This is a genomic window from Pedobacter antarcticus, from assembly GCF_900103515.1.
Taxonomy (GTDB): domain Bacteria; phylum Bacteroidota; class Bacteroidia; order Sphingobacteriales; family Sphingobacteriaceae; genus Pedobacter; species Pedobacter antarcticus.
Genome location: NZ_FNGZ01000011.1, coordinates 56660 through 110261, shown reverse-complemented (window position 1 = coordinate 110261; position 53602 = coordinate 56660). Strand labels below are relative to the sequence as shown.

Annotated in this window: 45 protein-coding genes and 2 rRNA genes (1 of these 47 only partly in view); 29 read left to right on the top strand and 18 right to left on the bottom strand. The window is 40.7% G+C overall.

The window, feature by feature from the left end:
• Window positions 1-136: 136 nt before the first annotated feature.
• Window positions 137-248 (top strand): 5S ribosomal RNA (gene rrf, locus BLR53_RS17305).
• An 84-nt stretch (window positions 249-332) separates the two neighbouring features.
• On the opposite strand, the gene BLR53_RS17300 is transcribed toward rrf (BLR53_RS17305), so the two are convergent.
• Window positions 333-1565 carry an aspartyl protease family protein gene (locus tag BLR53_RS17300; RefSeq protein ID WP_176763557.1) on the bottom strand — a complete coding sequence of 411 codons (1233 nt, stop codon included), beginning with the start codon at window positions 1563-1565 and terminating at the stop codon, window positions 333-335.
• A 206-nt stretch (window positions 1566-1771) separates the two neighbouring features.
• On the opposite strand from BLR53_RS17300, the gene rrf (BLR53_RS17295) reads away from it, so the two are divergent.
• From rrf (BLR53_RS17295) to BLR53_RS17210, 18 genes are all read left to right on the top strand, one after another.
• A 5S ribosomal RNA gene (rrf, locus tag BLR53_RS17295) occupies window positions 1772-1883 on the top strand.
• Between the two features lie 167 nt (window positions 1884-2050).
• Window positions 2051-3052, top strand: a complete 1002-nt coding sequence (gene gap, locus BLR53_RS17290) for a type I glyceraldehyde-3-phosphate dehydrogenase (RefSeq protein ID WP_037440603.1) — start codon at window positions 2051-2053, stop codon at window positions 3050-3052.
• A 209-nt stretch (window positions 3053-3261) separates the two neighbouring features.
• Entirely contained in the window at window positions 3262-4455 is a 1194-nt protein-coding gene (locus BLR53_RS17285; protein ID WP_037440601.1) for a phosphoglycerate kinase, read from the top strand.
• A gap of 180 nt (window positions 4456-4635) precedes the next feature.
• Window positions 4636-5103: a division/cell wall cluster transcriptional repressor MraZ gene (gene mraZ, locus BLR53_RS17280; protein WP_037440598.1), complete on the top strand. Its 468-nt coding sequence runs from the start codon at window positions 4636-4638 to the stop codon at window positions 5101-5103.
• Window positions 5093-5998 (top strand): 16S rRNA (cytosine(1402)-N(4))-methyltransferase RsmH, encoded by a 906-nt coding sequence (gene rsmH, locus BLR53_RS17275; RefSeq protein WP_037440596.1) that lies wholly within the window; start codon window positions 5093-5095, stop codon window positions 5996-5998. Before mraZ ends, rsmH begins: the two co-directional genes overlap by 11 nt.
• Window positions 5995-6417 carry an FtsL-like putative cell division protein gene (locus tag BLR53_RS17270; protein WP_037440594.1) on the top strand — a complete coding sequence of 141 codons (423 nt, stop codon included), beginning with the start codon at window positions 5995-5997 and terminating at the stop codon, window positions 6415-6417. Before rsmH ends, BLR53_RS17270 begins: the two co-directional genes overlap by 4 nt.
• Entirely contained in the window at window positions 6407-8506 is a 2100-nt protein-coding gene (locus BLR53_RS17265) for a penicillin-binding protein (RefSeq protein WP_074591470.1), read from the top strand. Before BLR53_RS17270 ends, BLR53_RS17265 begins: the two co-directional genes overlap by 11 nt.
• The gene (locus BLR53_RS17260; RefSeq protein WP_037440590.1) at window positions 8507-9964 is read left to right on the top strand and encodes a UDP-N-acetylmuramoyl-L-alanyl-D-glutamate--2,6-diaminopimelate ligase; all 1458 of its coding nucleotides are present in this window, start codon (window positions 8507-8509) and stop codon (window positions 9962-9964) included.
• Entirely contained in the window at window positions 9964-11211 is a 1248-nt protein-coding gene (gene mraY / locus BLR53_RS17255) for a phospho-N-acetylmuramoyl-pentapeptide-transferase (protein ID WP_037440588.1), read from the top strand. Before BLR53_RS17260 ends, mraY begins: the two co-directional genes overlap by 1 nt.
• A complete protein-coding gene (gene murD, locus BLR53_RS17250) occupies window positions 11211-12554 on the top strand; it encodes a UDP-N-acetylmuramoyl-L-alanine--D-glutamate ligase (RefSeq protein ID WP_074591468.1) in 1344 nt (447 codons plus the stop codon). The genes mraY and murD overlap by 1 nt, the downstream gene beginning before the upstream one ends.
• A 3-nt stretch (window positions 12555-12557) precedes the next feature.
• A complete protein-coding gene (locus BLR53_RS17245) occupies window positions 12558-13766 on the top strand; it encodes an FtsW/RodA/SpoVE family cell cycle protein (protein WP_037440584.1) in 1209 nt (402 codons plus the stop codon).
• Between the two features lie 9 nt (window positions 13767-13775).
• Window positions 13776-14882 (top strand): undecaprenyldiphospho-muramoylpentapeptide beta-N-acetylglucosaminyltransferase, encoded by a 1107-nt coding sequence (gene murG, locus BLR53_RS17240; RefSeq protein WP_037440582.1) that lies wholly within the window; start codon window positions 13776-13778, stop codon window positions 14880-14882.
• Between the two features lie 5 nt (window positions 14883-14887).
• Window positions 14888-16243, top strand: coding sequence for a UDP-N-acetylmuramate--L-alanine ligase (gene murC / locus BLR53_RS17235; protein ID WP_074591465.1), 1356 nt, complete (start codon window positions 14888-14890; stop codon window positions 16241-16243).
• Window positions 16236-17327: a cell division protein FtsQ/DivIB gene (locus BLR53_RS17230; RefSeq protein ID WP_074591463.1), complete on the top strand. Its 1092-nt coding sequence runs from the start codon at window positions 16236-16238 to the stop codon at window positions 17325-17327. The genes murC and BLR53_RS17230 overlap by 8 nt, the downstream gene beginning before the upstream one ends.
• 51 nt (window positions 17328-17378) lie before the next feature.
• On the top strand, window positions 17379-18740 hold the full coding sequence (ftsA, locus tag BLR53_RS17225; RefSeq protein ID WP_037440577.1) for a cell division protein FtsA: 1362 nt from the start codon (window positions 17379-17381) through the stop codon (window positions 18738-18740).
• 128 nt (window positions 18741-18868) lie between these two features.
• Window positions 18869-20506, top strand: coding sequence for a cell division protein FtsZ (ftsZ, locus tag BLR53_RS17220; protein WP_074591461.1), 1638 nt, complete (start codon window positions 18869-18871; stop codon window positions 20504-20506).
• 159 nt (window positions 20507-20665) lie between these two features.
• Window positions 20666-21910 (top strand): aminotransferase class I/II-fold pyridoxal phosphate-dependent enzyme, encoded by a 1245-nt coding sequence (locus BLR53_RS17215; RefSeq protein WP_037440573.1) that lies wholly within the window; start codon window positions 20666-20668, stop codon window positions 21908-21910.
• A gap of 328 nt (window positions 21911-22238) precedes the next feature.
• Entirely contained in the window at window positions 22239-22415 is a 177-nt protein-coding gene (locus tag BLR53_RS17210; protein ID WP_037440571.1) for a hypothetical protein, read from the top strand.
• Between the two features lie 67 nt (window positions 22416-22482).
• Here BLR53_RS17210 and dapA read toward each other — a convergent pair whose 3' ends face one another.
• Genes dapA through BLR53_RS17195 form a run of 3 tightly spaced genes read right to left on the bottom strand, consistent with a single transcriptional unit; the run spans window position 22483 to window position 26111 of the window.
• A complete protein-coding gene (gene dapA, locus BLR53_RS17205) occupies window positions 22483-23361 on the bottom strand; it encodes a 4-hydroxy-tetrahydrodipicolinate synthase (protein ID WP_074591458.1) in 879 nt (292 codons plus the stop codon).
• 10 nt (window positions 23362-23371) lie between these two features.
• Window positions 23372-25384 (bottom strand): NAD-dependent DNA ligase LigA, encoded by a 2013-nt coding sequence (gene ligA, locus BLR53_RS17200; protein WP_074591456.1) that lies wholly within the window; start codon window positions 25382-25384, stop codon window positions 23372-23374.
• A gap of 19 nt (window positions 25385-25403) precedes the next feature.
• The gene (locus BLR53_RS17195; protein WP_143007900.1) at window positions 25404-26111 is read right to left on the bottom strand and encodes a hypothetical protein; all 708 of its coding nucleotides are present in this window, start codon (window positions 26109-26111) and stop codon (window positions 25404-25406) included.
• A gap of 58 nt (window positions 26112-26169) precedes the next feature.
• Between BLR53_RS17195 and tyrS the strand changes: the two genes are divergently transcribed.
• Complete coding sequence (gene tyrS, locus BLR53_RS17190; protein WP_074591451.1) at window positions 26170-27456, top strand: tyrosine--tRNA ligase; 1287 nt, start codon at window positions 26170-26172, stop codon at window positions 27454-27456.
• Between the two features lie 71 nt (window positions 27457-27527).
• Here the strand turns inward: tyrS and BLR53_RS17185 are convergent, their stop codons facing one another.
• The 3 genes from BLR53_RS17185 to BLR53_RS17175 all read right to left on the bottom strand — a co-directional run bounded on the left by BLR53_RS17185 (window position 27528) and on the right by BLR53_RS17175 (window position 31395).
• The gene (locus BLR53_RS17185; RefSeq protein WP_074591449.1) at window positions 27528-28505 is read right to left on the bottom strand and encodes a LuxE/PaaK family acyltransferase; all 978 of its coding nucleotides are present in this window, start codon (window positions 28503-28505) and stop codon (window positions 27528-27530) included.
• 78 nt (window positions 28506-28583) lie between these two features.
• Entirely contained in the window at window positions 28584-28952 is a 369-nt protein-coding gene (locus BLR53_RS17180; RefSeq protein WP_074591447.1) for a hypothetical protein, read from the bottom strand.
• A 1-nt stretch (window position 28953) separates the two neighbouring features.
• Window positions 28954-31395 (bottom strand): penicillin acylase family protein, encoded by a 2442-nt coding sequence (locus BLR53_RS17175; RefSeq protein WP_074591445.1) that lies wholly within the window; start codon window positions 31393-31395, stop codon window positions 28954-28956.
• Window positions 31396-31632: 237 nt separating this feature from the next.
• Here BLR53_RS17175 and BLR53_RS17170 point away from each other — a divergent pair, with 237 nt between their 5' ends.
• Together BLR53_RS17170 and glgB are read left to right on the top strand one after the other, a co-directional pair.
• The gene (locus BLR53_RS17170; protein ID WP_074591443.1) at window positions 31633-34089 is read left to right on the top strand and encodes a glycoside hydrolase family 31 protein; all 2457 of its coding nucleotides are present in this window, start codon (window positions 31633-31635) and stop codon (window positions 34087-34089) included.
• Window positions 34090-34136: 47 nt separating this feature from the next.
• Entirely contained in the window at window positions 34137-36128 is a 1992-nt protein-coding gene (gene glgB, locus BLR53_RS17165; protein ID WP_074591441.1) for a 1,4-alpha-glucan branching protein GlgB, read from the top strand.
• Window positions 36129-36160: 32 nt separating this feature from the next.
• On the opposite strand, the gene gap (BLR53_RS17160) is transcribed toward glgB, so the two are convergent.
• The 3 genes from gap (BLR53_RS17160) to pfkA are packed head-to-tail and all read right to left on the bottom strand — an operon-like array spanning window position 36161 to window position 38998.
• Window positions 36161-37162, bottom strand: coding sequence for a type I glyceraldehyde-3-phosphate dehydrogenase (gene gap / locus BLR53_RS17160; protein WP_037440556.1), 1002 nt, complete (start codon window positions 37160-37162; stop codon window positions 36161-36163).
• Between the two features lie 5 nt (window positions 37163-37167).
• Window positions 37168-38010 (bottom strand): hypothetical protein, encoded by an 843-nt coding sequence (locus tag BLR53_RS17155; protein WP_074591438.1) that lies wholly within the window; start codon window positions 38008-38010, stop codon window positions 37168-37170.
• A 1-nt stretch (window position 38011) separates the two neighbouring features.
• Entirely contained in the window at window positions 38012-38998 is a 987-nt protein-coding gene (gene pfkA, locus BLR53_RS17150; protein ID WP_037440552.1) for a 6-phosphofructokinase, read from the bottom strand.
• A 433-nt stretch (window positions 38999-39431) separates the two neighbouring features.
• On the opposite strand from pfkA, the gene BLR53_RS17145 reads away from it, so the two are divergent.
• Entirely contained in the window at window positions 39432-40121 is a 690-nt protein-coding gene (locus tag BLR53_RS17145; protein ID WP_037440550.1) for an NUDIX hydrolase, read from the top strand.
• Window positions 40122-40224: 103 nt separating this feature from the next.
• Here BLR53_RS17145 and BLR53_RS17140 read toward each other — a convergent pair whose 3' ends face one another.
• Complete coding sequence (locus tag BLR53_RS17140; protein WP_037440548.1) at window positions 40225-41091, bottom strand: N-acetylglucosamine kinase; 867 nt, start codon at window positions 41089-41091, stop codon at window positions 40225-40227.
• 533 nt (window positions 41092-41624) lie between these two features.
• Between BLR53_RS17140 and BLR53_RS17135 the strand changes: the two genes are divergently transcribed.
• Window positions 41625-42218, top strand: coding sequence for a riboflavin synthase (locus tag BLR53_RS17135; protein WP_074591436.1), 594 nt, complete (start codon window positions 41625-41627; stop codon window positions 42216-42218).
• A gap of 126 nt (window positions 42219-42344) precedes the next feature.
• Entirely contained in the window at window positions 42345-42641 is a 297-nt protein-coding gene (locus BLR53_RS17130) for a hypothetical protein (protein WP_037440614.1), read from the top strand.
• A 94-nt stretch (window positions 42642-42735) separates the two neighbouring features.
• Here the strand turns inward: BLR53_RS17130 and BLR53_RS17125 are convergent, their stop codons facing one another.
• Window positions 42736-44493 (bottom strand): sensor histidine kinase, encoded by a 1758-nt coding sequence (locus tag BLR53_RS17125; RefSeq protein WP_074591434.1) that lies wholly within the window; start codon window positions 44491-44493, stop codon window positions 42736-42738.
• A 158-nt stretch (window positions 44494-44651) separates the two neighbouring features.
• On the opposite strand from BLR53_RS17125, the gene BLR53_RS17120 reads away from it, so the two are divergent.
• Window positions 44652-45248, top strand: a complete 597-nt coding sequence (locus tag BLR53_RS17120) for a porin family protein (RefSeq protein WP_037440542.1) — start codon at window positions 44652-44654, stop codon at window positions 45246-45248.
• 211 nt (window positions 45249-45459) lie between these two features.
• Window positions 45460-45741: a hypothetical protein gene (locus tag BLR53_RS17115; RefSeq protein ID WP_244889563.1), complete on the top strand. Its 282-nt coding sequence runs from the start codon at window positions 45460-45462 to the stop codon at window positions 45739-45741.
• Here BLR53_RS17115 and BLR53_RS17110 read toward each other — a convergent pair.
• The 3 genes from BLR53_RS17110 to BLR53_RS17100 all read right to left on the bottom strand — a co-directional run bounded on the left by BLR53_RS17110 (window position 45738) and on the right by BLR53_RS17100 (window position 49178).
• On the bottom strand, window positions 45738-46661 hold the full coding sequence (locus BLR53_RS17110; RefSeq protein ID WP_037440612.1) for a YihY/virulence factor BrkB family protein: 924 nt from the start codon (window positions 46659-46661) through the stop codon (window positions 45738-45740). The two genes, BLR53_RS17115 and BLR53_RS17110, sit on opposite strands and share 4 nt — an antisense overlap.
• 189 nt (window positions 46662-46850) lie before the next feature.
• Window positions 46851-47978, bottom strand: a complete 1128-nt coding sequence (hppD, locus tag BLR53_RS17105; protein WP_037440536.1) for a 4-hydroxyphenylpyruvate dioxygenase — start codon at window positions 47976-47978, stop codon at window positions 46851-46853.
• 33 nt (window positions 47979-48011) lie between these two features.
• The gene (locus BLR53_RS17100; protein ID WP_037440535.1) at window positions 48012-49178 is read right to left on the bottom strand and encodes a homogentisate 1,2-dioxygenase; all 1167 of its coding nucleotides are present in this window, start codon (window positions 49176-49178) and stop codon (window positions 48012-48014) included.
• Window positions 49179-49566: 388 nt separating this feature from the next.
• Here BLR53_RS17100 and BLR53_RS17095 point away from each other — a divergent pair, with 388 nt between their 5' ends.
• Window positions 49567-50562 carry a fumarylacetoacetate hydrolase family protein gene (locus tag BLR53_RS17095; protein WP_074591432.1) on the top strand — a complete coding sequence of 332 codons (996 nt, stop codon included), beginning with the start codon at window positions 49567-49569 and terminating at the stop codon, window positions 50560-50562.
• Entirely contained in the window at window positions 50562-51458 is an 897-nt protein-coding gene (locus BLR53_RS17090) for a flavin reductase family protein (RefSeq protein ID WP_074591430.1), read from the top strand. The genes BLR53_RS17095 and BLR53_RS17090 overlap by 1 nt, the downstream gene beginning before the upstream one ends.
• A gap of 4 nt (window positions 51459-51462) precedes the next feature.
• Here BLR53_RS17090 and BLR53_RS17085 read toward each other — a convergent pair whose 3' ends face one another.
• The 3 genes from BLR53_RS17085 to BLR53_RS17075 all read right to left on the bottom strand — a co-directional run.
• Window positions 51463-51975, bottom strand: coding sequence for a C40 family peptidase (locus tag BLR53_RS17085; RefSeq protein ID WP_037440529.1), 513 nt, complete (start codon window positions 51973-51975; stop codon window positions 51463-51465).
• 90 nt (window positions 51976-52065) lie between these two features.
• Window positions 52066-52767 carry an SDR family oxidoreductase gene (locus BLR53_RS17080; protein ID WP_037440527.1) on the bottom strand — a complete coding sequence of 234 codons (702 nt, stop codon included), beginning with the start codon at window positions 52765-52767 and terminating at the stop codon, window positions 52066-52068.
• A gap of 6 nt (window positions 52768-52773) precedes the next feature.
• Window positions 52774-53602 carry the end of an aromatic amino acid hydroxylase gene (locus BLR53_RS17075; protein ID WP_074591479.1) on the bottom strand. The gene runs 956 nt beyond the window's last position, so only the last 829 of its 1785 coding nucleotides appear in the window; the start codon falls outside the window, past its right edge; its stop codon occupies window positions 52774-52776.

The following is a 53602-nucleotide window of genomic DNA, read 5'->3' as shown; positions in this document are numbered from 1 at the left end:
AGTAATACTAATCATCCGAAGCTTTCAAAAGTAGAATACTGTTGTTTGTTCTTCATACTAACTTCTTTCAATAATATGTCATTGTTTATGCAGCGAATTAATCTATGATTGTTAGCTGTACTAACATTAAAAACATTTAGGTGCCTATATCGGTGGTGTCCACCTCTTCCCATTCCGAACAGAGAAGTTAAGCCCACCAGAGCCGATGGTACTGCGGTAACACGTGGGAGAGTAGGTCGGTGCCAAATCTTAAAGAAAGCCTGTAGTGAAAACTACAGGCTTTTCTTGTTTATCAGGTTTTTTCTGCTGAAGCATATTCATACTACAGTTCTTCAGATGCGTCGTTTTAGTCTTATCAAAAAGATTAGCCTCTGTTTATTTCTGTCAATTTCAATGAGCACCTGTTTCCCGTCAGACGATTTCAATAGCTCCGCAAGATCACTTAATGTATAAGCATTTACTGACTTCAGGTCTACGCTCAATAACTGATCGTTGGTTTGTATGCCAGCAATATCTGCAGGTGATCCTGGTTCTATCCTTCCAACGTAAAAGACTGTATTCACATCTGACACTGTGTAAATCTCAATGCCGGACATATCATGGTCGAATTTTGTGTTCAGCCTTTCACTGGGTTTCAGGTATATCTTATTATTGGTATAATCAAAGGTCACCAGATAATGCCTGAGGATTTCTGCACCTAAGGTACCATTTCTGTCAATCCCCTCCATTTCAGTTCTTTTTGGATTAAATTCTGGAAAACCCGTTAGGACATCTTTGAAATTATCGTTACCAATTCGTAGTGAATTTATTCTGCCCATAACCCCGTTAATAACCCCATTAATTCCAACACCCAAATTTGCTGGTATATGTTTGTCAGGAAGCGGGAAAATTCCTTTATGCAATGACTCCAGCAGAAGTGGATGACTTGAGCCATTGTCTACGAGAAGTCTTACAGAATCTGTTTCATTTTCGCCCGTTTGAACAGTGGCTAATATATAAGGCTTAGCTTTAACAATTCGCATAGGATATGGTCTCCCTTTATACTTGAACTTCGAACCTGGTGTATAAAAAGTTAGTCTGTTACTTTTATAGTTTATTCTAACTACAAAGCTATTGAAGAAGTAGTAGCCAAGAACCCCGTGTATTTTAAGTCCCAGGTAACCGGAGAGGTCGAAAAGGTCGTCTTTGAATATTGCGGTAGGGATAGCGGAAATTGTCGCTTTGCCTACTTTTGCAGTGATATTTCTCGTCATATATGCAGAGATACCTTCCCCGATTCCATAGCCTTGTATTTGTACAGGTTTGTGTTGGCTGACATCTACGTATTTAAGTAATGCGGTGTCAGTAATAATCATTTGCCCGACTCCGGTGTCGAGTAGGAAATTATAGGGGCCCTGCCCGTTAATGATTACGGGAATGACCACCAGATTTTTGACCTGTTTAAAACTAATGGTCTGATGGGTTGTGTTGCCCTCAAAAGTAAATACCTGTGCGGCAGATAATCTGGGATTAGCCAGTATCAGATACACGGAAGCGATGATAATATGATATAGTCTAATTCTCATGAATTCTATCATCATTATTGCGGCCGTTTTAGCCCCCGTTTAAATAATATGGTGTTTATATTGGTGTATTAATATACGTAATTATTAGGTTATCAACTGCTTAACAATTATATATTATTCCGACTCGTAAACACGTAATTTTTCGTATGTTTGTACCATCCAATAGAGACAATTTAACAGCCGCTTAATTAGCTGTTTCAAAATATTCAGGTGTCTATATCGGCGGTGTCCACCTCTTCCCATTCCGAACAGAGAAGTTAAGCCCGCCAGAGCTGATGGTACTGCGGTAACACGTGGGAGAGTAAGTCGATGCCAGATCTTAAATGAAAGCCCGTACAAATTGTATGGGCTTTCTTTATTTTAGCCTTTTTGGAAATCTAATCGCCTGGCATTCAGTTTCTATTTCATTCGACTTTAGAATCAGTATAATATGACCTTTATAACACAAGATTATAATTAGTTTTGTGGCACAAGACAAAATTAGAATGATTTTAGCAATTAATGGATTTGGCAGGATCGGTCGTACATTTCTACGTGCCGCACTGGAAAAAAACATCAATATAGTGGCTGTTAATGATCTTACAGATCCTGCCACACTCGCTCATTTATTTAAATATGATACAGTGCACCGCGGATTTAAAGGAACCGTGGAACATACAAGTGATGCCTTGATTATAAATGGAAAGAAAATCCAGGTATTCAGGGAAACTGATCCTTTGAATTTGCCCTGGGCAGAATTAGGTATTGACCTTGTAATAGAATGCACGGGTAAATTTACCTCGCGCGTAACCGCAGGTAAACACCTGGAAGCGGGTGCAGGGCAGGTCTTAATTTCTGCGCCTGCCGATAAGGACATACCTATGTATGTAATGGGTGTAAATGATAAAGATATTGATCTCACTGCACCTTTGATATCCAACGCCTCCTGCACGACTAATAATGTTGCCCCTATGGTGCGTATTCTCGATGATAACTGGGGTATACTCGATGGGTATATTACCACTATACATTCGATGACGGGTGACCAGAGTTTACATGATGCTCCGCATAAAGATCTGCGTCGCGCAAGGGCGGCATCAGCTTCAATTATTCCCACGACTACTGGCGCCGCAAAAGCAATTACGAGTATCTTTCCGCATTTGGAAGGGAAACTTGGCGGGGCGGGAATCAGAGTGCCTGTTTTGAATGGATCTTTGACTGATTTTACATGCATCTTAAAGAGACCTGCGACAATTGAAGAAATCAACGCAGCATTTCGTCATGCATCCAATGAAAGCATGAAAGATATATTAGAGTATACAGAAGACCCTATCGTCTCTGTTGATATATTAGATAATCCGCATTCTTGTATATTCGATGCGCAGTTAACATCAATAGTCGGAGATCTTGTTAAAGTTGTTGGTTGGTATGACAATGAATCGGGCTATAGTGCCAGGTTAGCTGATCTGGTACTTAAAATCCAAAACTTAAAGGATAAAGAGGTTTAAGTGTCGGAATTGCCGGGTGACAGTAACTACGGACAACTTATAAATTTTGCATTAGATGAACTAAAATATTCAAGAGCTGCTTATATTTGGTGTAGTACCTGAACGAAGCAAGTGGTTTTCAGCGCAAGCTGTTCCACAATAATATGTATTTGCTGTTCTGATAGCGTCTGCTATTGGGCTACCTTAACCATAAATAAAAATTAATACGAATGAGAACAATTGACCAATGCGATTTTAAAGATAAAAAAGCGCTAATCCGCGTGGATTTTAATGTGCCTTTGGATAAAGACTTTAATATTACGGACGACAAACGTATGCGAGCAGCATTACCAACGATCACTAAAATTTTAAACGACGGTGGTGCGGTAATATTAATGTCTCACCTAGGACGCCCTAAAGGCGGGCCGGAGAATAAATATTCATTGAAACACATCTTAGGTGATTTATCTAGAATGCTGGATCTGGAAGTGAAATTTTCAGCTGATTGTATTGGTGATGACGCGGTTAAACAAGCAAAGAATTTAGAGCCGGGACAAGTTTTGTTATTGGAGAATCTGCGTTTTTACCCTGAAGAAGAAAAAGGTGACCGTGCCTTTGCTGAGAAGCTGGCCCGGTTAGGTGATGTATATGTGAATGATGCTTTTGGGACTGCACACCGTGCGCATGCCTCTACATCAATTATTGCAGAGTTTTTCCCTCAGGAAAAATACTTCGGATACCTGATGGCTGAAGAACTAACGAATGCTGAAAAGATTAACCACCATGCGGAGCGTCCATTTACCGCTATTATGGGAGGAGCAAAAGTATCTGACAAGATCCTCTTAATTGAAAGTCTCCTTGATAAAGTAGATAATCTGATTATCGGAGGTGGTATGGCTTATACCTTCTCTAAAGCTCAGGGCGGTGAAATCGGCACTTCATTATTGGAAGCAGATCGTATGGAACTTTGTCTTGAATTATTAGAAAAAGCAAAGGCAAAAGGCGTTAACCTTGTTTTACCAGTTGATACAGTTGTTGCCGACCGTTTTGCTAATGATGCAGATAAAAAAGCCGTTCAGGCAGGAAATATTCCGGCTGACTGGATGGGATTGGATATTGGTCCTGAAACCGCAGAATTATTTGCTGGTATTATTAAAGGGTCTAAAACTTTACTTTGGAACGGACCTATGGGTGTTTTCGAAATGGAGAACTTCGAAATAGGTACGCGTGCTGTAGCTGAGGCAGTTGTAACTGCTACTAAGGAAAATGGTGCATTTTCTCTGATCGGTGGCGGAGATTCTGCTGCTGCCATTGCAAAATTTAATATGGAAGATGAAGTGAGCTATGTTTCTACCGGTGGTGGTGCGTTGCTGGAATATATGGAAGGCAAGGAACTCCCAGGAGTTAAAGCGATTAATAACTAAAAATAATTCTTCATTTTGGGAGATTCTCCCACCTTAAAGCCGCTTGTTTAAGCGGCTTTTTGCGTCTCAAAAGGCTTAAAACACAGCTTCTTCGATGTTGAAAACTTTTTTGTGGTAGATTGTGGTAAAAAGTGGTATAAGTGTCTATTTTTACACTACATAAAAAGTGCAGATATCAGAATGGTTCAGCTACTAGGAGAATTTGATTGTAAACTAGATGCAAAAGGACGGCTTATGGTCCCTTCAAATCTGAAAAAGCAATTGCCAAACGTTGAGCAAGAGGGACTTGTAGTGAACAGAGGTTTTGAGAAACATTTGGTCATTTACCCTAAAAAAGTCTGGGAAGGAATCGTTGAAGAGTTAAGTAAGTTGAATCAATATGAGAAAAAGAATCGTGAATTTGTCCGGTTTTTTACTCGCGGTGCAACTGAATTGACACTGGATGCGTCCGGGAGAGTTAATCTTCCTAAATCTTTGATGGAATTTGCTGGTATTGAATCTGAAGTAGTTCTGGCCTGTCAGTTTGATAAAATTGAGTTATGGTCTAAAGATGCTTACGATAATCTGCTTGATTATGAGCCGGAAGATTTTGCTAATCTGGCGGAAGAAGTGATGGGTAATAAAAATAGGGGGGAAGATGGAAAATAATTATCATGTACCGGTTCTTTTACAGGAATGTATAGACGGTTTGAATATCAAACCTGATGGCGTATATGTAGATGTTACTTTTGGCGGTGGGGGACATTCCCGGGAAATTCTAAGTAAGCTTGGTAAAGATGGTGTCTTAATTGCATTTGATCAGGATCCTGATGCTCAGCGTAATAAAATTGATGATCCGAGGTTTCTATTCGTTGATCAGAATTTTGCATTTCTAAAAAATAACCTTCGTTTATTGGGGTATCGTCAAGTTGATGGAATTCTCGCCGATCTGGGTGTTTCTTCTCATCAGTTCAATGAGCCGGAGAGAGGCTTCTCTACGCGTTTTGAATCGACACTTGATATGCGGATGGATAAGCAGCGCAAACTGACAGCAGCAGATGTTCTGAATACTTACGCGGAAGATCAGCTGCATAAAATTTTCGGTATTTACGGAGAGGTGAAAAATGCTAAATCACTAGCCAGGGCAGTTGTGACTTTCCGTGCCGGCCAGCCGCTATTAACCCTTGCTGATTTTAAAACAGCAGCGGCAGCGCATATCCCAAAAGGAAAAGAAAATAAATATATGGCTCAGGTATTTCAAGCACTCAGAATAGAGGTGAATGCAGAAATAGAGGTCCTTGAGAATTTTTTAGCGCAGAGTGCTGAGGTATTGAAGACAGGAGGGCGATTAGTCGTTATGTCTTATCATAGTCTGGAAGACCGGCCTGTGAAAAATTATATTAATAAAGGAAAGTTCAGAGGTGAAGCAGATAAGGATTTCTTTGGAAACGAAGAGAAACCTTTTAAAGCAATTACCCGTAAAGCCGTTATAGCTGAAGGGGAGGAGCTGATTAGAAACAGCCGTTCCAGAAGTGCCAAATTAAGAATTGGAGAGAAATTATGAGCAACCAGTTCCGGGAAGACTTAGAAGAAGAAGATGACGAGTTACAGGAGCCTGTAATCCGGATCAAAAAACCTAAAAAGGAGAAGGAACCGGAAGCAGCAGGAATTTTCTTTAAAAAGCTTTTTCTGGATGGCGTGGTAACTAAAGAGTCGGCTACTGCTTTACTTCCGTTCTTGATTTTTTTATCGTTGCTGACTATGCTATATATCGCAAACAGTCATATGGCAGTTAAGAATATCAGGGACATTGATAAGTTAAACAAAGAGGTTAAAGAGCTAAGTTGGGAATATAAGTCGCTTAAAGCAGATCTTATGTTCAAAAGCAAACTTACAGAAGTAGCAAAAAAAGTTGATACACTTGGAATAAAGGAGTTAGTTGAACCTCCTAAAAAAATTATTATCAGTAGTAATGAACATTAGAGCTAATATATTATTACGTGTTTATCTGGCCTTCGGAATGATTGTACTGCTTGCCGTGGCGGTATTAGTCAGATTAGGCGATGTACAATTTGTAGAGGGGAATAAATGGCGTGCCATGGCCGATAGCCTCTCTACAAAGTATATCAATGTAGAGGCTGCGCGTGGAAATATTTACTCTAATGACGGGAGTTTGCTGGCAACCTCAGTTCCGGAGTATGAGCTTCGGATGGATTTGTACGCTGGTGGGATTGTAGAAAACAAAGTGTTCTATAGTAAAGTAGATAGTCTGGCAATGAAGTTGTCAGAATTCTTTGGCGATAAAACAGCGAAAGAGTATTCAAGGCAGCTCCGGACTGCGCGCGCAGATAGTGCAAGGTACATGCTGCTGAAACGTAAGATAAATTATCAGGACCTGAAAATGATCAGGTCTTTCCCATTATATAATATTGGGAAATACAGCGGTGGCTTAATCGCTATTCAGCAGAACAAAAGAATTTTGCCATTTAAATCTTTGGCGGCAAGGACTATTGGTTATAAAAATGTTAACGTAGACAACGGTGTTGGTCTTGAAGGTGCGTATGGCTCCTATATTAACGGAGAAAGCGGTAAGCGGTTGGTACAAAGAATTGCAGGAGGGGTTTGGATGCCTGTAAATGACGAGGCTGAAATCGCACCAAAAGAGGGTGCTGATATTATATCTACAATTGATATTAATATGCAGGATCTGGCGCAAAGTGCATTGGAAAAACAACTTATCGCAAGTAACGCTGATCATGGTACTGTGATTTTGATGGAAGTTCAGACCGGAGAAGTAAGAGCGGTTGCAAATTATACAAGGGAGAGTGAAGGGGTTTACAAGGAAAAGTTCAATTACGCTATTGGCGGCAGCCAGGATCCGGGATCTACTTTCAAACTCGCATCTTATATGGCATTGCTTGAAGATAATAAGGTCGATACAAATTCAATGGTGGAAACTGGAAACGGGGAATACAAAGTTTTCAGACATACCATCAGGGATTCGCATGGTGGGATAGGAACGGTAACCGTGAAAAAAGCATTTGAGCAATCGGCAAATACAGCTATTGCAAAATTGGTTTACACAAATTATAAAGATAACCCAAGGCAGTTTACAGACCATTTGTATAAAATTCATATGAATGAGCGTCTTGGTCTGCAGATTCCAGGTGAAACTAAACCGGTAATTAAAAATCCGTCGTTTAAATCCTGGAGCGGACTTTCTTTAGCCCAAATGGCTTATGGTTACGAAATGCAGATTACCCCACTCCAGATTCTTGCATTTTATAATGCTATAGCTAATGATGGGAAATATATCGCGCCGATCTTTGTGAAAGAGATCAGAAGACTCGGTAATCCGATTGAACAGTTCCATGCCAGGGTAATCAGTGAACAGGTTGCTTCACCCAAGACGGTTAAAAAATTACAGGAGATGCTGGAGTCGGTAGTTACGCAAGGAACAGGAAGGTTAATGGGATCTCCTTTCTACCGTGTCGCTGGTAAGACAGGAACTGCGCAAGTCGCGGATGGTAATAAAGGTTATAAAGCTAAACGAAGTTATCAGGCATCGTTCTGCGGTTATTTTCCGGCAGACAAACCGAAATATGCGATTATGGTGTCTATCAATGGTCCTAAAAATGGGTATTATGGTGCCACTGTCGCCGGTCCGGTTTTCAAAGAAATCGCAGATCGTATTTATGCAAGTGATATACAGATGTATAATAATGTAACAGACCGTCTTGTAGGGAATACAAAAAGTCCTGAAGCTAAGGCAGGACAAAGTAAGGCAGTGAAAAACGTATATAATGCGTTAGGTATAAAAACATTATATGCTGCAAAGTCAGCTTACTTTAATACAGTGGACACCAGTAATGGCATTGTTTACGAAGAATATAGTTCGGTTAAAGGGATGATGCCAAACGTTAAGGGTATGGGTTTAAAAGATGCCTTATACCTGTTGGGTAATGCCGGATTAAAAACACAGGTAAAGGGAAGTGGTAAGGTTTATAGTCAGTCAATTCCTTCCGGAATGAAAATCGGTAATGGATTGATGGTACAATTAGAATTGAAATAGATGCATTTGCAGGATATATTATATGGCGTTAGTATTCAGAACCTCGCAGGTAATACCGGCAGGGAAGTTTCTGCGCTGAATTTTGACTCCAGAAAAGTTGGGAAAGGTGATATCTTTTTCGCTGTTTCCGGTACACATACTGATGGTCATCTTTATATTGACCAGGTTTTAGCCGCAGGGGCAGCAGTAATCGTCTGCGAAAGAATGCCTGCTGATTTACAGCAGGAAGTTACTTACATACAAGTTGAAAGCACTGCTGAGGCTTTAGGCCAAATGGCTGCTAATTATTATGGGAATCCATCGTCCGCGTTAAAATTAGTCGGAATAACCGGCACAAATGGTAAAACGACGATTGCGACGATATTATTTAACCTGTTTCAGGCATTGGGCTACCACACTGGACTGATTTCTACGGTGCAGAATCAGATAGATGAACAGATTATTCCGTCGACACATACAACTCCAGATCCATTGGTGTTGAACGAGTTACTACGTAAGATGGTTGACGCTGGCTGCAGTTACTGCTTTATGGAGGTCAGTTCGCATGCTGTTGTGCAGCATAGAATAGCCGGACTGGAATTTAAAGGTGGTGTGTTTTCAAATATTACACATGATCATTTAGATTTCCACCACACATTCGATAATTATATCAAGGCAAAAAAAGCATTTTTTGATATGCTTCCTAAAAATGCCTTTGCATTAACCAATGCCGACGATAAAAACGGGCACGTTATGCTGCAAAATACAAAGGCGCAAAAGAAAACCTATGCTTTAAAACAAATAGCAGATTTTCATGCGCGAATTGTGGAGAATAGATTTAGTGGGCTCCATCTGGAAGTTGACCTCACAGATGTGTTTTTTAAACTGGTCGGTTCCTTTAATGCTTACAATTTATTGGCAGTATACGGAACGGCTTTACTACTTGGGCAGGACAAACTCGAAGTGCTCACACTTCTAAGTAATCTGAATGGTGCAGAAGGCCGTTTCGAAGATGTACCTAATCAGGCACATATTACAGGTATTGTAGATTATGCACATACGCCCGATGCTGTTCAGAATGTATTAACGACTATCCATGACATCCGCAAAGGGAATGAACAGGTTATCACTGTAATTGGATGTGGCGGAGATCGTGACAAAGGTAAAAGACCTGTTATGGCTCAGGTGGCCTGTGACTGGAGTGATAAAGTCATTCTCACATCGGACAACCCCAGAACAGAGGATCCCCTCGCGATTTTAAAAGATATGGAGGCTGGCGTATCTCCTTCCAATCTGCGTAAAACATTAATTATAGCAGATAGAAGAGAAGCTATCAAGACCGCCTGCCACCTTGCCAACCCTGGAGATATTATTCTTATCGCAGGAAAAGGGCATGAGAAATATCAGGAAGTTAATGGTGTAAAACATCATTTTGATGATAAAGAAGTATTAAGGGAACAATTAAATCTGATAGGCTAATGTTGTATCACCTGTTTGAATATTTAAGTGCACATTACGAATTTCCCGGACTGAGGTTATTCCAGTATATCACGTTCAGAACTTCCCTGGCTATCATCATCTCTTTGATTATTACTACAGTATATGGCAGGAGAATTATTAATTATCTGCATAAAAAGCAAGTAGGAGAAACTGTAAGAAATTTGGGCCTGGAAGGACAAATGCAAAAGCAAGGTACGCCAACAATGGGGGGTATTATGATCTTACTGGGAATTCTGATCCCTACCTTATTGCTGGCTAATCTTACAAATGTTTATGTATTACTCATGATCGTCACTACGGTATGGATGGGAGCTGTTGGGTTCGTTGATGATTATATTAAAGTATTTAAGAAAAATAAGGAAGGACTGGCCGGAAGGTTTAAAATCGTAGGGCAGGTTGGTTTAGCGCTGATTATCGGTTGGACAATGTACTTTAACCCGAATATTGTTGTAAGACAGACTGTTGATGAGTCAGGTGCGACAAAGAATGCAACGCCTATGGTATTGCGTCAGAAGGGAGAGAAGTTTTATTATACACAGGATGTGAAGTCAACTATCACCAATATTCCTTTTTATAAGAATAATGAATTTGATTATGCTAAGGTGCTCAAGTTTATCGGGCCAGGTTACGAAAAGTATGCTGTCTTTATTTTTATACTTTTTGTGGTTTTTATTGTTACCGCAGTTTCTAATGGGGCTAATATAACGGACGGAATAGATGGACTTGCAACCGGTACCTCTGCTATTATCGGAATAACACTTGGATTGCTGGCGTATGTATCAGGTAATACGGTGATCGCCGATTACCTCAATATTATTTATATCCCCAATTCCGGGGAGCTGATGATTTTTGCGGGTGCTTTTGTTGGTGCCTGTGTTGGTTTCCTTTGGTACAATTCTTACCCTGCCCAGGTCTTTATGGGAGATACCGGAAGTCTTGCTATTGGCGGTATCATCGCCGCGCTAGCGATTATGATCAGAAAGGAACTATTGATTCCTATTCTGTGCGGTGTTTTCGTAATTGAGCTGATGTCGGTAATGATTCAGGTTTCTTATTTTAAGTATACAAAGAAACGCTTTGGCGAGGGGAGAAGAGTTTTTCTGATGTCACCGCTGCATCACCATTATCAAAAGAAAGGATATCATGAGGCGAAGATTGTAACCCGGTTCTGGATTATCAGTATTCTGCTGGCTATTATTACTATTATCACTTTAAAACTACGCTAATGGAAAAGAAAAGAATTGTGATTCTTGGAGCGGGAGAAAGTGGTGTAGGTGCAGCAATGCTCGCTCAGAAAGAAGGTTTTGATGTCTTTGTATCTGATTTTGGTACTATTGCGGGTCAATATAAACAACACCTTGAAGATCTGGGTATTCGATATGAAGAGGCTGGCCATACGGATGGGTTAATTCTGAATGCTGACGAAGTTATCAAAAGCCCCGGTATTCCTGAAAAAGCACCGGTTGTACAGGCTCTGCGTGAAATTGGTATCCCTATAATCTCAGAGATTGAATTTGCGAGCCGTTATACTTCGGCTAAAACGATCTGTATTACTGGTTCTAATGGTAAGACTACTACAACTTCACTAGTATACCATATTCTAAAGAATGCAGGTATTAACGTCGGGCTGGCAGGCAATATTGGTTTTAGCTTCGCTGCGCAGGTGGCAACCGGTAATTTTGATTGGTTTGTTCTGGAGATATCAAGTTTTATGCTTGATGATATGTATGATTTTAGGGCTGATATCGCAGTTTTGCTAAATATCACACCTGATCATCTGGATAGGTATGACTATAAATTGGCCAATTATGCGGCATCTAAAATGAAAATTACTAATAATCAGAGTAGCGTTGATTATTTTATATACTGTGACGATGACGAAGAGACACTGAAAGCAATGCAGCTAACAGCTATCAAAGCCATCAAATGTCCTTTTTCTATCCAGCATGAAGTAGAAAACGGGGCTTATCTGGAGGGCAGCCAGATCGTATTCAATCTTCAATCTAAAGACCCACTTACTATGTCAATTTCAGAGTTAGCCCTACAGGGAAAACACAATATCTATAACAGTATGGCTTCGGGTATCGTAGCTAACGTTCTGGAGATCCGTAACGATATGATCCGGGAAAGTATGGGGGATATGAAGAACATTGAGCATAGGCTTGAGCATGTAGCCAGGATATCCGGGGTGGATTATATCAATGACTCAAAGGCAACTAACGTGAATTCTACCTGGTACGCACTAGAGAGTGTAAATACAGATGTGATCCTGATTATGGGTGGCGTGGATAAAGGTAATGATTATAATATGCTGAAAGATCTGGTTAAACAGAAGGTAAGAGCGATCGTCTGCCTGGGTAAAAACAATAAAAGAATTCATGAAGCTTTTGAGGACGATGTAGAAATTATAGTAAATACACACTCTGCATATGAAGCAGTTCAGGTAGCTTATCACCTGGCGAAAAAGGGAAATACCGTGTTGCTTTCTCCTGCTTGCGCCAGCTTTGATTTATTCCAAAATTATGAGGATCGGGGCAACCAATTTAAGGTTGCTGTAAAAGAATTATAGATAATGGGTACAGTACAGGTATTATTAGAAAAAACCAAAGGTGACCGCTGGATATGGTTAATTATTATCCTGCTTTCATTGATTTCTATTCTTGCCGTTTATAGCGCTACAGGCACTTTAGCTTATAAACAGGGTAAGGCAGTGGAGAAGCTCCTGCTGACGAAGCATTTAATTTTCGTTGTCATGGGGATAGGGATGATCTATGTATCACATTTACTGGACTATAAATATTATGCAGGGATCTCTAAGATTTTGATGATCATTACGATTCCTTTGCTCTTCTATACACTGGTTTTTGGAACCAACCTGAATGATGCGTCACGGTGGGTGAAGATACCAATTATTGGATTGACTTTTCAGACGTCCGATTTAGCGAAATTGGCGTTAATTACCTTTTTAGCCCGGATGCTCACTAGAAAGCAAGAGAATATAAAAGATGTTAAAACTTCTTTTATTCCAATTATGGGATCAGTTTGTATCGTATTCGTATTAATTGCATTGGCGAATTTGTCTACAGCGTTAATGTTGTTTGGTGTAAGTATTCTGCTTCTGATCATCGGAAGGATTAGTATTAAACAAATTTTGATTGTTTGTGCAGGCGGATTTTTTTTACTGTTGATTGTCGTGTTGCTGGGACCTAGGAGGGAAACGTATAAATCGCGGATTGATTCTTATCTGCATCCTGAATCACAGCACTCTGATAAGACTTATCAGGCAGATCAGGCAAAAATTGCATTGGCTTCAGGTGGTTTCTTTGGTAAGGGGCCGGGAAATAGTACGCAACGGAATTTTCTGCCGCATCCTTATTCCGATTTTATCTTCGCCATTATTGTTGAGGAATATGGTGCATTTGGAGCACTGATTATCATAGTTCTGTATCTGGTGCTATTATATCGATGTGTCCGAATTGTGACGCAGAGCCCCAAGGCGTTTGGGGCATTGCTTGCTGCTGGATTGAGTTTCAGCCTGACGATACAAGCTTTTGCGAACATGGCCGTTGCCGTGGGACTGGGGCCAGTTACAGGTGTACCGCTTCCTCTGGTAAGTATGGGAGGTACATCAATGATTTTTACCAGTATAGCCTTCGGTATTATTCTAAGTGTGAGCCGTGATGTAGAAGAGAATGGGAAAAAACTACCAAATGATCCTACCGAGAGTAGTGCTCAGAAAAGTAACAAAGTAATTGTTGGTGAAATACCAGCAATGATATAAATAGAAAAAATGAGACCAACAAGAATAATCATATCGGGTGGTGGAACAGGCGGACATATTTTTCCGGCTATTTCTATTGCTAATGCGTTGAGACGTATGGAGCCAGGGTGTGAAATCTTGTTTGTCGGCGCTGAAGGCCGTATGGAAATGGAAAAAGTTCCAGCAGCCGGTTATGAAATAGTCGGGCTAAATATTAGCGGAATTCAGCGTGGCTCACTCCTGAAAAACCTGGGGCTGCCAATGAAACTTGCGGGCAGTCTTGTTAAGGCAGCTCAGGTGATTAGTAGCTTTCGTCCCGATGTCGTTGTTGGGGTGGGTGGATACGCTTCCGGTCCGTTGCTTATGGCTGCTTCCTGGAAGAATGTACCTTACCTGATTCAGGAGCAGAACTCCTACGCAGGTGTAACGAATAAGTGGCTAGGGAAAAATGCAGCTAAAATTTGTGTTGCTTTTGATGATATGGCCTCATTTTTTCCAGCTGAAAAGCTCTTAAAGACAGGCAACCCTGTTCGCAAAGAGGTTGTTGATATTTATAATAAACGGTTTCATGGCGCAGAGTTACTAAAGCTAGACCCACTTAAGAAAACAGTCCTGGTTACAGGTGGAAGCCTCGGTGCCGGAACATTGAATAAAAGTATCGAAAAGCATATACAGGAATTTATTAAACAGGATGTGCAGCTGATCTGGCAGACAGGTAAATATTATTATCAGGGTATTATGGAAAGACTGGGACAAGCTTTTCACCCTAACATTAGGATAATGGAATTTCTAAATCAGATGGATCTTGCCTATGCAGCTGCTGATGTAATTATTTCAAGAGCAGGTGCAGGTACCATAGCAGAATTATGCCTCATTAAAAAGCCTGTAATTTTAGTGCCTTCGCCGAATGTGGCTGAAGATCATCAGACTAAAAATGCATTGGCATTGGTTACTAAAAACGCTGCTTTAATGATAGCAGATCGTTCTGCTGAGGATACGCTGGTGCAATCGGCGCTTGAGTTATTAAACAATGAGGCTCGTTGCGAAGAGCTCTCGGAAAATATTGGTAAGATGGCTTTACGGGAATCAGACGATCTGATTGCGTATGAAGTCATGAAACTTGCAGCTAAAAGTTAATTGATATGGAACTGGATTTGATTAAGCGTGTGTATTTTATGGGAGCCGGTGGTATCGGAATGAGCGCAATTGCACGCTATTTCAAGAACCGCGGGTGTACAGTGTATGGGTATGATAAAACGCGTACCACACTGACTATTGCGCTTGAGAATGAAGGAATCCTATTGAATTATAACGATGATTTGTCGACGCTTCCCGAAGGCATGGAAGAGCCTGCTGAAGATCTACTGGTCGTTTATACACCAGCTATACCTAAGACATCCGTGTTATTGAATTTTTTCAAAGATCGTGGGTTTGACTTGCAAAAACGCTCACAGGTTCTTGGACTAATCAGTAAAGGACAATTCTGTATTGCAGTTGCTGGAACGCATGGCAAAACTACAACCTCCTCCGTGATTGCACATATCTTAACTGATAGTGGGTTTGGCTGTACGGCATTTCTTGGCGGTATAGCGACGAATTATCAAACTAATTTTCTTCTTGGAGATAATCATGTAGTTGTCATCGAGGCAGATGAATATGATCGATCTTTCCTGACTCTTCATCCGGATATTGCGGTAATCACATCAATGGATGCAGATCATTTGGATATTTATGGTGATGCTGCACAGTTACATGAATCTTTTTACCTGTTTGCAGGACAGTTAAAAGAGAAAGGTCAGCTCTATTACAGGGAAGGATTGCCTTTAAGTAGCGGAGAAACTTACGCCGCTAGTGAAACCGCTGATATCTGTGCTAAAAATATTCATGTTCAGAACGGTCGTTTTGTTTTTGATTATCAGCAGGGAGATTTTAAGATTGAACGGATTGAAATCCAACTTCCCGGACGGCATAATGTTGAAAATATTACTGCTTCTATCGCAGTTGCATTAAAACTGGGAATAAGCGCCGAGTTAATTAAACATGCGTTGGGCAATTTTAAGGGGGTTAAACGCAGATTTGAAACTATAGTCCGAACCGACTCACACGTGTATATAGACGATTACGCGCATCACCCCGAGGAGTTAAGGGCATGTTTTCATGCGGTGAGGGAATTATATCCGGGACAGAAGCTTACGGTTATTTTTCAGCCGCATTTATTTACCCGGACCAGGGACTTTGCAGCCGGATTTGCAGAAGTTTTAAGTTCAGTTGATGAATTGCTATTACTGGATATCTATCCGGCTCGTGAGTTGCCGCTGGAAGGGATTAATTCTGCATATTTATTAGCTAAAATAACGCTTGAAAATAGTGCTGTATATACCATGGAGGAAGTGCTAAATTATGTGGAGAATGAAAAACCAGGACTTCTGCTTACTGTTGGAGCCGGTAATATAGATACGTTGATACAACCACTTAAAAAAATAATGGAAAATGCTTAAACAGATAAAATGGAGGTTGGTGTTCAAATGTTTTGCCTGGGTAATTACCCTTGGTGGAATTGCTGCGCTGATGAGTTTTGTCTCAGTTAAGAAGCAGTCTGTTAAATGTACCAATATCAAAATTCTGATCCCTGGTGCGGACAATTTTATCGAGCGTGAAGAGATTGACGCAATTTTAAAGCAGAATGAAGGACAGTTAATCGGAAGGCATCTCACCAGTATCAATTTGCATGCTATAGAAGAAAAAATTAAGGCCAATCCCTATATCGCATTGTCTACTGTTTACGCCGATATGGATGGTGTCATTCATATTGAAATTAACCAGCGTCAACCACTTTTAAGAATTATTAATATGACTGGGCAAGACTTCTATATTGATAAATATGGATTGAAAATGCCTGTGTCTTCGAACTTTACGGCAAATGTCCTTGTGGCAAATGGCCGTATCATGGAGCACTTTACTGGTAAGGTTGATACACTGATCACAAAGATGGCTTCGGATTTGTATAAAACGGCACTGTTTTTGAAAAAAGACAGTTTATGGGACTCACAAATTGAACAGATTTTTGTTAATGATAAAGACGATATTGAATTCATTCCCAGGGTCGGTAACCAGCGGATCATATTGGGTAATGCAGATTCCTTGGAAACTAAAATGAGTAATCTGCTTACATTCTATAAAAAGGCGATGCCTAAAGTAGGCTGGGACACCTATAAAACAATTAATATTAAGTACACCAATCAGATTGTTTGTGAGAAAAACAACCTTGATTCTGTATCTTCCAGATTGTCGGGGGCAAATGTGCCAAGGCCAACACCGCTGACTGTCAGAAAGGTTATGGATTCTATTGTCAAAGCTGAAATCGCAGCTGAACTCAGAAATAACCCTGAATTTAAACCGGCTCCGGCTAAACCTCCCGCAGAGGTAAAACCTAAGACTGAAGTCAAAGTTGTAAAAAAGCCTGCAGCTAAGCCGGAAAAGGCTCCGGCAGCAGCAAAACCTAAGGCTGAGGTCAAAGTTGTAAAAAAGCCTGTAGCTAAGCCGGAAAAAGCTCCACAGGCAAAGAAAACAGATAAGAAGTAAAACAGATACCTGGAAAACAAATAGTATATAATTCGACAAATTAATATAGTTATGGGCAAAGAAAAATCTACCGCTCAATCCCCGATAGTAGTGGGGTTGGATATTGGTACCACAAAAATCTGTGTGATAGTTGGTCGCAGAACACAGCATGGTAAAATAGAAGTTCTGGGCATTGGTAAAGCTGAATCCGCTGGTGTCACCCGTGGTGTGGTTTCCAATATTCAGAAAACAGTTCAGGGAATCTCACAGGCCGTAGAACTGGCCAGCGGACAGTCCAACGTTGAAGTGCGTGTGGTGAACGTTGGCATAGCCGGGCAGCATATCAAAAGTTTGCAGCATCGTGGTATTCTGACAAGAAGAGAACTGAATAATGAAATCAGTAAAAAAGATCTGGATAAGTTAATTGATGATATGTTCAAACTGGTTATGCCCCCGGGAGAAGAAATTATTCATGTACTGCCCCAGGAATTTACTGTAGATAATGAACCAGGAGTCAAAGATCCGATTGGTATGGCAGGCGTACGTCTGGAAGCGAATTTCCATATCATCTCAGGTCAGGTTACTGCGGTTAAAAATATTATGCGTTGCGTGACCAATGCAGGGCTGCAAACTCAGGAGTTGATACTTGAGCCGCTCGCTTCGTCAGAATCTGTTCTGAGTGAAGAGGAGAAAGAAGCAGGTATCGCCTTAGTGGATATTGGAGGTGGTACCACTGATATCGCTATATTCCACGAGGGAATTATCCGTCATACTGCAGTGATCCCTTTTGGTGGTAACAGTGTGACTGAAGATATTCGTGAAGGATGTTCTGTAATGCGAAATCAGGCAGAATTGTTGAAGACCCGATTTGGTTCTGCCCTTGCTGAAGAAAACAAGGAAAATGAGATAATCTGTGTTCCTGGTCTGCGTGGCCGTGAACCGAAAGAGATTTCAGTTAAAAATTTAGCTTATGTGATCCAGGCCCGTATGGAAGAAATCATTGAGCATGTTTATTACGAAATCAAATCCTCAGGTTATGAAAAGAAACTGATCGGTGGTGTTGTGATTACCGGTGGTGGTGCGTTGTTGAAACACCTGGCGCAGTTAGTTGAGTATGTAACAGGACTTGACTGTCGTGTAGGTTATCCTAATGAACATTTGTCGAAATATGAGGATATGCCAAAAACGATCTATGATGATCTGAAAAGTCCAATGTATGCTACCAGCGTAGGTTTGCTGATCAAAGGGATTCAGAAAGCAGAAGAATTAATGGAAGAACTGAAACAGCCTGGTGTGTATGTTGAGAAACCGGCAGCTGTTAAAGACAAAGTAAAACGAAGCGGAGGTGGATTGTTTGATAAGTTGCTGGCGAAGACCAAAGACTTTATTAAAGATGATATGAACGTTAGTGATGAAGATTATATCAAACCGTAATGTTATCAACATCAAACAATTTTTCCACATTTTTAACAGTTGTGGAAAACCTATGTTGAAAAAGTGTTAATATTACGTTGAGAGATGAACAGGTAAAACCAATTTTTAAGTAACTGATTCATAAATATATGTATTTTGAAATGTTAAAAGATAAGTCATCAATCATCAAGGTAATTGGTGTTGGTGGCGGTGGTGGTAATGCGGTTAACCATATGTACCGTCAGGGAATTGCAGGAGTAGACTTTATTATTTGTAATACTGATGCGCAAGCATTGGAGTTTAGTCCTATCCCTAATAAGGTGCAACTTGGCGCTAGTTTAACCGAAGGAATGGGCGCAGGCTCAATCCCTGAAGTAGGAAAAAATTCGGCTATTGAGAATATAGACGATATCAAAAGCATGTTAGGCAGTACAACAAAAATGCTGTTCATCACTGCTGGTATGGGTGGTGGTACCGGTACAGGTGCTAGTCCTATTATAGCCCAGGCGGCTAAAGAACTTGACATTTTAACTGTAGCTATCATTACCACGCCTTTTTCTTTCGAAGGTAAAAGACGTAAGATGCAGGCAGAAGACGGTCTTGATGAGCTTAAAAAATATGTTGACTCTTATCTGGTTATTTCTAACGACCGTCTGCGGGAAATATTTGGTAACCTTACATTGGGTTCTGCATTTGCGCAGGCTGATGATATCTTAACAACAGCTGCCAAAGGAATCGCAGAGATTATTACCGTGCCGGGTTATATTAACGTGGATTTCAAGGATGTACGTACCGTAATGAAAGACAGTGGTGTCTCCATTATGGGTAGTTTTGCTTGTGAAGGTGAAAATAGAGCATTAAATGCAGTCGAAGGCGCATTGGCTTCTCCATTGCTTAAAGACAATGAGATTGAAGGTGCAAGATATATACTTTTAAATATCAGCTCAGGTGTCCAGGAGGTAACGATGGATGAAGTCGCCATTATCACTGATTATATTCAGGATAAAGCTGGATTAACTGCAGACTTAATCTGGGGTAACTGTATCGATGAGAATCTGGGTGAAAAAATCTCGGTTACTATTATCGCTACAGGATTTCAGACGACTGAACAAAGAGCTCAGGATAAAAAGAATGTACAGAAGAAAATATCTTTATTAACTCCTGAAGAAGCTCCTTTGGTAAAACCACTGGAACCAGCAAATTCATTTATCGAGCCAAGGAATAATATTTATTCCAATGAGCAGGTTATGAAACTTAAGGACGATAAAAAGCAAAATGATCTGTTCGGTGACATGTATAGCGGTAATATGAGCCGCAGAAATGAAGACCCTGAGAATGGAATCATCAGACATACTCTTGTCGAAGAGGAAACTCCTGTTACAGAGAACAGACAAGAAAATGGAGCAGATTTTGAACTCAAGGTTTCTGAAACTGATTTTGTATTCGAAAAACCTAAATCTTCATTTGCAGACCCATCTGCATCTTATCAGGAAGAAAGAACCGAACCAGGGCTAGATGATGATAAAAGCGATGAGTCCATCGAAGATCAGCTTAAAAAATCTAAAGAACGCATAATGCGCCTGAAGGATTTAAGTATGAAACTTCGTACGACTAATGGATTACAGGAATTAGAGAATGAGCCTGCTTATAAACGTAAGCAAACACAATTGCAACAGGTTCAGCACTCCTCGGAGTCACAAGTTTCGCGCTTCACATTGAGTACCGATAGTGAAGGTGGGACTGAGATAAGACCTAACAACTCATTCCTGCATGATAATGTAGATTAACATAGAACAAACTTATAAAAAGCCTTAACAGAATACTGTTAAGGCTTTTTTTTGAACTAAATGGTTGATAAGGTTGACTATTACGTAGCGTATCACCTTGTATTTAAGCGCTAGAAAGCTTAAATTTGCAACATTAATTAGAACTTAATACACATCACATTGGATATTTTTGAAAAGATAGCAAAACATATGGGCCCGCTCGGGCAGCATCAAAAATGGTCGCATGGATATTTCTCCTTTCCTAAACTTGAAGGAGCAATTGCACCTCATATGAACTTTCGCGGAAAAGAACATTTGGTTTGGAGTTTAAATAACTACCTGGGTTTAGCGAATCATCCTGAGGTTAGAGAGGCAGATATGAAAGGTGCGGCAGAATTTGGTATGGCTTATCCTATGGGAGCACGTATGATGTCAGGTAACTCCAAATATCACGAGCAACTGGAACAGGAATTGGCAGCGTTTGTCGGTAAACCTGATGCTTTCCTGCTTAATTTTGGTTATCAGGGCATGTTGTCTATTATTGACTGTCTTGTAGACAGAAATGATGTTATCGTTTACGATGGAGAATCTCACGCCTGTATTATCGACGGTTTACGATTACATCTGGGCAAACGTTTTGTTTACAAGCATAATGATATCGAAAGTGCGAGAAAACAACTGGAGCGTGCTACTAAATTAGTAGAGCAGTCGGGTGGTGGAATTCTCGTGATTACTGAAGGCGTGTTCGGTATGTCAGGTGCACAGGGAAAACTTAAAGAAATCATCGAACTTAAAAAGGATTTTAACTTCCGTTTATTAATCGATGATGCGCATGGGTTTGGTACAATGGGTAAAACCGGAGCAGGTACTCATGAAGAACAAAATTGTATAGAAGGAGTAGATATTTATTTTGCAACTTTTGCAAAGTCTATGGCTGGAATTGGCGCGTTTGTAGCCTCTACAGAAGAGATGACTAACTTCTTCCGTTATAATATGCGGTCTCAGACCTTTGCTAAGGCTTTGCCTATGCCAATGGTTGTTGGGCTTTTAAAGCGTTTAGAGTTGCTTAAAAACAATCCAGAGCTAAGAGAGCGTTTATGGCATATTGCCACTTCCCTGCAGAAAGGGCTAAGATCACGCGGATTTGACCTGGGGATCACAAATACCATGGTTACACCGGTTTTTCTTAAAGGTGAGTTACTGGAAGCAACAGCATTAACAATGGATCTAAGAGAGAATTATAGTATCTTTTGTTCAATTGTTGTTTATCCGGTAATCCCTAAGGGTCTAATCGAATTGCGTTTAATTCCTACTGCTATGCATACGATTGATGATGTAGAGCGAACCCTTGAAGCATTTAGTGCAATAGCAGAGAGATTGAACAGCGGTTATTATAGAGATAACAAATTAAATATTGAAGCTTAATATTTATTGTCCCGGATAAGGGAATACTTATTTACCTAAAAAAAGAGCCTGAATCACATCAATGTGATGTGACCCCAAAAAGTTGGACGGATTAGAAAATTAAGTTTTTTGTGCGAGAGCTCGGTATTCCACCGGGCTCTTTTTTTTAAATGAATTTTTGAATTGGGTTTCCATATTTATCGAGGATGTCTTTTTCTTGATTTATTGTGGAAAAAAAACTGGATATAGTAATTATATTTCGCACGCTAATTTCATTAAATTAGATTAAAGAACTAAATTAGTGTAAGTGTTATAATAAATCCTAAACCAAACCAAAAAATATCTAGAAATGAAAAAATTTGACGAATTGAAGAATCTCTTGGCTTCCATCGAAGCCGATGCTGATAAGTTTTACAATAAGGCGAACAGTGCTGCGGGAACGCGATTACGGAAAGGCATGCAGGACCTTAAAAACCTGGCTCAGGAAATAAGGTTGGAAATTCAGGAGTCTAAAAACAAAGCTTAACAAAAAGCGCATTGTAGTTATACAATGCGCTTTTTGCTTTTATAAAACACTTCAATTGCTGTCTTTTCTAGCTGATTCTGTTCAGCTCAGCAATTATTTGCTCATTTAATCCAGTCGTCGCAGAAACTAATGGCAGACGTACCTGGTCTCCACACACGTTAAAATGCTTTAATGCAGCTTTTATGCCTGCAGGGTTACCTTCCGCAAACGCCAGCCTGGTTAACTCAATTAAGCGCAGATGCAGGGGCAGGGCCGAACTAAAATCTCCCTGAAGACATAGACGTACCAATTGCGATACTGCTGCAGGCAAAGCATTCCCAACCACAGAGATCAAACCGGAGGCACCTAAAGCAATCATCGGAAGTGTGATAGGATCGTCACCTGAAATTAAGAGGAAATCTGCCGGTTTATCTCTCATAATCTGGTTGAACTGTTCGAAGTTCCCGGAAGCTTCTTTAATGCCTATTATATTCTTAAAGTCTGCGGCTAATCTGCATGTAGTTTCTGCACTCATATTACTTGCCGTTCTGCCAGGTACGTTATACAAAAGTATTGGAAGAGGGCTAACCTCACTAATCGCTTTGTAATGCTGGTATATACCTTCCTGCGAAGGTTTATTATAATATGGGCTTGCTGAAAGGATACAATCATATCCTGCTGTATCAAAATTCTTAATGGTATCTACCACTGACGCAGTATCATTTCCGCCAATTCCAGCGATAAGAGGTAATCTTCCGTTATTAATTTCTGCAGTATATGCCCAGATTTTTTTCTTCTCTTCCTTATTAAGTGTGGCCGACTCACCTGTTGTTCCTAAAGACACCAGATACTCTACCTGGCCTTCGATCTGGTAATTGATCAGGTTTTTAAGCCCTGTGTAATCTACCGATCCATCTGCATTAAATGGTGTAACCAATGCTACACCCGTTCCATGAAATCTGTTCATTTTTTTGTATTTACTTCAATAGCTTTAATAACTCTTCCACTGTAAGAAATGGAATGTTTAGTTTCTGTGCTTTTTCTAGTTTAGAAGGACCCATATTATCGCCGGCCAGCAGATAATTCAGTTTGGCGGATATGCTGCTCAGGATCTTTCCACCATGCTTTTCAATCAATTGTTTGAGTTCCTCCCTGCTGTGCTGTTCAAAAACTCCCGAAATTACGAATGTTTTTCCAGTAAGTTTGTCACTTTCCAGTATCACAGCAACTTCTTCCGCTACAAATTGTAATCCATGCGTTCTAAGCAGCTCAATTTGCTGAATATGTGCGGGATCACCAAAATATTCAAGAATACTTTCTGCTATTCGTTGCCCGATTTCGTCAATGGCAGTAAGTTGCTCGGCATTCAGGCCCATTAAGGTGTCAATATTACCGGTAGCGATAGCAAGTTTCCTCGCGACTGTTTCTCCTACATAGCGTATCCCCAGACCAAATAATACCTTTTCAAAAGGCATCTGTTTGGAAAGCTCAATCCCCTTGAGCATATTGGTGATTGATTTTTCACCAAAACGTTCCATTGTCTTAAGCTCATCCTGATGATCTTTTAGTGTATACAGGTCGCTAATATGCTTTACCAGGCCCTTTTGGTAGAAAGCAACAATAGTTTCATCACCCAGGCCATCTATATTCATCGCTTTGCGGGAGATAAAATGCTGTATTTTACCAACAATCTGTGGCCCGCAACCCTCATCATTCGGGCAATAAAACGCCACTTCACCTTCTTTACGGATCAATTCCGTTCCACATTCCGGACAGTTCTGCGGATAAATAACCCGTAAAGCACCCGGCTGGCGGGCTGAGAAATTCACCCTTATGATTTTTGGAATGATTTCACCTCCTTTTTCTACAGCCACACGATCACCGATATGTAGATCTAACCGTTGAATTTCATTGGCATTATGTAAAGTTGCGCGTTTAACAGTTGTTCCGGCAAGCAGTATCGGCACCAGATTGGCAACCGGTGTTACTGCACCAGTTCGGCCGACCTGGTAACTCACGCTGTTTAAAACAGTTTCAACTTCCTCCGCTTTGTATTTATAGGAAATTGCCCATCTCGGTGATTTAGCCGTAAAGCCCAATTCCTGCTGCTGATTGAAGCTGTTAACTTTAATCACAATACCGTCGATATCGTAGCCGAGTTCATAACGGCGTTTCTCCCAATAATGGATGAAGTCCAGAACAGACTCTATATCATTGCAGAGTTTGGTGTCCTGAGAAATATGAAAACCCCATTTTTTCAATTCCTGCAGGCTTTCATAATGTGTTTTAAAATACTCTTTTTCTGTATTCAGACTATAAAAAAAAGCATCCAGAGGTCTTTTTGCCACCTCTTTTGGGTCCTGCATTTTAATCGTACCGGAAGCGAAGTTTCTTGGGTTAGCATAGGTAATTTCACCCAGTTCTTCCCTTTCGATATTTAACCTGTTAAATGCAGCTTTATGCATAAATATTTCGCCTCTTATTTCAAATAATTCTGGCGCTTCCGCTGACTTCAATTTATGCGGGATATTACTTATTGTCTTGACATTCGCAGTGACATCATCACCTTTTGTTCCATCGCCACGTGTTACAGCCCGAACCAGCCGGTTGTTTTCGTAGGTCAGGCTGATGGAAAGCCCATCAAATTTTAACTCGCAGACATATTCGAAATTGCTGCCGAGTGCCTTTGTGATACGTTCATCAAAATCCCTTAAATCCTGCTCATTATACGTGTTTCCCAGAGACATCATTGGCCAGCGGTGCTTCACTGTGGTGAAATTTTTAGTAATATCACCGCCTACTTTCTGAGTAGGAGAGTCGGGATCTGCATATTCCGGATGTGCCAACTCCATACGGTTTAACTCAGCCAGCTTCTGATCAAATTCGTAATCAGCAATGGTTGGCATGGCAAGAACATAATAATTATAGGTATGCTGATTAAGCTCATTAACCAGTGCATCCATCGTGTCTTTAATAGCAGTTGATGACATAATATGCGAAGTTAGGAAATCAGTCTGAAAATAGAGGGCTATTACCTCTTGACGGTAATAATTGTTCTATCTCAGAGAAGATCTCCATAGAAAGGTCGGCAGTATGCTCATGGTAGGAATTTAATCCGTCTATGAGCAATTGACTTTGGTCCGCGGTGAAAGGATCCTTCCATATCCTTTTGCAGATCTGGGTAAGCGCATAACCCACATTTTTAGTTTCATTATAGCTGAACAGATAACGGCTTGATATAAACTTTTGATAAAAATTGTCAAATTTTCCAATATCAGGAATTCCGGCTTTCCGGAGGAAATCATGAAGCATTGGGGTGTTTGCTTCCTGTAACTGATCATAGAAACGGGACGTATTTATTTTTTGATGATGAAGCAGTTGTTGATCCAGCATTAGTTCCACGCCGATATGTGCCAGAAAGAAAGGCTTTACGGGGCTGTTCTTTAAAGCTGGAAGTAAAAATTTTTTAAGATTAGCTGTCTGGAGGGTGAAGTAGCTGGAGTTATGAAACAGCCTGTCTACTTCAAGGTGTGTATTCCATCCTGTAAGCAAGCTCAGGTCAGTAAAAGATTGGTTAAACAGATATTCATGCTTTTCAGGATGTGGGTTCCAGGTTTTATCGGCGTTTCTGATCAGATCCGGTAATACCATTCCCAGGACAATGTAAGGATTATCAGTATGTCTCTCGAAGTAATAGTGGGAAAGGAAATTCATCATTTAAAAGTAGAAATTTTTTAACAAGGCTTTTCTTATCTTTGGCGAAAAGTATAGAACGATGACCAATTTTGTTGAAGAATTAAGATGGAGAGGCATGTTACATGATATCATGCCTAATGCAGAAGAAAAACTAAATGAAGGCATGTGCTCCGGATATATTGGCTTTGACCCTACAGCAGATTCTTTACACGTTGGTCACCTTACTCAGATTATGACCCTGATCCATTTTCAGAGAGCTGGACACAAGCCGTTTGCGCTTGTTGGCGGGGCGACAGGAATGGTTGGAGACCCTTCAGGTAAATCTGACGAGAGGAACCTGCTGACTGAAGAGGTGCTGGAAGTAAATCTTGCCGGTATTAAACAGCAACTGAACCGTTTTTTAAAGTTCAGTGACGAAGGTAATGGTGCGGTTATGGTAAATAATGCTGACTGGTTCCGTGAATTCAGCTTTCTGGATTTTATTCGTGATGTTGGAAAACATATCACTGTTAATTATATGATGGCAAAAGACAGCGTTAAAAAACGTTTGACGGGAGATTCCGGTTTGTCATTTACCGAGTTCAGTTACCAGCTTATTCAGGGTTATGATTTCTATTATTTGTGGAAAAATCACAATTGCTCCATTCAGATGGGTGGATCAGATCAATGGGGAAATATTGTAACCGGTACTGAATTCATCAGAAGGAAAGACAGCGGTACAGCTTATGGATTAACAACGCAGTTAATTAAAAAAGCTGACGGTACTAAATTTGGTAAAACAGAGAGCGGTGCAATCTGGCTTGATCCAGAGAAAACATCTCCTTATAAATATTACCAGTTCTGGTTAAATGCGACAGATGCAGATGCCAAATCGTGGATACGCATTTTTACCCTTTTAGGTAAAGATGAGTTGGACAAACTCGAAGCAGAACATGATGCAGCTCCTCATTTAAGGATACTTCAGAAAGCGCTGGCGACGGATATTACAATCAGAACGCATAGTGAAGCAGCATTGGAAACTGCAGTAAAAACATCAGAGTTTCTTTTTGGCAATGGTTCAGTTGCGTTTCTGGAGAGTCTAAGTCCGGCACATGTACTGGAAATCTTTGAAGGTGTTCCTCAGTATACAATCAGCAAAGCTGAACTGAATGCAGGTGTTGATGTTGCTACTCTTCTAGCCGAGAAATCTTCCGTATTCCCGTCAAAAGGAGAAGTTAAGAAGACAATACAAGGTGGAGGGTTAAGTATCAATAAAACTAAAGTCCTGGAACTTACAGCTCAATATAACACGGCTGATTTAATTAATGATCAATATATAATTGTGCAAAAAGGCAAGAAGAACTATTTCCTGCTGATCGCAGAATAAAAATGGATTAGAAAAAGATCCGGCCTGTTTTCCAGTGCCGGATCTTTTTATTTTAGCAGGATTTGAAATCCTTACTGTATAAGTAAATTACAACCTCTGATATCTGCATTGTCAAAACGGCCCAGAACTTCGAAGGTTCCGTTTGAATAAATCCGGCCTAAATCCTGGGTAGCTATAAAAGCACAGGAGTTTATATTGGCGAGGTCAATTATATTGATACCTCCGGTTTGATTACCATGTACTAAAGAAAGTGGGTCGTTTGTGTCTCTGAGTACGATTTTCATCCACTGGGGACATTCGAAGATTCCTTCCCCAAGAGAATAAGCCTGTGAGAGCAATTCAGTCATTCCATATTCACTGTGAATCGCTGGAACGCCGAATCCTTGCTTGAGTACCGCGTGGAGCTCTTCCCTGACCATTTCTTTCCTTTTTCCTTTCATTCCGCCCGTTTCCATAATAATCAGTTCAGGGAAATCGATCTGATATTTTTCCAGAAAATCAAGTAAAGCGTAGGTAACTCCGATTAGAATTGTTTGCTGACGGGCATTTTTAAGCGCTATGAGCTGCTCATATAATTCCTGATGATTGTGTAAAAAATAACCACTTGCAGGATGTTTGCTTTGACTCAGCAGTGAATCGACCATATAGATTAAAGAAGATCCTTCTCTTTCCATATAAGACGGGAGTAACGCCAGGATACAAAAGTCGCCAGGGTTGCCGTAGAACTGTTCAAAGGCCAGATTAAAACTTTTTTCATACAGAGATAAATCCGTTACATAATGGCGGCTCTGTTGTTGCCCGGTAGTACCTGAACTAGTGAAGATACGAACAGGATCGATCGCCGTGCTAACAATTTTATGTGTTTTGAAAAAACTGATAGGTAAGTATGGAATCTTGGCGAGACAGTCAATCTTTTCTGGGGACACCCCTAGATTTTTTATAAACTGAGCATATGGATTACAGTTCTTAGCCTGAAACCTGAAAATATCCAGAGCTATCTGCTCAAACTGGTCACTGTTTGAAATAGAGAAAATTGAGTCAATTAACATATCAGCGGCAAAAATACATAAACGATCAATTTTTTAAAGCTGAAGAAGAAATGAATCTGCCGGTTTGCGGCAGATTCATTAATTATTAACCGAGCTATGACTTACGTGCACTTTGGTTAGGATTGTTTTACGGAATTTGTATCCGCAGATGCCACTGACGGCGACAATGAAACCACCCGTTAAAGCAGTAACAAACAAAATAAGCCACCAGGTTTGCAAGCCGAAAATTTCGGCAACCCTGTCAGCCAGAATATGCTGATTCTGCAGGCTATAAGATAGAGCCACTCCTGTCCATAAAAGGAAGATGGCGAAAAAAGGTTCCCATATAGACTTTTTTGGAGTCTTGCCTATCAGACAACAAGTTATAAAAGACACCGGAACGATGATCCACCAGGGAAGTACCATCTGAAGCAGGAAAGATGCTATAAGCACAACTATAAAGACCATATTATTTTTTTTTGATTGTCAACTGATTTAAAACTTTTGCACGTTCGTCCTGAGGGGAATTCATCAGGTAAAGATCGTACAGTTCACCTTTGGTCCAAGTGCCTATCATATCTCTGTAGAAAGGACTGCCTGGGTTTCCGGATTGCCCTCCAGGATAAACTCCCTTTGCTACCGGACCTTTTTTACCCAGTTCCACAACCATTCTCCAGGATGGGCCGTTGCTTTCACTCAATGCATTGATCGTACTCTTTCCGCCACCATTCCATAAAATTTCAGATCCGAAGCCCGGAATATTGGCTAGGTGAGGGACGTGAGTGCCCTTCACATTTCCCCACTTCCAGTCTTTGCCGATAGGACCGTATTTACGCTCCAGGCTGTCACAAGTATAGGTTAATGCCTCAAAAACGAGGTCTGGCAAAGTTTCCTTTTCGGGCGTACGAACATTGTCGAACCATTTGGATCCCGGATCTTTCAGAATCAGTTCCACTGTTCTGTCACGGGAAGGATAGCGCATGGGGATATTTTCAATTGTAAAGTCGTCGTCCCAGATATTAAAGAACAGTCTTTTTGTCCACAGTTCGAATATAGAAGGGGCAATTGCATCAGCACCGTAAGACTTGTTCCATTTGTACATGACCTGTAATGCTTCTTTCTGTGTTGCATTCAGTTTTGCGGGGTCTAAGGCTTTGATTAGTGCTGGGAGTATATTTTCCGCGAAAACACTGTAGCTGTCAGACTGCATGATCCGCATGCTGTCCAATGTGATGTTTTCCATGCTTTTCAGCCTGTCGTTTATTCTTTTGCCTCTTTCATAGGGTGCAAATTCCCAGTTGATGTAATAAGGATAATCAGACGCCGTTGAACTTTGATTTGCAGAACTCACGAAGTTCCTTTCAGGATTTTTGACTGTTGGATTTTGTGCAGCAGGTATCCATCCTTTCCAGTCATTTGCAGGATTCGAACCATCCAATATAAATTTCCCCTGATTTTTCCATTTTAAAGGGAACTTTCCATTTGCAGTTATCGCAATATCATCAGTTGCGGAGGCAAATACGAAATTCTGGGCCGGGGCTGTATAGTACGTCAGTGCCTTTCTGTAGTCTTGATAGCTTTTGCCACGGTTCAGATAATAAAAAGTCAGGAGTTCGTTAGAACGGTCATGGGCGATCCAGCGTAAGGCACTTCCGGTAGGAACGTTATTAGCCATTTTAAGGTCATCAGGCTTTTTAAAATAGACAACAGGGCCGTGGTGTGTGTAAATTACTGTGTCGGTTTCTGTCCTTTCACCCCTTATTTTTATCTTTTCCAACCGGCTGGTTGTGTTTTTCCAGCCATTGTTATATTGATACTGACTATGTGTGTCATCTTTAAATTTGACCTGATAGAAGTCCAGGACATCAGCTGCAACATTAGTTACGCCCCAGGCAATATGCGCATTAAAACCAATTATAATTCCAGGAGCTCCAGGCAGGGAAACCCCGTAGCTGTTCATTCCAGGAGCATGAAGCTGAATCTGGTACCAGATAGAGGGCAAAGTTAGATTAAGGTGGGGGTCATTTGCCAGTATTGGGTTTCCGGAGGCTGTTTTCGCTCCTGATACTGCCCAGTTATTACTGCCAATACCCTCTTCCAGTTGTTTGGTTTTTATCTGACTGGTCTGAATCACAGAATTAGCTTGCGGAGTCGAAGGAACCTGCAATGGTTTAAAGTCCCATTTGGTGCCTACGGGAATGATAGGGTCTTCTCGAAATGGATAATCCGGGAAAAGGTCTGCGGTAACAGCAGAACCAAATTTCTGCAGAATATTGGTCATGTAAAATTCGTCTGAGCCCATTGCCAGTACGGCAGACATCTGTTTTAGTAAAAGGGCGCATTTTAACGGCGTCCAGTCCTCCGGTTTAAAATCCAGAATTTTGTATTCTACCGGTAATGTGCCGGAATTTAGAGAATGAATATAATCGTTAATTCCTGCGGTGTAGGCCAAGACCATTTCTCTGGACTTGGGATTCTCCATCATACCCTTCAGCGAATTCTCAGCACCATAGACCATACCCATTCTTCTCTGATAACGGTCGAGTTCAAGTGCTTTAACACCAACGACCTCCGATAAACGACCAGCTGCGTATCGTGTTTGAAAATCCATCTGCCAGAGGCGGTCACGTGCAGTAATATATCCCTGGGCGTAATAGGCATCATGGTCATTTTGAGCGAAAATATGAGGGATCATCCTGTCATCGAAAACAACCTCCACGGTTTCCTTCGTGTTTCGGAGAACCAATTTGCTTTTTTTAGGTTGTTTAATTGCGACCGAATTTTTCCAGAAACCTGTAAAAGGATTTAAGAACTTTAATATTGGGGGGACACTACCAAACTTAGTGTTCAGTGAGTAAGCGAGCAATATGGGTATAACGAGGTATATAGCAGCCTTAAATTTGTTCCTCATAGAATTAGATTCGCTTTGTCAATATTTCCGTAAAGTCGGTTTGCTGCAATTTAATACAATTGTAACATCCTTACTAATCTATTTTGCAAAACAACATAGCGCTGATCCGGATTCAAAAATAAAGGCATAAATACGACATAATTAAATATAAAAAATCTTGGGTTTTGATATAATAATTAACACTTTAGCTAGTATATCAATACTAATCAACAGAAATGTTGATACAGAAAACGTTTTATGGAAGAACCAGGAAAAGAAATAGAGAACAAAGAAAATATTAATGAGATTGTGGAAGAGTCTGTACAGCATCTCAATAATCCTGTACTTGCGCTCAAACCAATTGTAAAGAAATATCTGACACCGGTACAGAAAGTGGAGCAGGAAGATAATCGGTTTTATTTTTCTGACGGGGAAGCTAAAGTAGAAATCAGAGTCGTCAGCAATGAAATTATACGGGTGAGACTGGCGCCACACGGTGTTTTTTTGGAAGATTTTTCTTATGCTGTTCCAGTCGTAGACCAGAAGGTAAGTACTTTTAATCTGGAAGAACTGGAGGAGAGTTATGTAATTTCTACCAATACCGTAAGTTGCCATGTGCGGAAAGCCGATTTTCATATCTCTTTTGTAGATAACCAGACACACATGATCATGAGTGAGGATGCATCGCCAATGCACTGGGAAGAAAATGCCGACTTCGGCGGGTATTACGTATTTGCCACTAAGAAGTGCAATCCGGAAGAGAACTTTTTTGGGTTGGGAGATAAGTCGGGCAATATGAACCTCAGAGGCAGGCATTTCCAGAACTGGAATACAGATGCTTATTCTTTTGGCTGGGATCAGGACCCTTTGTACCGGACCATTCCATTTTATACCGGCGTGCATCAATCTGCAGCTTACGGAATCTTTTTTGATAATACATTCCGGTCCTATTTTGATTTTGGAAGAGAAGATAATGATAAAACAAGCTTCTGGGCTGACGGCGGGGAACTGCAGTACTATTATATTCACGGCCCGCATATGATGGATGTAGTTAAACGGTATCAGTCTTTAACCGGAACGCATCCTATGCCGCCAAAATGGGCATTAGGGTATCATCAGTGTCGTTGGAGCTATTATCCGGAAAGCAAAGTAAAAGCTATTGCAGAAGGATTCCGGTCAAGATCTATTCCATGTGATGCGATTTATTTCGATATAGACTATATGGATGGATACCGTTGTTTTACCTGGAATAAAAAACACTTTCCCGACCCCCGTAAAATGATTAAGGAGTTGGCAGATGATGGATTTAAGACTGTTGTAATGATAGATCCGGGAATTAAAGTAGATGATAATTACTGGGTTTTTAAAGAAGGTAAAGCCAATAATTACTTCTGCCGCAGGAGTGACGATTACTTTATGGAAGGCCATGTCTGGCCGGGCAGATGTCAGTTCCCAGATTTTACTAACCCTGTTGTTAGGGATTGGTGGGGTGGTCTGTATAAAGAGCTCGTAGAAATGGGAGTAGCAGGCGTGTGGAATGATATGAATGAACCTGCAGTATTTGGAGCAGGAACTTTTCCAAATGATGTACGACATAATTACGACGGATTCAGAGGGTCACACCGTAAGGCCCATAATATTTATGGGATGCAGATGGTACGGTCTACTTACGATGGGTTGAAAAAACTCATGCGCAATAAAAGACCGTTTACTATTACCAGAGCTGGTTATTCCGGAATGCAACGTTATGGCTGCGTCTGGACAGGTGATAACGTCGCCAGCTGGGAACATCTGAAGATGGGTAATATCCAGTGTCAGCGTATGTCTGTCTCAGGAGTACCCTTTTGCGGAACCGATATCGGAGGTTTCAGTGAGGAGCCGGATGGTGAATTATTTACCAGGTGGATTCAGCTCGGTACATTCTCGCCGTTTATGCGTGCGCACTCGGCCGGTGATACCTCAGAAAGAGAGCCATGGAGTTTCGGAGAGCCCTTTACCAGCATTAATAAGAAATTTATAGAACTTCGTTACCGTTTAATGCCATATCTGTATTCTGTTTTCTGGGAACATCACAGATACGGATTCCCGATTTTGCGCCCATTGGTGATGCTTGAGCAGGAAAACATCAGTAATCACTTCCGTCAGGACGAATTTGCTTATGGAGATAAGATTTTGGTTTGTCCTATTTTAGAGCAGGGTGCAGTTTCCAGAACGGTATATCTGCCGAAAGGGGAGTGGTATAACTTCTGGTCTCATGACCTGTTAAACGGAGATGCCGAGCATCATATTGAAGCACCGTTGGAAACAATGCCGATTTTTGTTAAAGCGGGAGCGGTGATACCAGAATATCCGGTTATGCAATATGTAGGTGAAAAACATATAGAGGAGGTTATGCTCAACGTCTATTTCACAACTCATGAAGTGAACTCCTTCTTCTTCGAAGATCATGGCGACACATTTGCCTATGAACAGGATATCTATTCCGAAAAGAAATTTACAGTCAAAGGCTCTGCTAATCATCTTGACATCTATCAGCAACTGGAAGGTTTATATACGCCGAATTATGAGTGGTATAATTTTAACTTCATTGGTATTCCGTTTGAAGTTAACAAAGTGTATGTAGATGGTGTGGAGGTCAAAGATTTTCAAGTCGACGAGCATAATTGCTTCAGATTCAAGACCAATAAGAATTTTAGTGAGATACAAATCAGGTAAGGCTAATTAATTAATCTATCAGCCTGCTGAATAATAAGAAAATAAATATGGCAAAGAAGACTCAAGGCAAACCAGTAAATACTACACCAGTTGCAGATCGCCAGGCACCCGTCTGGATTTATAGTTTGCTGACAGATTTTGATATTTCGCTTTTTATTTCAGGGAAGCACTTCAGGCTTTATGAAAAGATGGGGGCTCACCCCCTGAAGGTCGACGGTGATAAAGGAACATATTTCGCTGTTTGGGCACCAAATGCACATGACGTTTATGTCACTGGAAATTTTAATGACTGGCATAAAACCAGTCACAGATTATACCGGAGACTGGATTCCTCCGGTATCTGGGAGGGGTTTATACCGGGTGTAGAAAAAGGAACAGTTTATAAGTATTTTATTCATGGGTATGATGGCCATAATTACGAGAAAGGCGATCCTTTCGCAACACGGTGGGAGCATCCTCCACAGACCGCTTCAGTAGTTTGGGATACTGAGCATGACTGGAAAGACCAGCGCTGGATAAAAGTCAGGGAAAAGCTAAACGCAATAGATCAGCCGATGTCCGTATATGAAGTACATTTGGGCTCCTGGCAGCGCGATCCTGCGGACCATACCAGAATTCTTACCTATAAAGAAGTTGCCACCTCGCTGGTTCCTTATTTAAAAGAGATGGAGTTTACGCATGTAGAGCTGATGCCGGTGATGGAATATCCTTATTATCCATCCTGGGGGTATCAGATCACAGGCTATTTTGCCGCTTCATCCAGGCATGGTACGCCTCAGGAACTGATGGAACTGATTGAGGAGTTGCATGCAAATGATATTGCTGTAATACTGGACTGGGTACCTTCACACTTCCCCGGAGATGCCCATGGACTATTTAAGTTTGATGGTACACATCTTTATGAGCATGCGGACATGCGAAAAGGCTTTCATCCGGACTGGAAATCTTATATTTTCAATTACGATCGGAACGAGGTGAGATCTTTCCTCATCAGCAATGCGGTTTACTGGATTGATCAGTTCCATGCAGACGGACTGCGGGTAGATGCAGTAGCTTCTATGCTTTATTACGATTTTTCGAGAAAAGAAGGAGAGGCGGGGACCAATATTTATGGAGGAAGAGAAAATCTCGGAGCTATCCAGTTCCTGCAGGATTTAAATGAATATGTGTACGGTAATTTTCAGGGCGTACACACCATAGCAGAAGAGAGCAGCACTTATCCCGGCGTAACCAGGGCCGTAGAAGAGGGAGGGTTAGGATTTGGTATGAAGTGGATGATGGGTTGGATGAATGATACACTACAATACTTCAAGACTGATCCCATTGACCGGAAATTCAAACATCATCAGCTCACCTTCAGTACAACTTATGCTTTTACCGAGCGGTTTATGCTTCCTTTTTCCCATGATGAAGTTGTGCACGGTAAATCATCTATGATTTATAAAATGCCGGGAGATGAATGGCGTAAACACGCTAACTTGAGATTGCTCTACGCCTACATGTTTACACAACCAGGTACTAAACTGTTGTTTATGGGGAATGAGTTTGCACAGAACGGCGAATGGAATTTTACCAGAAGCCTGGAGTGGGACCTGTTGCAGTTTGCCCCCCATAAAGGAATGCAGCGGTACGTGAAGGCCTTAAATCATTTATACAGAGCAGAGCCGGCGCTATATCACTTTGGATTTTCGCATGAAGGATTTGAATGGCTGAGTGCAGACGATGCAGACCATTCCGTCTATGTGTATACGCGTAAAGGAGCTGCTGCCGAAGATACTTTAATTATTATACTCAATATGACCCCGGTTTACAGAGAAAACTACCGTGTAGGTCTTCCTTTTGAGGCAGAATGGGAGGAGATCTTTAATAGCGATGAAGAGATTTACTTTGGAAGCGGAAAGCTTAACAAGCAAACATTTAAACCCGAATCCTTTCAATATGGAGAGCGCGCGTTCTCCATTCAGCTGAATATTGCGCCTTTAGCGGCGATGGTTCTTAAACAGCCTGATAAACTGCATAAAAAAAGGATGGCTAAATAAGCCATCCTTTTTTTATAAATGAAAATATAATCTTATTTCAGGTTACCGTAGTACTCTACGAATTTAGCTAAAGCAGAAGAATATCCCCACTCGTTATCATACCATGAAACAACTTTAACGAAGTTATCATTCAATGCGATACCAGCATTTGCATCAAAAATAGACGCGTGGTCATCACCAATAAAGTCAGAAGAAACAACCTCATCTTCAGTATAACCCAGAACACCTTTTAAAGCACCTTCAGAAGCAGCTTTCATGGCATCTTTAATTTCCTGATAAGTAGCTGGTTTTTCCAGACGTACAGTTAAATCAACAACAGAAACGTCAGCAACCGGTACACGGAAAGCCATACCTGTCAATTTACCTTTTAGCGCAGGAATAACTTTAGTTACAGCTTTAGCTGCACCAGTAGCAGAAGGGATAATGTTAGAGAATCCACCACGTCCGCCTCTCCAGTCTTTCGCAGAAGGACCATCAACAGTTTTTTGAGTTGCAGTAACAGCGTGAACAGTACTCATCAGACCTTCAGCAATACCCCAGTTGTCATGTAATACTTTAGCAATCGGAGCAAGACAGTTTGTCGTGCAAGATGCATTAGAAACTACAGTCTGGTCAGCAGTTAACTGATCGTGGTTAACACCCATTACGTAAGTAGGGATGCTGTCATCTTTCGCCGGAGCAGAAAGAACAACTCTTTTTGCACCTGCAGTAATGTGTTTCTCTGCATCAGCCTGAGTCAGGAATAAACCTGTAGACTCGATAACAGTTTCCACACCAACTTCATTCCATTTTAAGTTAGCCGGATCTCTTTCAGCAGTGATACGGATAGTTTTTCCGTTAACTACTAAATGACCGTCAACTACTTCAATAGTACCGTCAAAACGGCCATGTGTAGAATCATATTTTAACATATAAGCCATGTAATCCGGCTCAACAAGGTCATTGATTGCAACGATATCTAAACCTCTCTTTAAAGCAGCTCTGAATACTAATCTGCCGATACGGCCAAAGCCGTTAATTCCAATCTTTGTCATTATTATTAATTTGAATAGTAATTAAGTAAATTATATATTGGTTCTTTGGTAATCGAATTAATTGTTATCCCGTTTTTTTCGGCAACGAGTTTAAGCCTGTCCGGAAAATTACCGGCTACTATGCCGACAAAATGAACATCCTGTCCAGGGTGTTGTTTGATCATCGGCAACAGGTAGGTATCCATATAACGCTGAAATGCCTCGTCAATAATACGCTGTATATAGACGTGTTCCTGGTTTTCTATGTAAAAGTCCAGAAAACTACTCAAAAAATGCTGAGCCATAGATTTCTGGTAAACTCTTTCTAAAATCTGCGAGCGGTTCAGGTCATATCTTTTTCGGAATTTTTTTAATAGTTCCGGGGGAAGTTTTTCCTGAAGATAGTGTTTCAGGATTATTTTACCCAGATAATTTGAAGAACCCTCGTCTCCCAGAACATATCCCAGTCCGAAATTGTTCTCCTCTGGCGCCTGGCCATTAAAGTAGGCACAGTTGGATCCGCTCCCAAGAATACCGACAATGCCAGTCTTCTGGTAACATGCCGCAATTGCCGCACCATAAATATCATCCTGCACAGTGATTTTACTAAACTTAAAAAAGGAGGCCAGCGTTTCCGTTAGCTCCTTACGTCTTGCCGGAGAATTAGCACCGGCAGAAAACACATAAATCTTTTTGATCCGCTCTGCATAATTGATCAGTGTGATTTTTTTATTCAGCTGCTGAAGCACCGTTTTGGCTTCGACAAAACAAGGATTAAGCCCGGGCATGCTACATTCTGCAATAAGCTTACCTTCATTGGCTATTTTCCATGCCGCTGTTTTAGAACCACTATAGACCACCGCTATCATATCAGATTGATAACACTTTAGTCATTTCCAGCAGGTCACTTTCCAGTTTAAAACTGTGTGCAGTTAATGCCTCGTCTAAACTTGTCAGCTGGATATCGTTTCCACGAAGACCAACCATCTGGCGTGAACTGCCTTTCAGTAACTCATTTACTGCTGCATACCCGAGTCTGCTACCTAAAATACGGTCAAAACTACTTGGGCTGCCCCCGCGTTGTAAATGGCCGAGTATAGTTACTTTAGTATCATAATGATTAAAGCGTTCCTTTACATGTTTAGCAATATCGTATGCGCCGCCCTGCTTATGGCCTTCAGATACAATAACGATGCTGGAAGATTTTTTAGTGGCAGCACCAATTTCCAGTGTTCTGATCAGTTCCTCCAGGCTGGTTGCTTTTTCCGGCAATAATACTGCTTCAGCTCCGCAGGCTATTGCGCTGCGTAAAGCAATACAGCCAGAATCCCGGCCCATCACCTCGACAAAGAAAAGCCGGTCATGTGAGTCAGCTGTATCACGTATCTTATCAATCGCTTCAATAACAGTATTGATAGCGGTATCATAGCCCAGTGTAAAATCTGAACCATATAAATCATTATCAATTGTACCAGGGATACCAATTACACTTACCGGGTGTCTTTCAGAAAAACGCCTTGCACCTGTAAAAGTACCATCTCCACCTATTACAACCAGCGCATCAATATTATGCGCCTTCATGTTGGCATAAGCCTGATCCATTCCTTCATCAGTTTTAAACTCCAGACAGCGGGCAGTTTTAAGCACCGTTCCACCCAGATGAATTATATTACTAACGGAGCGGGCGTCCATAGGGATAATATTATTATTAATAAGTCCCTGGTAACCTTGAAGAACACCAAACATGTTGATGCCATTATATATTCCTGTCCGGACAACTGCCCGGATGCATGCGTTCATTCCAGGAGCATCTCCTCCTGAAGTTAGTACTGCTATATTTTTAATATTTGGTCTCATCTGATACTACGAATATACTGTGTAGAAGTTACACTAAGTAATTTATTTTGTTTTTTTACCTAAATACCATATAAAGAATGAATTTATTCAGGTGTTTAATTAGGAAATGCGGGTGATCAAAATTCTTGATGCCCATCGTGTTTTTCAGGGCATAAGTTAATATAAATTTATTAAACTAGTAAACCCCGACAATTCGCGTTAGGTGTGTTTGATGCCGGTAAAGTCTGATATTTGAAAAAATTGACATACATTTACGACAATCCGGTTAAGCAATAGAGATTTATGATCAGACAAAACCGGATAAGAAATATTATTATAATATTTGTAGAATTGTCCTGACCACCAGTAAACCTGTTTAATCTGTATTAAATGAGGTTTTTTTGTTTTAAGGGGAAAATGTTCAGTGTAGATTTATAAATTAAAAGAAATCGTTTTGAAAGAAGTATTACCACAGTTTAATTCAACCTTCTCCATTGACTGTATCCTATTCGGTTTTGATGAAGGTGAATTGAAAATTTTGCTGATTGAGAGAAATGAAGAGCCGTTTAAAGATTGGTGGGCACTACCTGGAAACCTGGTAAGTGAAAATGAAAGCCTTGACCAGTCTGCTTCAAGAATTTTGCATGAGCTTACAGGGATAGAAAATGTCTACATGGAGCAGTTTTATACTTTTGGAGATGTCGGACGTCACCCGCAGGGGCGTATTATTTCTGTTGCTTATTATGCAATGCTCCGGCTAGGGGGAGATAAAGCACTGAAACCAGTTAGCACCTACGCGAAACAGGCTTATTGGATCAATGTTAAAGACCTGCCGAAGCTAGCCTTTGATCATCAGAAAATATTTGACCAGGGACTGGAGAAAATTAAGCGACGGATTAAGCATCAGCCGATTGCATTTGAGCTGCTGCCTGAAAAATTTACACTTACACAACTTCAGAATGTATATGAGGTTATTCTGGGTAAGAAGCTTGATAAAAGAAATTTCAGGAAAAAGATGTTAAGTTTTAATGTACTGAAAGACCTCAATGAAAAACAAAAAGGAGTTTCCTTCCGTGCAGCAACCTTATACCGCTTCGATAAGCGGAAGTACGGTAAACTGTTTGGCAAAGAAATATCTTTCTAAATCAGCGGAGCCGCCGCCGGAATATATAACGCTGAATTTCTGACATAAAAAAACCGCTATCTTTTACAGACAGCGGTTTTTTTATGTCAGAAATTCTCCTGAATTATTTAATCAAAGATTTAGAATGCGCCATATGGTATTCAACCAGGTCATCTATAGGTGAGCGGATAATTTTTCCAACACCCATTTCGTAACGGTCAGCAACAATGCTCAGAATATCTCTGAAGCTGTAACCAACAGAACCTACACAGTTTAGTGAGAAATCTTTATAGTTCGGGTAGTGAATAACAAGGTTCTCAAAGAATGCCGTGAATGCATATTCAACAGTAGAGAATGTATAATCTTCATAGCTATCTTTGTAATCGTACAGGAATTTACTGAAACCTGCGCAAAAACGGTTAGGAAGCGGTTTATTGTAGATATTATCAAAGATGTCCTCGTTGGTCAGCGCGAAATTGTCGTAGAAACTTTCTCTCAGACCTTTAGGCATATAACCTTTCATATAGTCACTCAAAATTCTTTTTCCGATAAAGCATCCGCTACCTTCATCACCAAGGAAATAACCCAGCGAGTCAATGTTTAGCGAAATATCTTTACCATCGTAAAGGCAAGAATTAGTACCAGTACCTAAAATAGCGGCAAAACCAGGTTGGTCACCAAGTACGGCACGGCATGAAGCCAGTAAATCATGGCCTATATTAATTTGTGCGTTCACAAATACTTGAGCCATTGCCTCTTCGACGATTTTTCTTTTGCTATCTGTAGAGCAGCCAGCACCATAATAATATACTTCTGTAAGTTTGTCTGCTTCCAGGTGATCTGGTAAAGACTTTTTTAGCGAGCCAACAATATATTCAGTACTTGAAAAGTACGGGTTGTAACCTTCGGTGTTGAAATGAATTTTTCTACCAGCTTCATTAATTAAGCACCAATTGGTTTTGGTTGATCCACCGTCTGCAATAACTATCATCTTAATTTGTTTTATGGGGGGTAAAAGTAAATATTCCTGAACACTCGAACTGTATTTTTTCCATTTTATGTTTTTTATGCCGTTTAGGAATTTATTAATTTGGTTTTTTTCTCTGTTTAATAATTTTAAGTAACTCTTTTTCTGATTTTTAACGTACTTGAAAACAATACATATTTATCTCAAATTAAGATATTGTTAAAATAACACTAAGCTAAAATTACACTTGTTATTTTAAATTCCAAATTTTAAAATAATTACTCAGGATCTAAATGTCCTTTTATTCTACGATAATAGCAAATCATTCCTTTTTAAATAGGGCCTATTTGGTTATAAAAGAACTCCATACCGTTAATGTAACGTTTTGGCGAATTATAAATGTTTTTATAAACAGTCTTTATGACAATTATCATATTGAATTCGATTAGTCGAATTTTTTAAAGAAATAGAAGAAATGCTCAGGTATAACCCGGGCTAAATTAATAAATTTGCTTTTGCAGTATTTTCATGCTGCAGAGCGGATAAAATAAAAAGATATGTTTACAGGTATAATAGAAACATCAGGAACCGTTACCGGACGCAGATCCGAAGGAACGAATATTCATCTGACAATTGCTTCAGCAATCACTGCTGAACTGAAAATAGATCAGAGCATTTCACATAATGGTGTTTGTCTTACGGTCGTTGCACTGGATGACAAGACACATACGGTAACTGCAATTCAGGAAACGCTGGAGAAGTCAAACCTCGGTGATCTCCGGGAAGGCAGCATTGTAAATCTGGAACGCTGTATGCAGATGAACGGGAGACTTGACGGCCATATCGTTCAGGGCCATGTCGACCAGACTGGTGTTTGTATTTTAAGAAGGGAAATTGATGGAAGCTGGGAATACAGATTCCGTTACGATGCCGCTCCAGGCAACGTCACTGTAGAAAAAGGCTCTGTTTGTGTCAATGGTATTAGTCTTACAGTTGTTAATTCAGCCGCTGATGAATTTTCTGTATTTATTATTCCCTACACTTTTGAGCATACTAATCTGAAAGAAGTAACAGAAGGAGATACGGTTAATCTGGAATTTGATATTATTGGTAAATACGTGGCCAGACTAATGCCTTTGAACCGCGCATAATTGATTGTTCTAAAGAATGTCCAGCTTCTTTTTTCTGGCACGTGCCAGTTATTTTAAGATTATTGGCAAGGTAATTGGTTGATTGACATTGTAATTAATCAGGTGTTAAACCATAAAGAAGCAGATATGAATACTTTAGAGAAGTTTGAGTTGATGGAGAAAATTGTCAGAGAGTTAGAAGATCTTCAACATTCTCAGCAAGCCATCATACAGAAAATAGGAAAAATAGAAGTTGATAATATAGAACTGGGTGATAAAAGATTGGAGCAGGATCTTCCCGATATGCACCAGCGTGTAGCAGACAATCTGGATACTATTGTTGGTATATTGGATTACTTCGCTGATAAGACTCAGAACTTTGGTAATAAAAATAATGTTGATGCGCTTAAAGAACAGCAAATCATTAAAGATGCTACCGGATAATAATACATAATCCGGAATTGAGAGAGAGCTCCTCTAATATACTACCTCCAAAATTTAACACTATTTTTGGGACAGCATATTAGGGGGGCTTTTTTTATGCTTCGGGCTTTGGTATTTTTAATGAAAATGTAGTCCCTTCATCTCGTTTACTATCAATTCTGATACTTCCGCCGTTTTTGGCCATAAAGTCCCAACAAACCATTAATCCGATGCCTGTTCCCTTTTCATTGCGGGTACCCCGGCTGGAGATATTTTCCTGATTGCGTATTTTCTCCAGGTTGTCGCTTTCAATCCCAATACCATTATCTATAATATGCAGGGCGATGAACTGCACTTCGTTCGCTGCGGATATTCGGATCGTACATCCGGAAGAACAGAATTTAATCGCATTGGCTATCAGGTTTCGGATTACAATCTGCATCATTAGTAAGTCGGCAAAAACTACAAGATCTCCGGCAACGTCCGTTAAAATTGTAATCTCCTTGAGGTTTGCTGCTTTCTGATGGTAGTTTCTTTCGGAATCGATGAGCCTTTTCAGGTTAAAACATTCCCGGTTAATCCCGTAACCATTAAGCTGGCTTCTGGACCAGTGGAGTATATTATCAAGAAGATCTGTTGTATACACAATATCTCTGGCCAATGCCGGAGAAAGGCTTTTGAATTCCTCCGGGCTAATCAGCTCATCATTATTCATTTTCAGGACTTCAGAAAGATTCAGTAAAGGTCCGCGCAGATCATGTGCCATAATAGAAAAGATTCTGTCCTTCAGCTGATTGAGTTTTTGAAGTTCGTTAGCCTGTCTTACCGTTTTCAACGCTTCCAGACGCAAAGTAGTGATGTCCTGAAAACGGATAATAGTAAAGTGCCGGTTAAGCTTATTTTCATTTAATATCCGCAGGTCTGCCTCCATGTATTGAATCCTTTGATTAACCAATATCTGGATTTCCTGTTTACCAGGAACACTCACCCTTAGTTTTTCCAGAAGCTCCGGCTGGTCACTTAGTACCGTAGAAAGAAGCTTCCCGCTTAACCGCATCTCTGAAGGCATGCCGAAATGCTTTTTAAATGAATTATTATAATCGATAATGGTGAGGTTGTCATCGAAAACCACAAATCCATCTTGCATCAGTTCGAGTATTTTTTCCCTGGCAATAGGTTGAATATCAAATAACCTGAATTTATAAATTGAAATAGTGATCAGTAAAGTGGAAATCAGAAAGGCAAATGGCGTTAAATCCAGGCCATATAAAGAAACTAAATTGAATACATAAATAATATTTGTTATCCAGGGTAAAGCTGCACCGATTAGTATCGTTTGATTTTGTTTCCGGTATATGGGGTCAGATTTACTGAATTTTCTGATTAGAAAGAAATTACTCAGCAGGAGTAAAGCATAAAAATAGGCTACAAAGAAATAATAGGAGATTCCTCTTTCTATGTGTAAAACAGAGTATGGCGGGCCTGGAACCAGGTAAGTTGACTTATAGTGCAAATGGTGAAAATCATTTGTCCAGACCAGTACAAGTGTAATTATAGGCACGATAGATGCGAGGAATAAATTACCGCGGTTGCGGATCCACTTTTCGTGTCCGGCCACGTCCATGCTAAATAGAAACCAGGATAATGGAAGACTTGTGATTCCCAGATATTGTACACCGGTAAGCCAGCTAATTTGGGATGTACTTGCTAGTTCCAGACCATAGCTTACCGACCAGATTGAATTTGAAAGAATAAGAAACCCAATCCACCGAAGTGTGCCGGGTTTATTACTTAAGATCAAACACGAAATTAAGAACGTAAAACTGCCGAGGATAATTAAAACCAGCGCGTAAAAATTAAAATCAAAATTCATTTAACAGTTTAGTCAGCCTTGAAGACAGACTCCGCGGCAAATTTATAATTAATCATCTTTGTAAAACTATGTTTAGCAGACAAATAAATAAATTTTAAACAGGCTCTGAAAATATTTCTAAATTTACATTTCAATAATCAATCTAAAATTAGTCTATCATGAAAAAAATTATTTTATCGGCAATATTTCTTTGCTTCAGTTCTGTCGCATTCAGTCAGTTGCTGCCTAGCTTTCAGTTCGGTTTGAAAGGTGGTGCAAACTTGTCTAAATTATCTACTGAAAACACTTTTAGCAGTGATAATAAAGCAGGTTATTATGCAGGTCTGTGGGCAAGAATCGGTGCCGCCGGCATTCATTTTCAACCCGAGCTTTACCTGAGTGGTAAAAACACTACACTGGTTAGTAATGTTGACCCTGTGGGCGTAGAAAACAAAGTAAGGTTCACCAGTCTGGATGTTCCTTTGCTTATTGGTACCAAGATTGGCGCAGCGGGTGTAGGACTTCGTTTAAATACAGGCCCTGTCGTTTCGTTTCTGTTGGATGACAAACAATCTTTTGGACAGGCAACAGGAAATGTATTCAATGGCAGATTTAAAAATCAGTCAGTTGGATGGCAGTTTGGTGCAGGACTGGATATCGGAAGCCTGGGTGTTGACCTGAGATATGAAGCAGGAATTTCTAAAATAGGAAAAGAAGGTTACAGCGATACTAGAATGAATCTTTTCACTTTAGGACTTGCGTATAGATTATTCTAGAATTTTTACTCCATCCGGAACACTTCAACGATTTAGTAGAAGAAGGAAGGATGACCATAAAAAAAGCAGATGTACCTCCGGGGCATCTGCTTTTTTTGTGCCTTTTGGATACGTCATCATTTTTATCTATATCTCTGATTCAGAACACTAAAAGAGATAGTTCTGGCGTTAAATTTGTATTCTTCCATTTCCAAATTTAAAATCTAATATCATGATGAGTGTAAAAGAATTGTTAATGAACGGTAGCAGCTTTCTATTGCTTTTAAAACAGTACGCAATTGATATTGCCGATGTTAGGATCAAAGATGAACAGGTTTTAAATGACCAGTTTTTACAACATCCCGAACAACATCAGGAGAGCGTGTGGATTGAAGGTAAAACTAAGGACGGGGTGATCAGCTTTTTTGGTACACTGCATTATAACTTACTGGAGAAACTCGCCGTATTTGAAATGCAGGGATTGGAGAGAACTCCGACTTCGGAATTAAATTAAGAAGCCGGTTGTCTTACTTCCTTGATTTCGTAGTTAAACGCACCTTTAATGGGGCGTATAGGATTGTTATAGGTTTCGCTCAGTACTTTAACATAACAGGCGCCGAAATAAAAGATCAGGGAAGAGTAAAATACGAATAACATAATCAGTACGATGGAACCGGATGCACCATAGATATTTCCAATGTTGCTCCATGGCAATGCAATCCGAAGGATATACTTACCGAGGGTGAATAATACTCCGGTAAGTAGTCCTCCCATTCTAGCATCTTTCCAAGATGGCCTTCCATTCGTCAGGAAACGGAAAAGAACTGTAAACCATATGGTTACAATTATCATAAATAAAAACTGATTGAGCAGGCTGAGCAGGAAATTTCCAAAATCTGGAGAAGCCGCGTTAATATAGGCGGCGAGAAATGTTTGGAAACTATCCGTCAGAATTCCTACAAAGAACAAAATACCAGCCAGCATAATGATAACCATAGATCTGCCCCGGTTTTTCATTTGGAAAACAAAACTGCTATTCTCCTTAAGCCCGATAGACCAGATCTGATCCATCGAATTCTTGATCACGGCAAATAAAGTTGTTGCTACGAAGAGAAAGAAAACGAAGCTGATCAAAGTGGCATACCATTTATGGTCAATCCCCCTTATATTTTTAAGTACCTCACGCATTTGCTGGATACTACTGTCTTCCAATATACTCGATAGCCTGTCGAATAGTTGGTTAAGCATGATCTTTCTGTCGATGAAAAATCCGAAGATCCGGATTAGGATCAGCAGAATGGGTGGTAATGCGAAATTAGCAAAGAAGGCGGTAGCACCGGCGAGCCTTAAAGGGTCATTTTTCTGGAATAAGCGGAATGCCGAAAGCAGATGAGTACTGAATATTTGAATGCTGTTGCTGATCTTTCTGAACATAATTCCTTTTACCGGATAAAGAGCCTGTTTCAAATATGTCCGGCGCCCTTTTTTTTGCAGCTAAGATAAACTTGAGCCAGCCAGGAGCGAACACAATTGAATTCGAAAGTACTTAATATTTTTAATACGGGGTAATATTCAAACAAAAAGCCGGTCTTTTGGACCGGCCTTCGGGCATTAATCTAAAAATTACAAGTTCCCTCTTTTCTCCTGCTCACGCTCCAGAGATTCGAATAAAGCTTTAAAGTTACCTGCCCCGAAAGACTGAGCACCCTTACGCTGAATGATCTCAAAAAATAACGTTGGCCTGTCCTGTACCGGCTTGGTAAATATCTGCAGCAGATAACCTTCCTCGTCATAGTCTACAAGAATGCCCAGTTCCTGCAAAGGGGCAATGTCCTCATCTATTTTACCAACCCGTTCCAGTAAATTGTCGTAATAAGCAGCTGGAGGTGCGCTTAGAAACTCTACGCCACGCGCCTTCATCGCTCTGACGGTTTTAATAATATCATGCGTCGCAACGGCAATATGCTGTACACCTTCACCTTCATAAAATTCCAGGTATTCTTCAATTTGAGACTTTTTCTTTCCTTCAGCGGGCTCATTGATTGGAAATTTAACATAGCCGTTCTGGTTACTCATCACTTTACTCATCAATGCAGAATATTCAGTATTGATCTGTTTATCATCAAATGAAAGAATATTACGGAAGCCCATTACTTCCTCGTACCAGCGGACTGCTTCGTTCATCCGGTTCCAACCCACATTACCAACACAGTGGTCAATGTAAAGCAGCCCTGTATCTCCGGGGATGTAGTCACTATCCAGTGCCATATAGCCCGGCATGAAAGCACCTGTATAGTTTTTACGTTCTACAAACAGATGTATAGTTTCTCCATAAGTATATATTCCGGCGGTACGCACTTCTCCGAATTCATCTTTTATGGTTTTTGGTTCCTGATAGGATATGGCGCCACGTCGAATAGTTTCTTCGTAAGACTGGTAAGCATCGTCTACCCAGAGCGCCAGAATTTTTACGCCGTCTCCATGTTTGCGGACATGCTCCATGATTGGACTGTCAGAATGCAGTGGGGTTGTTAAAACCAATCTGATTTTGCCCTGCTGCAATACATAAGACGCACGATCCCGTATGCCGGTTTCGGGCCCTGCATAAGCAACAGTGGTGAAACCGAACGCTGTTTTATAATAATGGGCAGATTGCTTAGCATTACCTACGTAAAGTTCCAGATGATCTGTCCCATTTAAGGGAAGGAAATCTGTTGCTGCCGTTTTCTTTTCTACAACTAATGATTGCATTTTGGTTGAGTTTACAGGTTAAATTTTTAAGATTTATTCAATATTGATCTGCCAGCTTTTATGATAATTTTCATCTTCAATTGCCAGCGCGTCTTTTGTTAACATCAATGGACGGAACGGATCAATCATAACTGCCAGTTCTTCCGTCTTTTCTTTACCGATAGACTTTTCCACGGTGCCCGGATGCGGGCCATGCGGTATGCCTCCGGGGTGTAATGTGATTTGGCCCCGCTCTACACTTTTGCGACTCATAAAATCTCCGTCTACATAATAAAGCACCTCATCGCTATCTACATTACTGTGGTTATAAGGAGCGGGAATGGATAGCGGGTGGTAATCGTATTTACGTGGAACAAAAGAGCAGATTACAAAGTTGTGGCCTTCAAAAGTCTGGTGTACGGGCGGCGGTTGGTGGAGCCTGCCGGTTATGGGTTCAAAATCATGAATAGAGAATGCCCAGGGATAATGAAATCCATCCCAGCCGACGAAGTCAAAAGGGTGCGTTCCGTAGGTATAAGGGTACATAATACCCTGCTTTTTAATCAGGACTTTAAAATCTCCGTAAACATCATTAGTTTCCAGATTTTCCGGTTTCCGGATGTCCCGTTCACAATAAGGGGAGTGTTCCATGAGCTGTCCGTACTCATTCCTATAACGTTTGGGCGTACGGATGGGGCTAAAGCTTTCTACAATAAAAAGTCTGTTCTTTTCATCTGTAAATTCCATCTGGTAAATAGTGCCTCTTGGAATAACCAGGTAGTCGCCGTAAGCGAATTTAATCTGGCCAAAGCCCGTTTTCAGCTTGCCGCTGCCTTCATGAATAAAAATAACCTCGTCTGCCTGGGAGTTCTTATAGAAATAATCTGTCATAGATTTCCTGGGCGCTGCCAGTGAAATATGCAGATCGCTGTTCACCAGAACAGGTTTGCGACTTTTCAGATAATCATCTTCCGGCGATATTTTAAAGCCAAGCAACGAAGTATGTTTCAGGTGTTTTTCCCTTGCAATTTCAGGCTCGACACTATATGGTTCGCCCAGAGATTTAACTATCGTTGGCGGATGACAGTGATAAACAAGTGAATATAAGCTTGAAAATCCTTCTGTGGAAACCAGTTCCTCTGCATACAGCTCACCATCTGGTTTACGGAAAACAGTATGCCTTTTAGGCGGAATGGTTCCTAGAGTATGATAAATAGGCATATCAATAGGTTTTATTATGGTTAGAAAAGGGGGAGAGCATGCTGCTTTAGAAAAACGCAGACATAGATTGCCTTAACAGGCAGGACTTAAATGGAATATTGAGCAAAAATGAGAACCGAGAGCATACCATACCTGAAGCCTGCCAGAACCTGGCTGGCTATACGATCCTGATATTTAAGTTTTCTCTTCGTCATTGTTGCTTAAGCTAAGTTAAGAATTATATAATCAGCATTCAAATTTATGCAGTAGATAATTTGGTGAATATTTAACTATATGAATGTATTGGTTGTTTATAGTATAAAAAGAAAACGTTTATTACCCCCCGCTTGTTTTAAATTTTCTAGCTTTGATAGCAGAGAACCATCTTTTCAACCAAATTTAAAATGTTATGAAATTAGTATCCTATAAAACTGAAGAGCAGGAACACCTTGGTGTATTTGTAGACGGACATATCTATAACCTGAATTCATGTGATAAACAGCTTCCTGATGATATGAATTCATTTTTGAAGGATTCGGAAGTTTTGATGGAACGCGCCATGAAGATCGACAGGCAAATTAAAAACGGCGAAATAGAGCCTAAAGAAGAAGCTTTTTATGAAGTGATCGCTGCGGTTCCACATCCGACTTCATGTAGAGACGGATATGCATTTCGTCAGCATGTTGCTGCCGCACGCAGAAACAGGAAACTGGACATGATCGCCGAATTTGATCAGTATCCGATTTTCTATTTTACCAACCATAACGCTATACAGGGACCCGGCGAAATAACCTGTATGCCTGATCATTTTCAGAAACTGGATTTTGAACTGGAAGTTGCCGTTGTAATCGGGAAGAAAGGACGAAATATAACTGCTGCGGAAGCAGATCAGTACATTGCCGGCTATATGATCATGAACGATATGAGTGCCAGGACTTTACAGATGGAAGAGATGCTGCTTAACCTCGGGCCGGCAAAAGGTAAGGACTTTTCAACTGTAATTGGTCCATGGTTGGTTACACCAGATGAACTCGAAGCTTATAAAGTTGCAGCCAAACCGGGACATACCGGTACTAATTACAATTTGGAAATGACTTGTACCGTTAACGGAAAACAAGTGTCTGCAGGGAATATGGCCGATATGGACTGGACATTTGCGGAGATTATTGAGCGTTGTGCTTACGGTGTTGATATACTTCCTGGAGACGTAATTGGATCCGGAACAGTGGGCACCGGCTGTTTGCTTGAACTGAATGGTACAGGTTTGCTAAATAATCCTGACTATCCGGTTCAGTGGTTACAGCAGGGAGACATCGTTGAGATGGAGATTACAGGTTTAGGAATTCTGAGTAATATTATTCGTAAAGCAGATACAGATTTTTCTATTTTAAACCTTAAAAAATAATGCTGAGTCTTTCTACAGCCGATTTAAGCCCGGTTGACTTACAACAATATCTACAGTACGCTATTGCGCCCAGACCAATCTGTTTTGCTTCGACGATTGACAAAGCCGGGCAGGTTAACCTGAGCCCTTTTAGTTTTTTTAACCTTTTCAGTACCAATCCTCCGCTTTGTATTTTTTCACCTGCAAGAAGGGTCAGAGATAATACGACTAAACATACACTGGAAAATATTCTGGAAGTCCCGGAATGTGTAATTAATATAGTCAATTATGCGATGGTACAGCAGGTTAGTCTGGCAAGTACCGAATACGATAAAAATGTCAATGAATTTGAGAAGGCCGGCTTTACAATGCTAAAGTCGGAATTGGTATTACCACCAAGGGTAGCAGAGGCCCCGGTACAGCTCGAATGCACAGTCAGGGAAGTAATTGGCCTGGGAGAAAATCCTGGTGCAGGTAACCTGGTTCTGGCGGAAATTAAAAAAATTCATATCCGTAAAGACATTCTTGACTCAGAAGGAAAAATAGATCAGGCTAAAATAGATCTGGTAGCGAGATTGGGTGGAGACTGGTATTGCCGCGTGACTCCCGAAAGTCTCTTCCAAGTCAAAAAACCATTAGTCAGTAAAGGGATAGGCGTGGATGCTTTGCCTGCTGGCGTTAGAAACTCCTATGTTTTAACGGGAAATGATTTGGGAATGCTGGGTAATATAGAACAGATGCCTGCTGAGGAAGAGATTGAAGACATCAGGTTTCATCCCGAAGTAAAAGAAATCCTGGATGCAACTATTGGTGACACCATTAACCGGCAAAGGGAGTTGCACGAACTGGCCCATGAATTACTCGGAAGAGGTCAGGCAGCCGATGCGCTGAAAATAGTACTGCTGGAAATCTGGTAATTGATCAGAGCACACTTACGGCTTTCATAAAGCGCCGCTTATAATAGGTGTCCATCGTCGTAATAGTAACGCCTTTAGCTTTACCTGAACTGGAGTGGATAAATTCAATTTCGTCACCATCTACTTTATAGACAATACCTACATGACCTATCTTCCTGTTTTTAGGATTTGAGCCGGTAAAAATGAGAATATCGCCAACTTTGGCATTTTCCAGTTTTACCGGTCTTCCTGCTGCAACGAATTCAGGGGAAGAACGCGGAACGCTGAACCCAAAGTTCTTAAAGACATAACTCACAAAACCAGAGCAGTCAAACCCGATATTAGGATTACTGCTGGCATAGCGGTAAGGAATCCCGATCATTGTTTTTGCAAAACTGATTAATTTTGCGCCTGCACCTTCCTGTGGAGCATTTTCTACCGTTTTAGGCTGTACTTGTTTCTCGCCGGAAGTCTGGGCAATGGCTGTGCTGGTGTAAAGCATGCCAATCAGACTGCATAAAACAAAGGCTTTCTTCATTAGAATGATGTGTTTTCTGAACAATCAGGATCAGCAGCCTCTTAGAAAAGAAGCTGCCTTCAACCCGGGTTTTTTTAAAGATATAAAAAATTATGGTGTTGTCACTGCGACAGGAATAATCTTTCCATTAAAAAAACGATGACCTGTTCTGGCAAAGTCTGCGACGTACTTACCCATTTCAAAAGCCATAACAGGAGACTGATATCCAGGGAAAGCCTGCTCCAGCATTTCTGTTTGCGCAGATCCCAGTGCAAGGCAATTAATTTTAATCCCTGTTTCTGCAAGCTCAAATGCAAGGCACTCTGTTAAAGTATGCAGGGCAGATTTACTTGAGGAATAAGCGGCAAGGCCTGGAAATTTGACACTTCCCTGGAAACCACCCATGCTGCCAATATTCAGGATATGACCACCGCTTTTCATGAGCGGCAATAAATTCTGAATCATTTTAAAATGACCGGTTACATTGGAACGGAACATGTCATGGAGATCATCGGCAGAAGTTTCCAGAAAAGGCTTGTTAATTAAAGCACCTGCATTATTGATCAGGATGTCTACATGGCCTAACCTTTCCTTTAAGAAAGGGACCAGTGCTGCATAGTCATCATTTACGATGTCAAATTCTACCGGCAGCAAAGTACAATCAGGAGTTATGCTCTTTGCTATTTCCAGCAGTTTACGCAGTTTATCGGCCGATCTTGCGATACACACCACTTTGTTGGCACTTTGCAGGGTAAATTCTAAAGCGGCTTCGAAGCCTATGCCACTGCTGGCACCAGTTAGTACAATATTCATGTTATGTTAATCTTCTTCAGTAATTAATTGGGTAACAGGATTAGCGATTACATGCAGGCCATCCTGAATCAGTTTTTGATGCCCGGGTTCACTATCCTTTTTGAGCTCCAGATAGGCTTTAACTTTTCCTTTCAGGTCTGGATTGATCGCATTATAATGCAATATCTCTAAAATTTCCATTGCACAAAGCCAGTCTGCAGGATAATTTTCTGCCAGCTCTGTAAACAGGCGATCCAGCATTTCTGCTCCATGCTGCTCTTCGCGTATAATTCTTACCGTCTGGTATATCCTGTGCAGGTTGGCAGTATGATCATCGTATTGAATTTTTTCGGTCGGAATATAGCTGATCGGAGAAATTTCTTCAAAAGCATCTTTATCTGCAGCACCATTAAATACGGAAATAATTTTCTCACCAACAGCCATGTCGTATGTACCCCATTCCGGCTGGAAAAGAATGTGTCCGCTGGATTCTTTGACTGTGGCATTCTCCAATACGATCAGGATAATTTTATCTGCAGCACGGGTTATTCTTTTTATAGTTCCGGATACGGTAATGCCGTTTTCGAATTCAAAATTAGTTTCGTGACCTTCGATCAGGTTAATTTCTTTCAGGTCTTCTGCACTGAAGTCTTCCAGTGGTTTGCGGCTGTTCTTTAACCTTCCCACAGGAGAAGAAAAACCATCCTTATGATAAATTTTACCGTGTCCCGCCAGTTCCTTATCCGCAAATGCGAGTGCAGAAGGACCAGTAGTTTTAATAAAGCTGAGCTCACCAGATTCCATTTTACCCATGTCTGTAAAAACACCAGTCACCTGCAGACCTGAGCTGTAAACC

Bases quoted from the DNA above. Each gene is read 5' to 3' on its own strand.
- ftsA (WP_037440577.1), top strand. From the start codon at position 17,379: ATGGGCAAAGAAAAATCTACCGCTCAATCCCCGATAGTAGTGGGGTTG.
- BLR53_RS17185 (WP_074591449.1), bottom strand. From the start codon at position 28,505: ATGTTAATTGACTCAATTTTCTCTATTTCAAACAGTGACCAGTTTGAG.
- BLR53_RS17130 (WP_037440614.1), top strand. From the start codon at position 42,345: ATGAATACTTTAGAGAAGTTTGAGTTGATGGAGAAAATTGTCAGAGAG.
- ftsZ (WP_074591461.1), top strand. From the start codon at position 18,869: ATGTATTTTGAAATGTTAAAAGATAAGTCATCAATCATCAAGGTAATT.
- BLR53_RS17125 (WP_074591434.1), bottom strand. From the start codon at position 44,493: ATGAATTTTGATTTTAATTTTTACGCGCTGGTTTTAATTATCCTCGGC.
- BLR53_RS17245 (WP_037440584.1), top strand. From the start codon at position 12,558: ATGGGTACAGTACAGGTATTATTAGAAAAAACCAAAGGTGACCGCTGG.
- hppD (WP_037440536.1), bottom strand. From the start codon at position 47,978: ATGCAATCATTAGTTGTAGAAAAGAAAACGGCAGCAACAGATTTCCTT.
- BLR53_RS17285 (WP_037440601.1), top strand. From the start codon at position 3,262: ATGAGAACAATTGACCAATGCGATTTTAAAGATAAAAAAGCGCTAATC.
- BLR53_RS17100 (WP_037440535.1), bottom strand. From the start codon at position 49,178: ATGCCTATTTATCATACTCTAGGAACCATTCCGCCTAAAAGGCATACT.
- rsmH (WP_037440596.1), top strand. From the start codon at position 5,093: ATGGAAAATAATTATCATGTACCGGTTCTTTTACAGGAATGTATAGAC.
- murD (WP_074591468.1), top strand. From the start codon at position 11,211: ATGGAAAAGAAAAGAATTGTGATTCTTGGAGCGGGAGAAAGTGGTGTA.
- BLR53_RS17170 (WP_074591443.1), top strand. From the start codon at position 31,633: ATGGAAGAACCAGGAAAAGAAATAGAGAACAAAGAAAATATTAATGAG.
- BLR53_RS17090 (WP_074591430.1), top strand. From the start codon at position 50,562: ATGCTGAGTCTTTCTACAGCCGATTTAAGCCCGGTTGACTTACAACAA.
- tyrS (WP_074591451.1), top strand. From the start codon at position 26,170: ATGACCAATTTTGTTGAAGAATTAAGATGGAGAGGCATGTTACATGAT.
- BLR53_RS17095 (WP_074591432.1), top strand. From the start codon at position 49,567: ATGAAATTAGTATCCTATAAAACTGAAGAGCAGGAACACCTTGGTGTA.
- gap (WP_037440556.1), bottom strand. From the start codon at position 37,162: ATGACAAAGATTGGAATTAACGGCTTTGGCCGTATCGGCAGATTAGTA.
- BLR53_RS17260 (WP_037440590.1), top strand. From the start codon at position 8,507: ATGCATTTGCAGGATATATTATATGGCGTTAGTATTCAGAACCTCGCA.
- mraZ (WP_037440598.1), top strand. From the start codon at position 4,636: ATGGTTCAGCTACTAGGAGAATTTGATTGTAAACTAGATGCAAAAGGA.
- pfkA (WP_037440552.1), bottom strand. From the start codon at position 38,998: ATGAGACCAAATATTAAAAATATAGCAGTACTAACTTCAGGAGGAGAT.
- BLR53_RS17155 (WP_074591438.1), bottom strand. From the start codon at position 38,010: ATGATAGCGGTGGTCTATAGTGGTTCTAAAACAGCGGCATGGAAAATA.
- BLR53_RS17265 (WP_074591470.1), top strand. From the start codon at position 6,407: ATGAACATTAGAGCTAATATATTATTACGTGTTTATCTGGCCTTCGGA.
- BLR53_RS17195 (WP_143007900.1), bottom strand. From the start codon at position 26,111: ATGATGAATTTCCTTTCCCACTATTACTTCGAGAGACATACTGATAAT.
- BLR53_RS17175 (WP_074591445.1), bottom strand. From the start codon at position 31,395: ATGAGGAACAAATTTAAGGCTGCTATATACCTCGTTATACCCATATTG.
- glgB (WP_074591441.1), top strand. From the start codon at position 34,137: ATGGCAAAGAAGACTCAAGGCAAACCAGTAAATACTACACCAGTTGCA.
- BLR53_RS17270 (WP_037440594.1), top strand. From the start codon at position 5,995: ATGAGCAACCAGTTCCGGGAAGACTTAGAAGAAGAAGATGACGAGTTA.
- BLR53_RS17120 (WP_037440542.1), top strand. From the start codon at position 44,652: ATGAAAAAAATTATTTTATCGGCAATATTTCTTTGCTTCAGTTCTGTC.
- BLR53_RS17080 (WP_037440527.1), bottom strand. From the start codon at position 52,767: ATGAATATTGTACTAACTGGTGCCAGCAGTGGCATAGGCTTCGAAGCC.
- dapA (WP_074591458.1), bottom strand. From the start codon at position 23,361: ATGAACAGATTTCATGGAACGGGTGTAGCATTGGTTACACCATTTAAT.
- BLR53_RS17140 (WP_037440548.1), bottom strand. From the start codon at position 41,091: ATGATAGTTATTGCAGACGGTGGATCAACCAAAACCAATTGGTGCTTA.
- BLR53_RS17135 (WP_074591436.1), top strand. From the start codon at position 41,625: ATGTTTACAGGTATAATAGAAACATCAGGAACCGTTACCGGACGCAGA.
- murG (WP_037440582.1), top strand. From the start codon at position 13,776: ATGAGACCAACAAGAATAATCATATCGGGTGGTGGAACAGGCGGACAT.
- BLR53_RS17110 (WP_037440612.1), bottom strand. From the start codon at position 46,661: ATGTTCAGAAAGATCAGCAACAGCATTCAAATATTCAGTACTCATCTG.
- ligA (WP_074591456.1), bottom strand. From the start codon at position 25,384: ATGTCATCAACTGCTATTAAAGACACGATGGATGCACTGGTTAATGAG.
- gap (WP_037440603.1), top strand. From the start codon at position 2,051: ATGATTTTAGCAATTAATGGATTTGGCAGGATCGGTCGTACATTTCTA.
- BLR53_RS17180 (WP_074591447.1), bottom strand. From the start codon at position 28,952: ATGGTCTTTATAGTTGTGCTTATAGCATCTTTCCTGCTTCAGATGGTA.
- BLR53_RS17115 (WP_244889563.1), top strand. From the start codon at position 45,460: ATGATGAGTGTAAAAGAATTGTTAATGAACGGTAGCAGCTTTCTATTG.
- murC (WP_074591465.1), top strand. From the start codon at position 14,888: ATGGAACTGGATTTGATTAAGCGTGTGTATTTTATGGGAGCCGGTGGT.
- BLR53_RS17300 (WP_176763557.1), bottom strand. From the start codon at position 1,565: ATGAGAATTAGACTATATCATATTATCATCGCTTCCGTGTATCTGATA.
- BLR53_RS17085 (WP_037440529.1), bottom strand. From the start codon at position 51,975: ATGAAGAAAGCCTTTGTTTTATGCAGTCTGATTGGCATGCTTTACACC.
- BLR53_RS17210 (WP_037440571.1), top strand. From the start codon at position 22,239: ATGAAAAAATTTGACGAATTGAAGAATCTCTTGGCTTCCATCGAAGCC.
- mraY (WP_037440588.1), top strand. From the start codon at position 9,964: ATGTTGTATCACCTGTTTGAATATTTAAGTGCACATTACGAATTTCCC.
- BLR53_RS17230 (WP_074591463.1), top strand. From the start codon at position 16,236: ATGCTTAAACAGATAAAATGGAGGTTGGTGTTCAAATGTTTTGCCTGG.